The sequence below is a fragment of the Streptomyces sp. NPDC054770 genome, from assembly GCF_053611985.1.
In genome coordinates this window covers 447,399-503,003 of sequence record NZ_JBSHBL010000001.1, presented here as the reverse complement: position 1 = coordinate 503,003, position 55,605 = coordinate 447,399, and the positions used below count along the sequence as shown (strand labels likewise).

Below are 55,605 nucleotides of genomic sequence, written 5' to 3'. Positions count from 1 at the left end.
CGCGCAGTTCCCCGCGCCCCTCAAAGACGGGGCGCTTCAGGCACCCACCCTGACAGCCTCGGCCGGCGGCACCCGCAACGCGCGTCGCGTCGGCAGTTCTACCGTCACGTACGCAGTCATCACCACCGTCGCCGCAGCCGCCGGCAGCAGCCACGCCGGGCCCGCCGGCCAGGGGCGGGAGAGGAAGCCCTCGCCCAGCAGGGCCAGCGGCACCGCGGACAGCGCCGCGCCCGAGGCCAGCGCGGCCGCCGCGATCACCCCGGCTTCCCTGCGCATCATCGCGAGGATCTGTCTCGGCGTGGTACCGACCAACCGCAGCGCGGCGATCTCCGTGCGGCGCTGGGCCGTCGCCGCGACCAGCCGGTTGGCGATGCTGAGGAGGAGATAGCCGAGCAGGACGACGATGACGGCGAGGTTCACCCACACCTCGGGCGGGGTGTCCGCGCCTGCCTCCGGGGCCGTGTCCGACAGGGTGAGGCCGGGGTGGGCGGCGGTCAGTGCGGTGAGCCCGCGCTCGGCGGTGGCCGTGCCGTCGGTGCGGACCAGGACGCTCTGGTCGAGCCCGGACGTGGTGTGCCCGGCGGCCAGGTCGTGGGAGAGGACGACCGGGCCGAAGCCGAGCCCGCGGTCGTAGACGGCCACCACCTTCGCCTCGACGGGTGCGCCGTCGCCGAGGAACAGCCTGACGCGGGCGCCGAGTCCGGCGTCGCGCGGGCCCGCCACCTCGCTGCTGACGGCGACCGTGGCGCCGGTCAGGCCGGTGAGGCCGCCCCGTATCACACCCAGGTCGAGAACGTCCCGCGCGGCGGGCGTGAGGACCAGCGCGGCCGCGGACTCGGTCTCGGTGTCGTCGAACATGCGGTACGGCCACACGACGGTGGTCGTGCCGACGGGAGCCGCCGCCCGTACCCCGGGCAGCCGTCGTACCTCGGCGAGCGAGTCCGTCGGCAGTCCGCCGAGGGCGGCCGCGCTCAGCCGGTACTGGCCCAGTGTCCCGGTACGGGTGTCGTCCGAGGTCGCGGCCAGCACGGTGGTCTGCGCGAGCGTGTACGTCAGCACGAACACCACCGCCATGGCGAGCGGGCTGACCACCCCGGTGACGCGCTGCGCGTACGCCCGGATGTTGGACAGGGCCAGCCAGGTCGGCGCGGACACCCCGGGGCGCAGCCGTCGTACGACCGCTTCCCCCGCCGCCCGGACCAGCGCGGGGCCGGCCAGGGCCAGGCCGATCGCGGCGACGATGCCCGCGATGGAGGTGGCGGAGGCGCCGATCGCGGTGCGCTGCAGGAGCGGGGTGACGGACAGGGCGCCGGAGGCCGCGATCAGGAGCAGGCCCGCGGCCGTGCGGGGGCGGGAGGGGGCGCGGGGCTCGCTGCGGGACTCGGCGACCGCCTCGGTGGCCGGCATCTTCGAGGTGCGCCAGGCCGCGCAGCGGGCCGCGGTCCGGACGGCCGCGACCAGGAGGAGGACGGTGGCCAGGGCCGGGAACGGGCTCAGGGTGAGGGGGAGTAGGCCGGGGAGGACGCCCCGGTGCACGAGCAGGGTGCGGAAGCGCTCGGCCAGCAGATAGCCGAGGGCGACGCCCGGGACCAGAGCTACGGCGGCCACGGCCGTCGACTGGGCCGCCGCCAGCCGCCGGATCTGCCGCGGGGTCGCGCCGACGGCCCGCATCAGCGCCAGGTCGCGGCGCTGCCCGGCGATCGCCACGCCCAGCGCGCCGGTCGTCACGAACCCGGTGATCAGCAGGACGATCCCGGCGAGGGAGCCGGAGAGGAGGACGAGGAGGGAGCGGGCGGATCCGACGCCGGGGGCCACGGCCGTACCGCGGTCGGCTCCGGTGAGCACCTTCAGACCGGTTCCGGCGACCGCCTCGCGCACCGCCGACGCGACCCGGTCCGTGGCGCCGGGCCGGGTGCGGAGGCCTATGAGGTCGACGGTGCCGGCTCGCGCGGCAGCGGTGCGGGTGGCGGTGGCCGGGGCACCGGCCGTCTTCGGTCCGCTGGCCGGGGCGGCCAGTTCCGCCGCCCTGGCATCCGCGAAGTAGACGCCGGCGTCCGGGGCGTGGACCAGCGCCGAGACCCGGTAGGCGGTGGCGGCGCGGCCGTTCGCGCTGACGCGGACGCGGTCGCCGACGGACAGGCCGGTCGTCGCGGCCACCGCCACCTCGGCGGGCGCCGACGGGGCCGTGCCCTCGATCCGGGCGGCGGCGAGCAGCTTCGTCGAGGACCAGCCGTGCCCGGCCGCCGCCGGGTCCTGGCCGGCGGCGACCGGGAGCAGGCGGCCGTCCGCGTCCGTCACGGCGGCCGGGAAACCGAGGTCGCCGACCGCGAGGGTGACACCCGGCAGCTTCGCCAGGCGGGCGGTGAGGCCGGCCGGGACCGTGGCCCGCTCGGGCAGCGCGATCGGCAGGTCGCCGGAGACGTGGTACTCCTGGTCGGCGGCGACCACGACGTCCGCGCCGCCGAGGCGGCCCGGGGGCAGCTGGGAGCGGAGCCCGGACTCGGCCAGCACCCCGGTGGCGGTGATCAGGGCGGCGCCGCCCAGCACCGCGCAGGCCACCGCGAGCAGCGAGGCGATCCGGTGCGCGGCCATCCGCAGGGCGAAGTGGAACATGGCTAACGGTCTCCCAACGCGGCGAGCCGGGCGGCCAGTTGACTCGCCTCCGGATGGTGCAGGGCTGCCACGACCCGGCCGTCGGCCATCACCAGGGCGGTGTGCGCGCGGGCCGCGGCGGCCGGGTCGTGGGTGACCATCACGACCGTCTGGCCGAGGTCGTCGACGAGGGCCCGGAGCAGGTCGAGGACCTGGTGGGCACTGCGCAGGTCGAGCGCGCCGGTCGGCTCGTCGGCGAACACCACCGCCCGGCGTGCGGCCAACGCCCTTACCAGCGCGGCGCGTTGCTGCTGGCCGCCGGAGAGTTCGGCGGGGCGGTGCTGGAGTCGGTCGGCCAGCCCGACCCGTTCGACCAGGGTGCCGATCCAGTCCCGGTCGGGACGGCGGCCGGCCAGCCGCAGCGGCAGCGTGATGTTGTCCTCGACGGAGAGGGAAGGGATCAGGTTGTAGGCCTGGAAGACGAACCCGACGCGCTCCCGTCGCAGTTCGGTGCGCCTGGTCTCGTTCAGATCGGCGATCTCCCGGCCGTCGATACGGACGCTGCCCGACGTCGGCACGTCCAGACCGGCCGCGCAGTGCATCAGCGTGCTCTTGCCGGAGCCGGAGGGGCCCATCACGGCGAGGAAGGTGCCGTGTTCCACGGTGAGCCACACGTCGTCCAGGGCCCGTACGCCGCCCGGATACGTCTTGCCGACGCCCGCCAGCGCGATGGCCGGGGCCCGCCCGGCGGTGCCGGCGTCAGCCGTGTGCGGCGGTTTCACCGACTGCGGCGGTTTCAACGACTTCAACGACTGCATCGACTTCATCGGTGGCCGCGCAGTCGGCGCACGAGCAGGGTGCCCGCGCTGAGCAGGGTCACCACTCCACAGGCCATGTTGGTCCAGGGGGCCGGACCGCCGTACGAGGTCGCCATGTCGGCGGCCGCGCTGAGCACGAGCAGGGACCAGAGCAGGGCGCGGGTGAGGTCCACGCCGCCCGTGCCGTCGTCCCGGTGGTCGGCGGGCGGTGTGCCGGTGAGGCGATAGGGGTCGGGGTGGGCCACGGGGAACCTCCTGCTGGGGCCGGCGTCCTGGGGTACGGGCACCGACGCTACGGACCGTGACCCCCCTCGGCCGATCCCGCGTACCACCGGATCGGAGGTAGCGCAGGCTGTACCTTCCGGGACTCCTGGCCGCAGCGAACTGCCGTACGCCGTAGGGTCGTCGGCGTCGAGAGGAGAGGCTGCGGATGGCTGTCACCGGCACCCGGCCGGACCACGGGCGTAAGGGCGAGGCGGCGGACGGCGGCGAGGGGGTGAAGGCCGTCGCCGGGCGGACCGTGCGGGCGGCCGGCGGCGCGCTGGCGGAGCTCGTCGGGGGGCTCGGTACGGCCGCCATGGCCCTGTTCCTGCTCCCGCTGCTCGCGGCCGCCGCGGTGACCGCGCCGCTGGGCGTCGGGCTGCTGCCGGCGCCGGTCCTGCTGCGTGCGCTGCACGCCCTGGCCGGTCGGGAACGCGAGCGGCTCAGCCGGCGCGGCCCCGAGGTCCTCGCCCCGGAGCCGGCCCCGCCGACCCGGCTGCGGCCCGCCCTCGCCGACCCCGCCACCCGGCGGGAGCTGCGCTGGCTGGCCCGGCACGGCACGGTCGGCCTGCTGCTTGGCCTGGCCGGGTTCCTGCTGCCGCTGTCCGCCGTCCGGGACACGGCGTTCCCGCTGTACTGGCGGTTCATGCCGAAGGGAGCCACCGCCACCTCCGTCGGCTTCGGTGTCGCGCACTCCTGGCCGGACGCCTTCGCCGTCTGCGCGTTCGGGATCGGCTCGATCGCCGTCGTCCTGGGCCTGACCCCCGGCATGGCCCGGCTCCAGGCGGACCCCGGACGGCGGCTGCTGGCCGCCGGACCCGACCAGGACCTCTCCCTGCGGGTCGCGGAACTCACCGCCACCCGGGCCGCCGCGCTCGACGCCCACGCCACCGAACTCCGGCGCATCGAGCGGGCGTTGCACGACGGCACGCAGAACCGGCTGGTCTCGGTCACCGTGCTGCTCGGCGCCGCACGCCGGCAGGTGGCGCGCGACCCGTCCCGCGCCGAGGAGATCCTGGAGCGCGCCCAGTCCGCCGCCGAACAGGCGCTGGCCGAACTGCGTACGGTCTCGCGGAGCATCCTGCCGCCGGTCCTGGACGACCGGGGTCTCGCCGGCGCACTCTCCGGCCTCGCCGCAGACTGCCCGGTGCCCTGCCGCATCGACGTGGACGCGCCCGAACGCTGTGCCGCCTCCGCCGAGGCGACCGCCTACTTCGTCGTCGCCGAGGCCCTGACCAACGTCGCCAAGCACAGCGGGGCCCGCTCGGTCACCGTGACCGTCCGGGCCCGGGGCGGCCGGCTGCGCCTCGCCGTCGCCGACGACGGCCGGGGCGGCGCCGAGGAGGCCGACGGCTCCGGCCTCACCGGCATCCGCCGCCGCATCGCCGCCCACGACGGCACCCTCCGCCTGACCAGCCCGCCGGGCGGCCCGACAACCCTGGAAGTGGACCTGCCCAGTGGATCGTGAAACACCAGCACACGACGGAACACAGACACCACGACGCGAGACAGCGCACGGCGTCGCACGGTTGGCCGGCGGCACTCGGCCGACCGGCGCCGCCCAGCTGACCGGAGCCGCGCAGGCGGCCGGTGACGTGCGACCGTCGCTGCGGATCGTGATCGCCGAGGACGACCCGCTGCTCCGCGAGGGGCTCGCCCTGCTGCTGCGGGCCGAGGCGATGGACGTGGTTGCCACCGCAGGGACCCCGGACGAGGCGCTGGACGCCGTGGAGGCGTATGCGCCGGATGTCGCCATCCTCGATGTCCGGATGCCGCCCACCCACACCGACGAAGGCATCCGCGCGGCCGTCGAGGCCCGGCGCCGCCACCCCGGTCTGGCCGTCCTCGTGCTGTCCGCGTACGTCGAGCAGAGCTTTGCCACCCGGCTGCTCACCGGCGGGGTCGGCGGGCTCGGCTATCTGCTCAAGGAACGGGTGGGCCGGGTCGAGGAGTTCCTGGACGCCCTGCACCGGGTGGCGGCCGGCGGTACCGCGATCGACCCCGAGGTCGTCGCCCAGCTCTTCACCCGGTCCCGCCAGGACACCCGCCTGGAACGGCTGAGCCCGCGCGAGCGCGACGTACTGGCGCTGATGGCGCAGGGCCTCGGCAACTCCGCGATCGCCGAACGGCTCGTCGTCACCGACGGCGCCGTCCACAAGCACATCAGGTCCATCTTCGCGAAGCTCGACCTGTCCCCGGCCGACCGGGTGGACCGCCGGGTGGCGGCGGTCCTGCACTACCTGGAGGACACCCGGGTGCGCAGGGCCCAGACCTAGGGGCTGTCCGGCGGATCATGCCGCAGACGCGGGGTCTGGCACGCCCTCCCCCACTGCCCTAATGGCGTGGGGGGACCCCCAGCGGCGTTGTCGTCACTCGCCGACGTCCCCCAGCCTTCGGCCGGGAGGTGCCCCCACCGCGTCGACTCCCTCCTCCGCCTTGCAGCCGGACGCACCAGACCCCGCTCACCGGCACTGAACAGTCACCGCTGCTTTCGCGACTTGATCCGCCGGACAGCCCCTAGACCCGGACGCCGAACATGAACGGGCCCCCGATGGTGGACATCGACTCGTAGCGGACGACCGTGCCGGTGCGCGGGGCGTGCAGGATCTGGCCGTTGCCCGCGTAGAGGCCCACGTGGTGCAGGTCGTTGAAGAAGAAGACCAGGTCGCCGACCTGGAGGTCCGAGGTCGAGTAGATCTTGGTGCCGATCGTCGACTGGGACTCGGAGGTGCGCGGGATGGAGACGCCGGCCTGCGCGTAGGCCCAGGAGGTCAGGCCCGAGCAGTCGAAGGAGGACGGGCCGGTGGCGCCGTAGACGTACGGGGTGCCCAGCCTGGTCTTGGCGGCGGCGAAGGCGGCGGCGGCCCTGCCGGTGGCGGAGGTGTCGTTGCCGAGGTCCACCCGATCGCTGGCGGAACGGCTCGCACGGTCCTGCTCGGCGGCGAGCGCGGCCTTCTCGGCGGCGGTCAGGCTGTTGAGCAGCTTCTGCGCCTCGGCCAGCTTGGCCTGGACTTCCTTCTTCTTCCTGCCGAGTTCGGTGCGGGTGGCGGCCAGGTCCTTGAGCTTGCCGGTCGCCTCCGCCCGCTCCTGCGCCAGTTCGCGCTGCTTGGCCTGGATCTTCTTCAGCGTCTCGACCTGCTGACTGCTCAGCTGGTCGAGCGTGGCCGCCTTGTCCAGGTAGCTGTCCGGGTCGGAGGAGAGGAACAGCTGGAGGGACGGGTCGAGGCCGCCGCTGCGGTACTGGGCGGTGGCCATGGAGCCGATGCCGTCCCGGAGTTCGTTCAGCTCGTCCTGTCCGCGTGCGACCGAGTCCTGGAGCGCGGATATCTGCTTCTGGAGCTTCTCCTGCTTCTCCTTGGCCCCGTTGAACTTCTCGGTGGCCTGCTCGGCCTCCTCGTAGAGCTTGTCGACGCGGGACTTGACCTCGCTCTTGCTCGGCTTCTCGCTGGGCGCGGCGTTGGCCGCCTGCGCGCTCAGGGCCACCGCGGCAGCGGCGGCGGAGGTGAGCACGGTGACGCGGGCACGGCCCGGCTGCTTGGCACGACGGTGGGACGCCACGGAGGCGAGCTCCTTCCGAGCAGAGGTTCGGGCAACAGACCCTAATGACTCTCTTATGGTCAGTTCAAATCTTCGCATGAAAATTCTTGGCCGGAACTGACCGGAGGGAACTGCTTCCTGACGCGACATCGAACGGAAGGGTCTGATGGTTGTAAAGAACCTTGACAGTCGATTGGTCTAGTCCAATCATGGGCGTCCATGAGACGCACTCGTGCCCTGCACGCCCTGCCCGCAACCGCCCTGTCCGCCGCGCTCGTCGCCCTCGGGGCAGGCGCCGCGCACGCCGATCCGCACACCGCCTCGCACCACGCGAAGCCCATGCCCGCCCACGTCGCGGCCCCCTACTTCGAGGCCTGGACCGGCCAGAGCCCCGCCGCGCTCGCCGCCGAGTCCGGCAACAAGTACCTCACCCTCGCCTTCCTCCAGACCCCGAACGCGGGCTCCTGCACCGCCGACTGGAACGGCGACGCCACCCAGCCCGTCGACCCGGGGACCTTCGGCGCCGACATAGCCGCCCTCCAGGCCCGCGGCGGCAACGCCATCCCCTCCTTCGGCGGCTACGCGGCCGACACCACCGGCACCGAACTGGCCGACAGCTGCACCGACGTGGACGCCATCGCCGGGGTCTACGAGAAGCTCGTCACGACGTACGGCATCAGCCGCATCGACCTCGACATCGAGGCGGACTCCCTCGCCAACACGGCCGGTATCGACCGCCGCAACAAGGCGATCGCCAAGGCCGAGCACTGGGCCGAACGCACCGGCCGCCCGCTCCAGTTCTCCTACACCCTGCCGACGACCACCAAGGGCCTGGCGGACAGCGGCCTGGCCGTCCTGCAGAACGCCGTCGCCAACCACGCGCGCGTGGACGTCGTGAACATCATGACCTTCGACTACTACGACGGCGCCGCCCACGACATGGCCACCGACACGAAGACCGCGGCCGACGGTCTGCACGCCCAGCTCCAGGCCCTCTACCCGCACAAGAGTGCCAAGTCCCTGTGGGGCAAGGTCGGGGTCACCGAGATGCCCGGCATCGACGACTTCGGCCCCGCGGAGACCTTCACCACCCAGAACGCCGCGACGGTCGAGCGCTGGGCCGTCGCCCGGGGCATCGACACCCTCTCCTTCTGGGCCCTCCAGCGCGACAACGGCGACTGCGTCGGCACCGGCGGCGCCAACGCCTGCTCCGGAATCGCCCAGGACCCCTGGTACTTCAGCCACGCCTTCGCCAGGTTCGCCGGCCCGCGCCGGTAGTCCGCGCACCGGCTCCGGGGGTTCACCGGACTCCGCCACGACCGCGTCGCCCACCGCGCCGCAGGCCGCGGGGCCGAGTCTTTGCCAGATCCTGATGAAGATCAGGTTTTCAGACAATGATTCGGCCACCGGGCCCGGTTATGGTCCGCACAGCCACCCCACATACTGATCACCCTGTTCCCCGGAGCTCCATGCGTCTCAAGCAGGTCTCGCTCTCGGCGGCGATATCCGTCGTCGCCGGGCTGACCACCGCCACCGTCGGCCTCACCGGCCCCGCCGCCTGGGCCGACAGCACGGCGTCACTGCCGCTGTCGCACTACGCGCACATGGTGGCCGACCCCGCCCACCAGCACCTCTTCTTCAGCCAGGGCGCCGGTTCGAACGGCATCCTGGTGACCGACCTGTCCGGCACCCCGGTCACCACCATCACGGACGAGCAGGGCGCCACGGGCCTCGCGCTCTCCGCCGACGGCTCGACCCTCTACGCGGCCCTCGCCGACGGCGACGCGGTCGCCGCCGTCGACACCGCGACCCTGACCGAGTCCGCCCGCTACGCGACCGGCACCGGCAGCGCGCCCGGCTCCGTCGCGGTGGCGGGCGGCAAGGTCTGGTACGGCTACGAAACGGCCGACGGCAAGGGCGCGATCGGCTCCGTCGACGCGTCCGGCACGGTGTCCACGCCCTCCCTCTCCCACTGGTCGGTCCCGCCGCTGCTGGCGGCCGGCGGCGGAGTGCTCGCCGCCGAGGAGCCGGTGGGGAGCCTCAGCCACGTGGCGACCTTCGACGTCTCCTCCGGCACGGCGACCGCCAAGGCCGACACGGACGTCTACGGCGGCACCGCGACCGGGCTCCAGGTCACCGGCGACGGTGCCAAGGTCCTGCTCGCCGCCGCCCAGCAGCCCGCCCTGGAGGTCTACCGCACCTCGGACCTGCTGAGCGGCAACTCCGCCCCCTACTACACCGGTGGCGTGGGCCCGGCCTCGCTCGCGATCGACACCGACGGCACGATCGCCTCGGCCAGTACCGCGGGCCTCTACGTCTACGTCGGCTCCGCCCTGGCCGAGAACCACGTCACCCTCCCCTCCGGCACCACCGTCGCCCCGGACGGCCTGACGTGGGGCGGCGACGGCACCACCCTCTACGCCGTCACCAAGGACTCCTCCGGTGCCTACACCCTCGACGTCCTCGGCGCCGCGAAGCTCACCGACACCACCCTCACCCTGAACCCGCCCCAGTACGCGGTCCCCACCCAGCAGTTCACCTTCACCGGCACCCTCGCCACCCGGGGCCTCCTCCCGGCCGGTGCCGCACTCCAGGTCACCCGCGACGGCGTGCCCCTGCCGGATGCCACGGTCGGCGCCGACGGCACGTTCGGCATCAGCGACACCCGGCCGGACGCGGGCACGTACACCTACCAGGTGTCGTACGCCGGAGACACCACCCACCGTCCCGCGACGGCGGACCTGAAGGTGTACGTGGCGCGGCTGCCCACGACCGTCGAGGCCCCGGAGATCGACTCGGCGAGCCCGCACTCGGTCGTCATCAAGGGCACGCTCACCGCCGAACTGGGCTTCGGCAGCTTCCCGCAGGGCACCACGATCGACGTGTCCCGCATCGACGAGGACACCCACGAGACGGTCCAGCTTCCCTCGGTGACCGTCGACCCGGCCACCGACGAGTTCACGGTGACCGACGCGCCTCAGGCGGCCGGGTGGTTCACCTACCACCTCTCCTACGCGGGTGACGCCACCCACGAGCCGAGCGCCGACGACCCGAGCCTGTCGGTCTCCGCCTACGCCCCGGCCCTCACCCTGAAGGCCCCCGCCACCGCCACCCGCGCCGCGGCCCTCTCCTTCACCGGCAAGCTCGGTGACGCGCCCTACCCCGCGGGCGAGACGGTCACCGTCACCCGCACCGACGCCGCCCACACCACCACCCCGGCGACCTGGACCGCACCCGTCGCGGCCGACGGCACCGTCACGGTCAAGGACACCCCGACCATCGGCGGCGCCGACACCTACACCGTGAGCTACCCCGGCGACGCGGCGCACCAGGCGGCCACCGCCTCGGCGATCGTCCAGGTGTCCCGCGCCAAGTCGACGGTGACCGTCACCACCGACAAGGCCACCTACGCGTACGACGGCACGGCGACCGTCACCGCCCACCTCGGCACGACGTACAACGGCCGTACGGTCTCGGTCTACGCGACCCCGGCGGGCGGCAGGAAGACGCTCCTGAAGACCGGCACGGTCGACAGCAAGGGCAACCTGAAGGCGACGTACAAGCTCACGCACAGCACCGCCTTCACGGCGTCCTTCGCGGGCGACTACCGCTTCGCCCCCGCCACGGCCACGCACTCCGCCGCCGCCCAGGTCAAGATCGCGGAGAGGCTGGGCAGTTACTACACCAGCACCACCTACAGCGGGGTCACCTACCGCGTCTACCACCACACCGTGCAGCCGCAGGTGGTCGGCACGGTGACCCCGGGCAAGTCCGGGCAGTGCATGAAGTTCCAGGCCCAGGAGTACTACAGCGGCGCTTGGCACACCATCGGCACGTCCTCCTGCTTCTCCATGGACCCGAACAGCACCGGTGTGACCCACCTGATCCTCACCCACGCGGTGAACCAGCGGTTCCGGGCGCGGACGGAGTACGTCCACAGCTCCAAGGACACGAGCAACGCGGACACCTGGGGCGGCTGGCTGTACCTGACGGTACGGAACTGAGCCCCGCGCACCACCCGCTCGGCCCGGGTGTCCACACCCTGTGGACACCCGGGCCGAATCGCGTGCCGGGGGCTACGGGTTCACGACCGACCCGCCGAAGGTGACGTTCAGCTTGCCGGAGGAGGCGAAGGACCAGCCGAGGGTGCCCGAGTAGGCGGCGCACCGGGAGCCGTTGGTGCCCGTCCAGAACTGGTTGGAGCTGTCGGCGTCGCCGACCGTCTTGTCGTTGGAGCCGGCGACGGCGAACCGGCACGAGGTGTTGGTCCGGAACACCGAAGTGCCCGTGTCGAAGGAGAAGTTGCGCTCGGCGTTGTCGATGCCGACGTTGTTCGAGACGGTCATCGTGCCGGGGTTGCTGTTGTAGGTGAACCCGTGGTGCCCGTTGCCGTAGGCGATGTCGTGCTGCACCACGTGGTTGACGGCGATGTCGTCGCCGCCGAGCTTGTAGCCGTTGCGGTCGCCGTCCCCGCTCTGACTGCCGTCGCTCAGCGTGCCGTTGCCGTAGGAGAGCGAGTACTCGATGGTGACCGGGCCGATCGCGCCGGTGTCGGTCTTCGTGTACAGGTCCCAGCCGTCGTCGATGTTGTTGTGCGAGACGTCGTACCGGAAGACGTTCCCGGTGCCGGTGGTCAGCTTGGACGCGAAGCCGTCGGCGTCCTCGCCGTCGCTGTCGGCGTTGTCGTGCGACTCGGAACTCACCACGAGGTTGTCGGCCGGCCACTGGCTGCTGGGCGTGCTGGAGGAGATCCGGCCGAGCTGGAGTCCCGTGTCGCGGTTGTACGCGGTCACGGCGCGCTCGACGACGTTGTTGCTGCCGCCCACGTAGATGCCGTTGTCGCCCGCGTGCTCGACCGTGAGGCCGTACAGGTGCCAGTAGTTCGCGTACAGCTGGATGCCCCGGTTCGACGAACTCTCGCTCTGTGCCGAGAAGTCGAGGACCGGTTTCTCGCCCGGGTAGGCGGAGAGGGTGGTGAGCGCGCCGGCGGTGCCGTTGGCGCCGGCCGGGATGGTCACGGTGGCGGAGTAGGCGTACGTCCCGCCGCGCAGGTAGATCGTGCCGCCGGCCGCGATACGGCTGATCGCCGAGGTGAGCGTGGTCGGCGCCGACTGGGTGCCGGCCGCGCTGTCGGTGCCGCCGGGCGACACGTACAGCACCGTGGACGCGGCCTGCGCGGGGCCGCCGGACAGTGCGACGAGCGTGCCGGCGAGCAGGCCGACGGCCGCGATGACTGGTCTCACGTGCATCGTTCGTCTCCGTTCGTCTCCGTGCGGGACCTTGCGGAAAGCGCTTTCCCTGCGAAGGTAGGAGGGTGACGTGGATGCGTCAACAGTCATGTATGTAAATTTGATTCATGGGTGTGATCAAGTGGAGGGTCTCGGACGGGTATTCGGAGGGGCCGTCCGGAGGGCCTGTCCGGAGGGGCCGTCCGGAGGGGCCGTCCGGAAGGGGTGCCCGGACGGAGTATTTCGACGGCGATCGGAATAGGGGTCGCGGCCCCTCGGTTGCCGCGGTCATGGATGAGATCCCGCGCAAGATCGACCTCGGCGCCTTCGGTGTGTGGCGCCACGACCGGACCGAGCCCGAACTGGCCGTCGCGCTGGAAGGCCTGGGCTACGGCACCCTCTGGCTCGGCAACGTGACCGACCCGGACCTGACCGAGGCCGAGCGGTTGCTGGACGCCACGGACCGCCTGGTGGTGGCCACCGGCATCGTGAACATCTGGTCCAACCCGGCCGACCGGATCGCCCGCTCCTACCGGCGCATCGCCGAACGCCACCCGGACCGCTTCCTGCTGGGCATCGGCGCGGGGCACCCGGAGGCGACGAAGGAGTTCGTACGGCCGTACGAGGCCCTCAACGACTACCTGGACGTCCTCGACACGGGCGGTGTCCCGGTCGCCCGCCGGGCGCTGGCCGCCCTCGGCCCCCGCGTCCTGCGCCTGGCCGGCGACCGTACGGCGGCCGCGCACCCCTACCTCGTCACCCCCGAGCACACCCGCCGGGCCCGCGACCTCCTCGGGGCCGGCCCCCTGCTCGCCCCCGAGCAGAAGGTGGTCCTGGAGACGGACCCCGCCAAGGCCCGCGCGATCGGTGACGTCACGCTCGGCCGCTACCTGGGCCTGACCAACTACGTCGGCAACCTGCGCCGCCTCGGCTTCGACGACCCCGACTTCGCGGACGGCGGCAGCGACCGCCTCTTCGACGCGCTGATCGTGCACGGCGACCCGGCCCGGGTGGCGGAAGGCGTCCGGGCCCATCTGGACGCTGGCGCCGACCACGTGGCGCTCCAGGTACTGCACACCGCCGGCACCGACCCGCTGCCGCTGTACCGGGAGCTGGCGGGCGCCTTGAAGCTGGGTGGCGAGTAGGTCCAGGGGCTCAGAGAGCCGTGAGCAGGGCGTCGAGCGGTGCGGGTACCCGGGCGGGGTCCAGGGCCTCGACGAGTACCCGGCCGTAATGGATCTTGCGGCCGGATGTCGTACCGAGGAAGCGGCGGAGCTGCTGCTGCGCGGTGCGGCCCCGCTGGGCGGGCTGGTTCAGGAAGGTGCGCAGGGGGCGGTGGTCGCCCTCGGCGTCGGCGAGTTCGGCGACCCGGGTCGGACCGAGGGCGCGGATCAGCTCGTCCTCCAGGTCGGCCACGCAGACGAAGACGCCGTCGTCCTGGGCGACACCGGCCCGCTCCAGGCCGCGGCTGTAGTAGGGGCGTTCGCGCTCGTCACAGAGCCCGGTCAGGCGCAGGCCGAGGCCGGGCGGTCCGAGGAGGCGGGCGAAACGGCCGACGTTCATCGCCCCGCCCATCGACACCACGCAGACCCCTTCGGCCGCCAGGTCCCGGCCGCGCCGGGCGGCCAGCGCCTCGACGGCCGCGAGGTCACTGGGGCCTTCGAGCAGCACGGCGACCCGGACGCCGAGGTGGCCGGCGAGTTCCCGCGCGGACGCCTCGGGACCGCCGCGGGCCCATGCGCCGACGGCCTCCAGGAAGGCCGCCATGTCCGGTGTGCGGGTTGTGCGGGGTGTGCCCGAGGCGTCTGCCGTGTCCGCCGTATCCGCCGTATCCGTCGTGTCCGCCGTCTCCGTCATGCGGCGAGTCTCCGCCCGGGACCGGCGGCGGTGCCACGGAATATCCGTGGCACCGCCGTGCTCGGGGGCCGGTGGTTCACGCGATGCGGGCTCCGGTGCCGCCGACGTGGACGCGCGGGTCGCCCGCGCGCAGGGTCACCGTGAGTTCGCCGGGGCGGCCCAGGTCGTCGCCCTGGTGGAGGGTGAGGACGGCGTCCTCGGGGACCAGGCCGAGCTCCCGGGCGTAGGCGCCGAACGCGGCGGCCGCGGCGCCGGTCGCCGGGTCCTCGACGACCCCGCCGACCGGGAAGGGGTCACGGACGTGGAAGACGGTGGCCGACTCCCGCCACACCAGCTGGACCGTGGTCAGGTCCAGGCGGTGCATCAGCGCTTCGAGGCGCGCGAAGTCGTAGGCGAGGTCCGCGAGGCGGGCGCGGGTCGCCGCCGCGAGCACGAGATGGCGGGCCCCGGCGAACGCGATGCGGGGCGGGAAGGCCGGGTCGAGATCGGCGGCCGGCCAGTCGAGCGCGGCGAGCGCCTCCGCGAGGTCGGCGCCGGTGATCTCCTCGGTGTGCGGTTCGACGCTGGTGAGCGTGGCCCGGACCGCCCCGCCCTCCTCCGTCACCGCCACCGGCACGGTTCCGGCGGGCGTCGCGAACACCAGCTCCCCGGGGCCGGTCCGCTCGGCGAGCGCGACGGCGGTCGCGATGGTGGCGTGCCCGCAGAACGACACCTCGGCCTTGGGGCTGAAGTAACGGATGGTGTACGCCCGTCCGTCCTGGCCGCCGAGACCTGCCGGGGGCGCGGTCAGGAACGCGGACTCCGAGTAGCCGAGCTCGGCGGCGATGGCGAGCATGTCGCCGTCGTCCAGTCCGGTGGCGTCCAGCACGACGCCGGCGGGGTTGCCGCCCTCGGGGGAGCCGGAGAAGGCGGTGTAGCGCAGGATCTCGGGTCGTGGCGCTGTCGTCGTCATGGTCACGGCAACGTGGGCCGGAGCGGCGGCTATTCCTGGACGCGGGCGCGGGCCGGGCGGTCCTGCCGGTGGTGGGTGGCGGTGATGCCGGCGAGGACGAGATCGATGCCGGCGAGGAACTGCTCGCGGTCGTCGTGCCCGCGTATCTGGTCCGCGACGGCCCGGGTGAACGGGTACGCGTCGGGGTCGAGTTCCTGCCACGCCGTCGACACGGTGTCGAGGAACTCGGCGCGGTCCACGCCGGGGGTGAGGGCGCGGGCGCTCGCGCTGTTCACGGCGTTCTGGCCGGCGGCGCCGAGGATGTAGTGCACCAGGGCGGAGGTCACCGTGAACCAGCTGCTCTCGGGCACGTCGAGGGCGCGGACCCGCCGGCCGATGCTTTCGAAGATCCGCGGCGTCACGGTCCCCCAGGGGCTGCGGGAGAGCTGCACGGCGAGCTGCGTCGCGAGCCACGGATGCCGCACGATCGCGTCGAACAGCCCGAGCGCCACGACCCGGATCCCGTCCTGCGGCGAGGCCGGGAGGGTCTGGAGCTCCTCCGGCGGCGGTTGCGGGGTTTCGGCGACGGACTCGATGGCTTCGGTAGTGGCCCCGGTGGCCTGGGCTGCTTCGGCTGCGGACTCGGTGGTCAGGGCGGTGGGCCCGATGGCGACCGCGGCGGCGACGACCGCGTCCGTGGCCGCGCCGAGCAGCTCGTCCTTGTTCGCCACGTGCCAGTAGATCGCCCCGGGTCCGGTGGCGAGGCGTTCGGTCAGTGCCCGGAACGTCAGCCCGCTCTCGCCGGCCGTGTCGAGCAGTTCGACGGCGGCTTCGACGATGCGCTCGCGGGAGAGCGCCTCCGTACGCCGCTGTGACCGGCGCGTCCGCGTTGCCATGGCGCCATCTTGACATGACTGGAGCGTCGTTCCAACATGGAACGGCGTTCCATACTGGAATGCCGTTCCAGAGTGCCGGCTCCACGAGTCCGGCCCCGCCACTTTCCGAGGAGTCCCCATGCGCACGCCCGTCACGATCATCGGAGCCGGACTCGGCGGCCTTACGCTCGCCCGCGTCCTGCACGTCCACGGCATCCCGGCTGCCGTCTACGAGGCGGAGGCCTCCGCGACGGCCCGCGCACAGGGCGGGATGCTCGACATCCACGAGCACAACGGCCAGCCGGCACTCCGGGAGGCAGGCCTGTACGAGGAGTTCCGCGCCCTCGTCCTGGAGGGGCGCCAGGCGACCCGGGCCCTCGCCGCCGACGGGACCGTTCTGCTCGAAGAGGCCGATGACGGCACGGGAGGCCGCCCCGAGGTGCTGCGCGGCGAGCTGCGCCGGATCCTGCTCGAATCGCTTCCGGTCGGCACCGTCCGGTGGGGCCACAAGGTCAGCGGCGTCCGCGCCCTCGGCGAGGGTCGCCACGAGGTGACGTTCGCCGACGGCACCGCCGTCACCACGAGCCTGCTGGTCGGCGCGGACGGCGCGTGGTCCCGGGTGCGGCCGTTGCTGTCCGCCGCCGTGCCCGAGTACACCGGCACCTCGTTCGTCGAGACCTATCTGTTCGACGCCGACACCCGGCACCCGGCCGCCGCGAAGGCGGTCGGCGGCGGGGCGATGTTCGCGCTCGCACCGGGGAAGGGGATCCAGGCCCACCGGGAGACCGGCGGGACCCTGCACACCTACGTGGCGCTGCGCAGGCCGCAGGAGTGGTTCGCCGACGCCGGTTTCTCCGATCCCGCCGATCCCGCCGCGGCCACTGCGGCCGCCGCGCGGACAGCGGCGGAGTTCGCCGGCTGGGCGCCCGAGCTCACCGCGCTGATCACCGACGCCGACACCGCTCCGGCGCTGCGCCCGCTGCACACCCTGCCCGCCGAGCACCGGTGGGACCGGGTGCCGGGGGTGACCCTGCTCGGCGACGCGGCCCACCTCATGATCCCGAACGGCGAAGGCGCCAACCTGGCGATGTTCGACGGCGCCGAACTCGGCAAGGCGCTCGCCGCCCGCCCCGACGACACCGAGGCCGCGCTCACCGCGTACGAGCGGGCCATGTTCGCGCGCAGCGCCGCGGAGGCCGCCGACGCCGCCGACCTCCACGAGCGCATGTTCGGCGACGACTCCCCCCACGGCCTGATCACCATGTTCACCGGAGCCGCAGCCGCAGCCGAGCGGACCGCGTGACCGCAGGTCACGGCACCGCAGGCTCCTCGCCCCGGACCTCGACCTCGACCTTGATCTTGACCTCGACCTCGACCTCGACAAGCTCGGGGGTACACCGCGCTGCCGACGCTGCCGTCGTACCCCTGAAGGCCCCTCGGAGCGCCGGAGCCTGAGACCGGTGAACTGGAACTCGCCTCCCTGTCCGAGGCGCCCCACGACCTGGTGCGAGCGCGACGCCGCCTTCCGGACGGAGCTGGCACAGTGGCACCAGCAGGCCCAGGTGGTACGCACCGGTGACGGGGACACCGCCAACACCGTGAGCGGCGGAACCCAGAGCGGCCCGGTCGTCCAGGGGCGTGACTTCTCCGGAATCACCTTCAACGCCCCCCGGCCGGAACTAGACCCCGCGGGCGCGTCCCGATTCCGGTCCCGTCACCGCAACCCGCTGACGAGAAGGCCGACCAGGCGCCGGGCGTCGTAGCGGGGGTCGTTCTCCGCGCCGATGCAGAGGTTGCCGACGCCGCGCATCAGCTCGTACGCCGTCAGGGGGGTGTGGATCTCGCCGGCCTCGGCGGCCGCGTCGAGGAGCTGGGTGCAGACGGGGACGAGGCGGTCCAGGAAGTAGGCGTGGAGGGTGTCGAAGCCCGCCTGGTCGGAGTGCAGGGCGGCGGCGAGGCCGTGCTTGGTGGCCAGGAAGTCCACGAAGAGGCCGATCCACTCGCGCAGCGCGTCGTACCGGGTCGGGGCGGTGGTCAGCAGGGTCGGACCGGCCTCCGCGCAGGCCTCCACCTGGTGCCGGTAGACCGCGATGATCAGGTCGGCGCGGGTCGGGAAGTGCCGGTAGATGGTCGCCGTGCCGACGCCCGCCCGGGCCGCGATGTCGCGCACCGGCGCCTCCACGCCGGCCGCGACGAACGCCGCCGCGGCCGCCTCCAGCAACGTCATCTCGTTGCGCCGGGCGTCCGCCCGGCGGGGCCGGGCCGGCCGCTCCTCATCCTTCATGGTCGCGATCCCTCATCGTTGCGCTCCCTTGCCGTTGCGCTCCCTTGCCGTTGCGCTCCCTCCGGCCGTCACCCTATCGGGGCGTTGTGAAACGGGACAGCGTTCCGTATCGTCGTAGACGCGAAACGGGACATCGTCCCGCTTGTGTCGTGTGACATGTTGACATGTGAGGAGACTCAGCCATGCAGTACCGCACCTTGGGCCGGACCGGCGTGCAGGTCAGCGCGCTCGGGCTCGGCGCGATGAATTTCGGGGCGATCGGGCGGACCACGCAGGAGGAGGCGACCGCGATCGTCGACGCCGCCCTGGACGCCGGGATCAATCTGATCGACACGGCCGACATGTACGGGCAGGGCGAGTCGGAGGAGATGGTCGGCGAGGCGATCGCCGGCCGCCGCGACGACATCGTGCTGGCCACCAAGGCCGGCATGCCGATGGGGGACGAGCGCAATCACCGGGGCGGCTCGCGCCGCTGGCTGGTCACCGAGCTGGAGAACAGCCTGCGGCGGCTCGGTGTCGACCACGTCGACCTCTACCAGATACACCGCTGGGACCCGGCCACGAGCGACGAGGAGACCCTGTCGGCGCTGACCGATCTGCAACGCGCGGGAAAGATCCGCCACTTCGGCTCCTCGACCTACCCGGCGTACCGGATCGTGCAGGGCCAGTGGGCCGCCCGCGAGCACCACCTGAGCCGGTACGTCACCGAACAGCCCAGCTATTCCATCCTCCAGCGGGGCGTCGAGTCCCATGTCCTGCCGGTGACCGAGGAGTACGGGATGGGCGTGCTGGCGTGGAGCCCGCTGGCCTCCGGCTGGCTGTCCGGTGCCGTGCGCAGGGACCGGGACATCACCACCAGCCGCGCCAGGCTGCTGCCCGACCGCTTCGACCTCACCCTGCCGGCCAACCAGGCCCGGCTCGACGCCGTGGAGCGGCTGGCCGCAGTCGCCGACGGGGCCGGACTGACCCTGATCCAGCTCGCCCTCGGCTTCGTGACCGCCCACCCCGCCGTCACCAGCGCCCTCATAGGACCCCGCACCCCGGAGCACCTGCGCTCCCAGCTCGCCGCCGCCGACACCGTGCTCTCCGCCGACGTCCTGGACGCGATCGACGCGATCGTCGCCCCCGGCACCGACCTGGCCGCACACGAGAAGTACGACACCCCGCCCGCCCTTCTCGACCCGGCCCTGCGCCGCCGCTGACGCCAGGCATCCCGGCCGGGTGGTCCCCGGCCCGTACTCAGGTCGCCCCGAGGGGCCCGGCCGCCGATCTGAGTACGCGCACTCTGTCCGGTGGCCGGCCCGGCCGGAACCCTGGGGTCATGCGACTTCACAAGCCCGTGTTCCGGGCGTCGGTACCGGCGTGCGTGCTCGCCGGCGTGTCGGTGGCGGCCTGGGCCGCCTGGCTGGGCTGGGACCAGGGGTACGACGTGCGGCCCGACGGGTCGACCAGCGGGCCCTACGCGGTCTGGCAGGTCGTCGGGCTGGTGCTCACCCTGCTCGTGCCCGTCTGCTGGGCGGCGGCCCGGGGACACAGCACGGCAGCCGTGGGCGGTACGACCGCGGGGCTGACCCTCGCCGCCTACGTCGACTGGTCGGGCGACGCCAGCGGGCTGTTCATGGTCGGGGTGGTGCTGGTCATGGTGGGGAGTTTCGTCGCCTCCGCCGTGGTGTCCGCCGTGACCGACACACTGCGGCGGGACCGGCCGCTCACCCGGTAGGCCACGGGTGGGTCAGGTGGGCAGGAGCTGCTCCGCCCAGATCGTCTTGCCGGTCGGGGTCTGGCGGCTGCCCCAGCGTTCCGAGATCTGGGCGACCAGGAGCAGACCCCGGCCGCCCTCGTCGTAGACGCGGGCCCGGCGCAGGTGGGGGGCGGTGTTGCTGCCGTCGGAGACCTCGCAGATGAGGGAGGCGTCGCGGATCAGGCGGAGGGCGATCGGGCCGGCGCCGTAGCGGACCGCGTTCGTGACCAGTTCGCTGACGATCAGTTCGGTGGCGAAGACGGTGTCCGTCAGCCCCCAGGCCTCCAGCTGCTCGCAGGCCATCTTGCGGGCCCCGGCGACGGCGGCCGGGTGCCGGGGGAGCTGCCAGGTGCGGACCTGCGCGGTGTCCAGGGCACGGGTGCGGGCGAGCAGGAGGACGATGTCGTCGGCCGGGCGGTCGGTCAGGACCGTGCGCAGGACGTGGTCGCAGGTCTGCTCCAGGGGTGCGGCCGGGGTGGCCAGGGCCCGGCGGAGCAGGCCGAGGCCCACCTCGATGTCGTGGTCGGCGGTCTCCACCAGGCCGTCGGTGTAGAGGGCGAGCAGGCTGCCTTCCGCCAGTTCCACCTCGGTGGACTCGAAGGGCAGGCCGCCGAGGCCGAGCGGCGGGCCGGCCGGGAGGTCGAGGAAGCGGACGTCGCCGTCGGGGGTGACCAGGGCCGGCGGCGGATGGCCGGCGCGGGCCATGGTGCAGCAGCGGGTCACCGGGTCGTACACGGCGTACAGGCAGGTCGCGCCGACCTCGCCGGACGATGCGGCCTCCGCCCGGCCGGACACCTCCGGGCCCTCCTCGCGGTCGAGCCGGATGACCAGGTCGTCCAGCTGGGTGAGGAGTTCGTCGGGGGCGAGATCGACGTCCGCCAGCGTCCGTACCGCCGTACGCAGGCGGCCCATCGTGGCCGAGGCGCGGATGCCGTGGCCTACGACGTCGCCGACGACCAGGGCGACCCGGGCGCCGGAGAGCGGGATCACGTCGAACCAGTCGCCGCCGACGTCGGCGCCGGACCCGGTGGGCAGGTAGCGGTAGGCCACCTCCGTGGCCGCCAGGCCCGGCGGCCGGCCGGGGAGCAGGCTGCGTTGCAGGGCGAGGGCGGTGCGGCGCTCGCGGGTGTAGCGGCGGGCGTTGTCCACGCTCACCGCGGCCCTGGCGACGATCTCCTCGGCGAGCCGCTGGTCGTCCTCGGTGAAGGACTCGGGGGTGCGGTGCCGGAGGAAGTGGACCAGGCCGAGGGTGACGCCGCGGGCCCGCAGCGGGACCATCAGCACCGAGTGGATCAGGTGCCGGGCGATGGAGTCGGCGCGGGCCTGGGAGGTCCTGAGCCACTCCTGCATGCCGGGGTCGCCGGGCCGGTGGCGGGTGCCGTGGCCGGCCAGCAGGGTGCACATCGGGGGCGTGTCCACCGGGTAGCGGAACGCGTCGCCGGGGTCGGCCACCGACTCCGGGCAGCCGGCCAGCACCGACCGCTGTGCCGTGCGGCGGACGGCGACCGGCTCGCCCGGTCTCAGCGGCCCGGGCTCGTCGCCGAGGTCGACGGACTCCAGCAGGTCGACGGTGACGAAGTCCGCGAAGCCGGAGACGGCCACCTCGGCCAGTTCCTCGGCGGTGCGGGTCACGTCCAGGGTGGTGCCGATGCGCATGCTGGCGTCGTTGAGGACGGCCAGATGGCGGCGGGCCCAGTACTGCTCCGTGGTGTCGAAGACGACCGCGGACAGGCCCTGCACCGCGGCGTTCTCGTCCTTCAGCGGGGAGAAGTACATCGACCAGGAGTGCTCCCGGGTCTCGCCGGGGGCCTGGCCGTGCTGTTCGTGGAAGACCGTCCGCCCGGTGCGCAGGGCCTGCCGCTGGAGGCGGTCGTACTCGTCGAAGGGCCAGCTGGGTTCGATCTCCCACAGGGTCAGGCCCCGCATCTCGGCGACGGTCCGCCCCATGATCCGGGTCATGCTCTCGTTGGCGGCGACGAGCCGGGCCTCCCGGTCGTAGATCGCCACCGGCATCGGCAGCTGGGCGAGGGTGAGGTCCCACAGAGCGCCCGCCCCGAGCTGGCCGTGTCCGGACAGGGGCACCCGTACGGCACCGGTCACCAGCCACAGCGGCCGGCCGGTGCCGATGTCCAGCGGGGCTCCCTGGAGGTGTACGACGACCCGGTCGCCGTTGCGATGCCGCAGCGCCACCTCGGTGGACCACCGCCGGCCGTCGGCGAGGTGCCGGCGCGCGGACACGGGCAGGTCGGCGGCCAGCAGCTGCCGGGTGGAGCGGCCGACGATCTCGACGGGCTCGTACCCGAGCAGCCGCCGGGCACCCGCACTCCACACCAGGACGGCCCCGTCGGCGTCGACGACGACCGCCAGGTCCTCCGGTACGCGTCCCTCCATGGTGCCTCCGGACGTGCGGGTACCTCGCCCCGTCTCCCAGGATCCCGCCATGCCGTGCTCCGCTCAACCGCCGGCCGCGGCTCCACCGCTCAACCGCCGGCCGCGGCTCCACCGCTCAACCGGCGTCCGCGGCTTTGCCGACGCCCCACCGCGGCGCACACCCCGGACGCCTAGACGCGCGCCCGTCCCGCTGCCGCCCGGCGGGCCAGGGCGTCGAAGACCACCGCGATCAGCAGCACCCCGCCGGTGATCATGAACTGGACCGCGGGCTGGACCCCCAGCAGGGCCATGCCCGAGGCGATCGACTGGATGATGAGCACGCCGAGCAGCGCCGACCAGGTCGAGCCGCGGCCGCCGAAGAGGCTGGTGCCGCCGATGACGGCGGCGGCGATGGCGTTGATCAGCAGCATGCCCGAGCCCGGCACCGTGGTCGCCGCCGTCAGCCGGGAGGCCACGAACAGGCCGCCGACCGCGGCCAGCGCGCCCGAGACGAGGAAGACGGCGACCCGTACCCGGGCCACCTCGACGCCCGCCCGCAGGGCCGCCTCGGCGCCGCCGCCCAGGGCGAGGACCTCCCGGCCGCAGGCCGTGCGGCGCAGCAGGAGGTCGGAGGCGACGAGGACGGCGAGGAAGATCAGGAGGGCGAGGGGCAGGCCCTCGAAGCGGTCCAGGACGTACGCGGCGGCGAAGGCGGTGACGGCGAGCAGGGCGGTGCGTACCCAGATCTCGGCCGCCGGGCGGCTCGGCATGCCGGCGGCGGTGCGGCGTCCGCGGTCGTGGAAGGAGACGGCGAGGTAGGCCGCCGTGCCCAGCGCCGCCAGGCCGTAGGTGGCGACGGCGGCGGCGAAGTAGCGGCCGGTGAGCATGGCGACCAGGCCGTCCCCGCTGAAGTTGATCGACCCTTCCGGGCCCAGCAGGTAGAGCATCAGGCCGTTCCAGGTCAGCAGTCCCGCGAGGGTCACGACGAACGCGGGCACGCCGGTCTTGGTGAACACGAACCCGTGGAAGGCCCCCGCGCCCGCGCCCGCGGCGACCGCGACCAGCACGGCGAGCCACTCCGGCATCCCGTGGCTCACGTTCAGCGCCGCGAACAGGGCGCCCGACAGGCCGGCCAGCGAGCCCACCGACAGGTCGATCTCGCCGATCAGCAGCACGAAGACGACCCCGACGGCGATCATCCCGGTCCCGACGATGTCCACGCTGAGCACGGACAGGTTGCGCGGCGAGAGGAAGTTCGCGTTGAGGCACTGGAACACCACCCAGATCACGGCGAGGGCGAGCAGCACCGGCGCGGGGCCCAGGCCCCCCTCGTGCAGCCGGCGGCGCGCGGTGGCGGGCGCCCTCACGACCATCTCTCCCCGGGGTCGGCGGAGGGGCGGTGCCGCCCGGAGTGGTCCGCCGCGCCCGTGACGGAGGCGATGATCTGCTCCTGGGAGGTGGTGCCCACGTCGAACAGGCCGTTGTTGCGGCCGAGGCGCAGTACGGCGACCCGGTCGGCGACGGCCTTGATGTCCCCCATGTTGTGGCTGATGAGGAGGATCCCGGTGCCCCGGTCGCGGAGCTCCTCGACGAGGTCCAGGAGCTGGTTGGTCTGTTCGATGCCCAGGGACGCGGTGGGTTCGTCCAGGAGGAGCAGCCGGGGCGCGCTCAGGAAGGACCGGGTGATCGCCACCACCTGCCGCTGGCCGCCGGAGAGGGTGGCGAGCGGTGCCCGCACGTCGGGGATGTCGATGGGCAGCGTCCGCAACAGCTCACGGGCGCGGCGCTCCATCTCGACCTCGTCGAGGATGCCGTACCGGTGGATCTCCCGGCCGAGGAAGAGGTTGCCGACGACGTCGAGGTTCCCACACATCGCGAGGTCCTGGTAGACGGTCGCGATGCCGAGGGCCCGGGCGTCGTGGGCGCGTCTGATCTGGACGGGGCGGCCCTCCCACGCGATGACGCCCCGGTCCGGGGGACCGGCCCCCGAGATCACCTTCACCAGTGTGGACTTGCCGGCCGCGTTGCCGCCGACCAGGGCGACCACCTCCCCGGCCCGGATCTCCAGGTCGACGTCCACCAGCGCCTGGACGGCGGCGAAGCGTTTGGAGACACCGTGCAGTGCCAGCAGGGGCTGGACCACGGGGCCACCACCTCCTTCCCGGCGGGGGCGGGTTCATGTGGCTCATGCGCCTCATGCGCCTCATGCGCCTCATGCGCCTCATGCGCCTCGTGAGGTGAGTCCGGCCTTGGCGCAGGCGGACCGCAGCTTGGGGATACATATCTGGTCGATCGTGTAGATACCGTCCTTCACCACAGTGTCCTTGATCGTGCCGGTCGTCACCGAGTACGACGGCAGCAGCACCGAGGGGATGTCCTTGGTGGTCGCGCTGTCGACGGTGGTGGCCGCGACGGAACCGACCGGCTCACCGCGCCCCAGCGCGACGGCCATCTCGACGGTGGCGTCGGCCTCGTCCTGGTAGGACTTGTAGACGGTCATGTACTGCCGGCCCGCGACGATCCGCTGCACCGCCACGAGGTCGGCGTCCTGGCCGGTCACCGGGGGCGGTGGCCGGACCGCGCCGGCGTCGAGAGCGGCGATCGCGGCCCCGGCGAGGCTGTCGTTGGCGGCCAGGACGCCGTCGACGCGGTCCGCGCCGAGGGCGGAGACGGCGCCGGCCATCTCGGTGTAGGCGTTGTCCGGCCGCCAGCCGGGGGTGTCGTAGGACTTGCCGATCCGCACCTTGCCTTGCAGGACGGAGAGCGCGCCCCGTTTGAACCAGCCGGCGTTGGGGTCGGTCGCGGGGCCGTTCACCATGACGATCTGGCCGCCGTCCGCCTCCGCCCCCATGCCCTTCAGCAGCCCCTCGCCCTGCAGTCTGCCGACCTCCCCGCCGTCGAAGGTGACGTAACCGGAGATCGGGCCCAGGGCGAGCCGGTCGTAGGCGACGACCGGGATGCCGGCCCGGTGTGCGGCCTCCACCGAGGAGCGCAGCGACCTGGGGTCGATGGCGGAGAGGATCAGCACGTCCACGCCCCGGGTGATCATGGCGTCGAACTGCTGCTGCTGGACCTCCGGCTCGGGGGTGGCCACGACGGCCGGTGCCGGGCAGTGCGGGCAGAGCTGTTTCAGTTTCTGCTCGATGAGCGGCCGGTCGAACTGCCCGAACCGCGAGGCACCGCCGCCCGGCAGCAGCACACCGACACTGAGCCCCGCGTCCCGCCCGCCCCCGCCCCCGCTTCCGGCCCCGCCGCAGGCTCCGGTCAGCGTGAACCCGGCGCCGACGGCGACCGCGACGGCCACCTGGGCGAGGGACCTGCGCTTCCCACCCATGACCGGTTCCTCGGTGATTTGACCTGACTTACCCTTTATCGGGTGTCCGGTACCAGGCTAGTGAAGCCGTCACCCGGTGTCCTCGCGGAGTGCCCGGTCGATCGCGGCCAGCGCGCCGGTCAGCCGCGTGTAGTCGTCGGCCGTCAGCGGCCCGACGAAGAACTCCTCCACGACCCGGGCATGCACCGCGGCCGCGCCCAGGAGTGCCGTATGCCCCTCGGCGGTCGGCTCCACCAGGGCCACCCGCCGGTCCCCGGGGGAGGGCACCCGCCGGACCAGCCCGGCCTCCTCCATGCGGTCGATCAGGCGGGTGGTGCCGCTGCTGGTGAGCGTGAGGCCCTCGGCCAGCTGCCGCTGCGAGATCTCCTCGCCGGCCCTGCGGCAGAGCAGGATCAGCACCTCCAGCATGGTGTGGCTGATCCCGCACTCCCGGCGCAGTGCACCGTCGATGCGCTGCTCCAGGCGGGTGGCGGACGTGATCAGCAGCCCGAAGTCCCGGACGAGCGGACTGCTGGCGGCGCGGGCGGCGGCTTCGGCGTCGTGCTCGGGCGTGGAGTTCATCGCGACCGACCTTACTGCGACCGCACTTACTGCCTCCGCACTTACAGCCGAGGCAATCAGTGCTCACTCAATTGCTGATGAGATGATTGCTGAGTAGTCAATTAAATCGTACGGTGGGGGCACTGCGAGCGAGAGGAAGATCCGTGGATCTACAGCGCTGGCTCGGCCGAGCCACCGACGCGATACAGGAGTGGGCCGACACCTTCGGCCCCTACCGGCGCCACCCGTCCCTCGACGTCGCCGACGACCGCTTCGCGCCGGTCTTCGCGGAGTTCACGGACCGGCTCAGGGACAACTACCCCTTCTTCCACCCGCACTACGCGGGCCAGATGCTCAAGCCCCCGCACCCCGCCGCGGTGGTCGGCCACCTCACCGCGATGCTGATCAACCCCAACAACCACGCCCTGGACGGCGGCCCCGCCACGGCGAAGATGGAACGCGAGGCGGTCGCCCAGCTCGCCGCGATGTTCGGGTACGACTCCCTCCCCCACAGCCCTTCGGGCGTGGGCGGTACCCCCATTCGCTCCGACTACGCTCCGCTCGGCCACCTCACCACCAGCGGCACCATCGCCAACCTCGAAGCCCTCTTCGTCGCCCGCGAACTCCACCCCGGCCGGGGCATCGCGTACAGCGCCGACGCCCACTACACCCACGGCCGCATGTGCCACGTCCTCGGCATGACCGGTCACCCCGTCCGCACCGACGACCGGGGCCGGATGGACCTCGACGCGCTGGCGGACGTACTGCGGACCGGTGACGTGGGCACCGTCGTCGTCACCGCCGGCACCACCGGGCTCGGGGCCGTCGACCCCGTCCACGAGATCCTGCCGCTCGCCGCGCGGCACGGCGTCCGCGTGCACGTCGACGCGGCCTACGGCGGTTTCTTCACGCTGCTCGCCGGCGCCGCCGGCCCAGAGGGACTGCCGCCCGAGCCCTGGCGGGCCCTGGCAGGGACCGACTCGATCGTCGTCGACCCGCACAAGCACGGACTCCAGCCGTACGGCTGCGGAGCCGTCCTCTTCCGCGACCCCGACGTCGGCCGCTTCTACCTGCACGACTCGCCGTACACCTACTTCACCTCCGGCGAGCTCCACCTGGGCGAGATCAGCCTGGAGTGCTCCCGCGCCGGGGCCGCGGCGGCGGCGCTGTGGCTGACCTTCCGGCTGCTGCCGCCCACGCCCGAGGGCCTCGGCGAGGTGCTGGCGGCCGGGCGCCGGGCCGCCCTGCGCTGGGCGGACCTGATCGAGGCGTCGGACGCCCTGGAGCTCTACCAGCGCCCCGAACTGGACATCGTCACCTACTTCCCGGCCACCGAACCGGCCGCCCTCACCGCGGTCGACGCCGCCTCCGCCCGCGTCCTGGCCGACGGCATGGCCGCCGCCGACCCGGTCTTCCTCAGCACCCTCAAGGCCGACCGGGACGCCTTCGGCGCCCGCCACCCGAAGATCACCGCGGACGCGGACGGCGCCCGGATCCTGCGCAGCGTGCTCATGAAGCCGGAGTCGGAGGACCACGTCGAGTACCTGCACGACCGGGTGGAGCGGCTGGCCAGGGGGACGGCGCCCGCGGCCTGACGGCTGTCCCCCCGGCGGATGCTCACCGGCGCCCGGTCCGCAGCAGCAGTACCGCGAGGTCGTCGGTGTGGCCGCCGGCCGGCCAGGCCTGGTGGACGAGGCTGTCGATGAGGTGCTCCAGGTCGTCGATGTCGGCGTGCGCGAGGTGCTCGGCGAGGTCGGCGGTGGCCTGGTCGACGTCGGTCCCGGGGCGTTCGACGAGGCCGTCGGTGTAGAGGGCGAGGACGGCGCCGGCCGGGAGCGGGCCGCGGGTGACGGGGTAGCGGGCGCAGGCGTCGACGCCCAGCGGCGGTCCGGGGTCGAGGTAGAGGGGGTGGGCCCGGCCGGCGGCCGGCCGCAGCAGCGGCGGTACGTGGCCGGCGCCGGCCAGGGTCAGTTCCTGGCGGGCCAGGTCGAGGTGGACGTAGAGGCAGGTCACCAGGAGGTCGGGGGTCAGGTCGGTGAGCAGCCGGTTGGTGCGGGCGATGACCTGGTCGGGGGTGGCTCCGGCGGTGGCATGGGCGTGGATGGCGGTGCGGACCTGGCCCATCAGGGCGGCCGCGGCCATGCTGTGGCCCTCCACGTCGCCGATGACGGCGGCCGCGCAGGTGTCGTCCAGGCGCAGCAGGTCGTAGAAGTCGCCGCCGACGTCGATGCCGTGCCCGGCCGGCAGATAGCGGGCGGCGACGTCCAGGCCGGGCAGGGTGGGGAGGCTGCGCGGCAGGAGCGCCTGCTGGAGCTGGTGGACGAGGTGGTGCTGGGTGTCGTAGAGCCGGGCCCGGTCCAGGGCCTGGGCGAGCAGACCGGCCAGCGGGGTGAGGACGGCGCGTTCGTCGGGGGTGAAGGCGTGCGGGCGTTCGTAGGAGAGGACGCAGCAGCCCACCGCACGCCCCGAGATGACCAGCGGCAGGAAGGCCCAGGCCTGTTTCCCGCTGACCTGGGGTGCCCGGGGGTAGCTCCCGGTCAGCTCGGGCGGGCTGCCGAAGAACGCGGGGACGCCGCTCGCCATGACCTGGCCGACCGGGGTGTCGCCGGTGTCGAGGGGGAGGGCGTCGAGGCGTTCGACGTCGTCGGCGGCGTAGCCGTGCTGCCCGGCGATCCGCAGGCGGCCCGCCTCGGCGATGCTGAGCACGAGCCCCTGGGCGCCGAACGCCGGCAGGACCTGGTCCGCCATGAGCGCCACGAGGTCCCGGGTGGTCACCGTCTCGGTGAGCGCGGCCGACAGGTGGATCAGCTGGTAGAGCCGTCCGGGCGTGGTCGGCGCAGGTTCCGTGCGGCCGCTCGCGCCGGCCGCCGTCTCCGCCCCGGCGGTGATGCGGACGCTGATGCCGCTGGCGTCCGGGTGCAGGTGGAAGGCCAGCCACTGGTCCGGCGGGCGGAGCGCGCTGAAGGACACCGGTGCCCGGCTGACGACCGCCAGCCGGTACCGCTCCTCGTACCTCAGGTCGTCCAGCCAGGGCAGCGACTGCCAGGGCCGGGTGCCGAGCAACCGGTCGGCGTCCCGGCCGAGCAGCCGGGCCGCCGGGGCGGACATGAACGTGATCCTGCCCTCCAGGTCCAGGGCCAGGGCGCCGTCGGGGAGCCGGTCGAGGTAGTCGACGGCGGCCAGCGCGGTCTGGGCCGGGTGGCGCAGCGAGTCCACGGCCACGAGGCGCGGCCGGTCGGGGAGCGCGGGCGGCACCGGCGAGTCGTCCAGGAGCCGGGCCAGCCGTCGGGCGCTCGCGGTGATGTGGTGGCGTTCGCGGGTGGTCGCCCGGGGCGGGTGGTCGGCGGGCCACATCAGCACGACCCCGCCCCAGCGGCGGCGCTCCCCGCGCATCGGGGCCGCGGCGAGCGCGAAGGGGTACGGCAGGACGGTCGCCGCCCGCGGATAGCGGCGCGCCATCTCGTCCTGAGAGCCGATCCAGACCAGGCGGTCCTCGGCGATCGCGTCGGCCACCGGGACGGGGGCGGTCAGCGGCAGCCGCTGCCAGGGCGCGGTGAAGTCGACGGGCAGCCCGCACAGCGCCACCAGGCGCAGCAGCGCGGCCGGCTCCTCGATGAGATACAGGCCGCCGATCGCCGCCCCGGTCCGGCGCACCATGCCGGCCAGCGCCACGGCCAGGGCGTCGTCGACCGACAGGTCGTCCCAGGGCCGGGCACGGAGCCGCATGACGTTCGCCCTCCGGTCGTGTGCGCGCCGGGCGGCGTCCGCCGCACGAATCCTCTCCCGTTCCTCTCCCGTCCTCTCCCGGACCCACTCGGGCGCACCATGGTGACCCATATCACTCATTCACGACAATATGCGCATACCTGGTTACGGCAACAGCGGTCGTACGTGGCCTGGCCTGACGGACCGGCGACACCAACGCGCCCCGTAGCCCCCGACGCACCCGCACCCGCACCGGCTGCGGCGTTCGGCCGGCGGGCTAGGATCCGTGGCATGGCCCTGCCCATGACCGACGTGGAACTGTTCGAGGCGGCCAGGCCGCGCCTGGCGGCCATCGGCTACCGGCTCCTCGGTTCCGCGAGCGAGGCCGAGGACGCCGTGCAGGAGACGTATCTGCGCTGGCAGGCCGCCGACACCGGCCGTATCGAGGTCCCCGAGGCCTGGCTGACCAAGGTGCTCACCAACCTCTGCCTCAACCAGCTCACCTCGGCCCGCGCCCGGCGCGAGACCTACGTGGGCCAGTGGCTCCCCGAGCCGCTGCTCGCCGGCGACCCGATGCTCGGCCCCGCCGACACCGCGGAACGCCGGGAGTCGGTGTCGTACGCGGTCCTGGTCCTGCTGGAGCGCCTCACCCCGGCCGAGCGCGCGGTGTACGTGCTGCGGGAGGCCTTCGACTACCCGCACCGGGAGATCGCCCGGATCCTCGACCTCACCGAGGCCGCCAGCCAGCAGATCCTGCACCGGGCCCGGAAGCACGTCGCGGACGGCAGGGCCCGTACCGAGGTCGACGAGGCCGCCGCCCGGCGGATCATCGAGGAGTTCCTCGCGGCCGCCGCCGGCGGCCGGACCGAGCCGCTCGTCCTGCTGCTCACCGACGACGCCGTCGCGATCGGCGACGGCGGCGGGAAGGTCCCGGCCGCGGTCAGGGCGTTCGAGGGTGCCCTCGCGGTCGCGAAGTTCATGCGGGGCCTGTTCAAACAGGGCCCGGCCCAGCGTGCCCTGGCCGGCGGCTCCGTCGAGGTGTACGCCACGACCGCCAACGGCGGCCCGGCCCTGGTGGCGGTCGTCGGCGGCCGGGTCTTCGGCGTGATGTGCCTGGAGATCACCGCCGAGGGCATCGCCGCGTTCCGCAACCAACTCAACCCCGACAAGCTGGAGCGCGCGACCCGGCAGTGGGCGGCGACCGGGCACGGCGCCCCTCTGCTCCGCCTCTTCTGACCCACCCCTGGTGTGAGGTGCTTCACACCGCTCTCCTGTCAGGAAACGGCGGCCCGTCCGGTTCAGGGGGCGACCCGCTGAAGAGCTGGATGACAGGAGCAGGGACATGCAGCACCGCATCGTCGTCCTCGGCGCCGGATACGCCGGAGCCGTCGCCGCCGGCCGCCTCGCCCGGCGGCTGCGCCGCGAGGACGTCGCCATCACCCTCGTCAACGCCGAGCCCGACTTCGTCGAGCGCGTCCGGATGCATCAGCTCGCGACCGGCCAGGAGCTCAGGCCCCGGCCCTTCGCCGAGATGTTCGCGGGGACCGGCGTGAAGCTGAGGCTCGCGAGGGTCACCGCCGTGGACGTCGGCCGGAAGACGGTCACGACGGTCCCCGCCGCCGAGGAGGGCGTACCGGAGCAGGTGGAACTGGAGTACGACACCCTCGTGTACGCCCTCGGCAGCGACTGGCACGACCAGGGCGTCCCCGGTGCCGCCGAGCACGCCGACCAGATCGCGAGCCGCCCCGGAGCGCTGCGGCTGCGCGAGCGCCTCGCCGCGCTGGCCGCCGGAGCGCCCGTGGTCGTGGTCGGCGGCGGACTCACCGGTCTGGAGGCCGTGACCGAGATCGCCGAGGCCCGCCCGGACCTCGACGTCGCCCTCGCCGCCCGCGGCGCCCTCGGCGACTGGCTCTCGCCGAAGGGCCGCCGGCACCTGCGGAAGGTCGTCGACGGGCTCGGCGTCACCGTGCACGAGCACACCGCCGTCACCGCCGTGGCGCCCGGCGGGGTGACCACCGCCGAGGGCACGGCCATCCCGGCCGCCGTCACCCTGTGGACCACCGGCTTCGCCGTCCACCCGATCTCCCGGGCCACCGCCCTGGAGGTCACCGACGTCGGCCGGATCGTCGTCGACGGGACCATGCGCTCGGTCTCGCACCCGGACGTGTACGCCGTCGGAGACGCGGCCATGGCGACGGGCCCGGCCGGCAACCCGCTCCGCATGTCCTGCGCCTCGGGCCTCCCGATGGCCTGGCAGGCCGCCGACGCCATCGCGGCCCGCCTGACCGGCGGGAAGCTCCCGAACACCCCGCTGCGCTACTTCAACCAGTGCGTCTCGCTGGGCCGCCGGGAGGGCCTCATCCAGTACGTCACGGCCGACGACCGCGCCGTCCGGGCGGCCCTGACGGGCCGGACCGCCGCCCGCTACAAGGAACTGATCTGCAAGGGCGCGGCCTGGGCCGTCGCCCACCCGACGCTCGGCCTCCCGACCCGCCGCCGCGTCGTACCGCGACCGGCTCCGGCGGACACCCCGCTCCCGAGCACGACACCGGCCTGACCGCACACCCGCGGGGTGTCAGCCCTTCGGTCCGGCCGACTGCACCACCTCGAAGGACCACAGGGTCGAACCGGAAGCCGCCGGCTTCGGCCGCTCACCCTCGGCACCTCCCTGGTGCGCGGCCTTCATCGGCCCCTCCATCCACGCCTGGAAGGACTCCTCGTCCTTCCAGCGCGTGTACACCAGGTACTGGTCGGTCCCCTCGACCGGCCGCAGCAACTCGAACCACTCGAACCCGTCCGAGCCCTCCACGGCATGCGCCCGCGACGCGAACCGCTTCTCCAGCGTCTCCCGCTGCTCGGCCGGCACGGTCAGTACGTTGATCTTGACTACGCTCATGGACCCATCCTGCCGCAACGGTGATCAGGAGGGCGTGAGCGCTGCGGTTCGGTATGGCTCCAGGTGAGGCCTTGGACGGCCTCCCCCACTTTCTGCCCCGGGAAGCGCGGTCCCGCTGCCGAGCGCGTCCGTCATGCACCTGTTCGCGGCGCGTGGGTGAGGCTTCAGAAAGGGCGCTCGGCCGTGCCCAGGACGACGAGTTCGGTGCTGTCCAGCACCTCCGAGAGCGCCTGCGGAGCGCCGCGCATGTGGTAGTAGTCCCACTGCGCGCGGCGGATTGCCTGGTTCGGGTGGCTGAGCGCGTGCAGCACGTCCCAGTGCAGGGCCTGGGCCCAGACGTACCCCGGCTCGCCGTCGACGTCCTTGTCCTCTTCGTCGATCGGGGTGTCCGCGAGCGCGGAGGCCAGGCGGTGGATGTCCACGGGCCCGGCGGCGAAGTCCAGGAACGCAGCGGGGTTCGCGCCCACGGGTGCGTCGTCGGCGGCCTCATCGTCCCGTTCTGGCCAGGAGTCGTAGCGGTGGGCGCGAACTCCGTCACGCCAGACCTCCAACTCCAGCCGGTCACCGTCGTACTGGAAGGCGGCCAGTACCGGAGCACCCAGTTCGGCGCTGATCGGCCCGGCGAGCGTGAAGACGCTGTTCTCGTCGACGGACCGGTCCGGGTGGACGAGGCAGAATCCGGCCCCGGCGGAAGTCGCGAAGCCCGCCGCGCAGACCTCGCGTAGGACGGGGGCCGCCTGTTCGAGCGGTACGGGAATCAATATCGTGCCGTAAGTGGTCACGGCCTCACCTCCTGGGACGCGGTGACCCTAAGCGGCGGTGCTGCTGCGAAGCCAGTGAAATACGCCCACCTCAGTCCTGCCGCCGCAGGTCAGGAGCGCTCTCCGGCCCTTGCGTGAAGCTGCCGGCCGATGCCCAGGACGGGCAGGCATTCCGCGACGCCGGTCAGTTCGATGTCGTCCCGGCGGGCCCGTTCCCACGCGTCCCGGGTGAGCCGCCACTGCTGGATCCGCGCGGGTTCGCCGCGGCGGGTGTCCCAGTCCGTGCCGTTCGGCTCGTAGCCCAGGCCACGGGAGACGCGGTTGGACGCCTCGTTGTCGACGAAGGCGTCGCTGCCTGCTTCGCGTGCGCCAAGCCCCGCGAAGGCCAACTGCAGGACAGCCGCCCGCATTTCCTTGCCGAGTCCCTGTCCGCGGCTGCCGGGGGCCAGCCACGAGAAGCTGGACACCGTGCCGAACCGGGTGAAGTTCGTGCCGATGAGGTCCTGCATGCCGACCGGTTCGCCGTCGACGAGGACGGCGAAGTACAGCCGCCAGGAGTCCGGGCTCACGCGGGCGCGGCCGGCCCAGACGGCGCGCAGCCATTGCCATTCCCGTTCGGGGCTGTCGGCGTAGAACGAGATCGGGTCGTCGAACGGCCACGGCTCGGCGTCGGCGACCCCGGCCCGCACGAGCGGCACGAGACGTTCCAGCAGTTCGTCGGAGGCGCCGGCCAGCGTCAGGCGTGGCGTGCGGACCTCGACGTTCAGCGGAGGATAGGTGTGGGCCACGCCCGGACGGTAGCCAGCCTGTCCGGCCGCCGCATCCGGTTTTCTCCCGGCGCCGACGGCTGATCCCGAAACCGCTCGGGGGCCACGCGCCACGCAAGCGGACCGAACTCCCCGTGGGCCGCAGCCATCACAGCAGCCCCAAAGAATTCATCGAACTCATGTACAACCCTTACCTTCTGTCACGGGTCTCCTGATCGCTGGACATCAATGACTCCGGCCGTCCGCCGGGTGCGGGCGGCCCCCGCATGCCGCAGGAGACGACCCGCATGCACACGTTCCCGCGACTCGCCCTCGCGACGGCCACCGCTGCCGCGCTGACGGGCGGTCTGCTCACCTTCTCGGCGGCCTCGGCGTCCGCCGCGGACTCCGTCAAGGTCGCCCGCGCCGACTTCAACGGCGACGGCATCGGCGACATCGCCACCTCGGCCCCCACCGCCTACGTCAGCGGTCACAAGGGCGCCGGCCAGGTCATCGCCCTCTACGGCTCCACCACCGGTGTCACCACCGCCAAGCGCACCACCCTCAGCCAGAACAGCACCGGCGTCCCCGGCACCGCCGAGGCGGGCGACAGCTTCGGCGAGGCTCTGGCGTACGCCGACTTCAACGGCGACGGTTACGACGACCTCGCCGTCGGCTCACCGTCGGAGAAGGTCGGCACCGACACCGACGGCGGTACGGTCACCCTCCTGTGGGGCTCCGCGAGCGGCCTCACCGGCAAGGGCGTCGACATCAAGGACCCGTCGCCGAGCGGCCACGACTACTGGGGGCTGCAGCTCGCCGCCGGTGACTTCGACGGCGACGGCAAGGCGGACCTCGCCGTCGGCAGCTCCGCCGCCACCCTGTGGGTGTTCAAGGGCGGCTTCTCCGCCGGCGGCACGCCCGGCGGCCGGTACACCGTCAAGCCGCCGATCCAGTCCGGCACCAGCTCCTACCCGTACGGCCCGATGAAGCTCACCGCCGGTGACGTCAACGGCGACGGCCGTACCGACCTGATCGTCGACGGGTACGAGACGAAGACCAGCGACCACTGGAACACCAACTACTGGCTGCCGGGCAGCGCCACGGGCCTGACCGTCACCGGTGCCAAGGCGCTGAAGAGCGGCATCGTCACCGGAGTCGGCGACATCAACGGCGACGGCTACGGCGACATCGTCAGCGGCGCCTCCTGGGACGCCAGCAGTGACGGGACCGTCTTCCCGGACTCCGCCAACGGGGGCAGGGCGGCCATCACCTACGGCAGCGCCTCCGGCCCGGCCAAGGCGACCATGTTCAACCAGAACAGCAGCAACGTCCCCGGCACGTCCGAGAAGGGCGACAACTTCGGCTGGGAGATCGACCTCGGTGACATCAACGGCGACGGCTACACCGACCTGGTCGTCTCCGCCCCGTACGAGGACATCGGCAGCAACGCCAACACCGGCCAGGTGACCGTCCTCTACGGCTCGCAGACCGGGATCAACCTCGCCTCCGGAGCCCAGTCCTTCGCCCAGAGCACGGCCGGCGTCCCCGGCGACGACGAGAAGAACGACCTCTTCGGCGCCGACGTCAAGCTCGACGACGTCAACGGCGACGGCAAGGCCGACCTGATCGTCGGCTCGTACGAGAACGGCGGCGACGGCGCGGTCACCTACCTGCCCTCCAACGGCTCGAAGATCACCGCGACCGGTTCGCGGGCCCTCGCCGCGAGCAAGCTGGGCGTGTCCACGACCGGCCAGCCGCAGCTCGGCGCGATCTTCGCCGACTGACCCGCGGGTCGGGAGCGCTGCTCCCGACGGCGAACGGGCAGGCCCGTCGGTCGTCCGACCACGGGCCCGCCCGGTCCCCCGCCCGCCCGCGCAGTCCCGCGCCCGCGTGGTCCCGCTCCCGGCTGCTCCGGCTCCCGCACAGAAGTTCCGCCTGCCGTCGGCACTGCCTCCGCGTATCCGCACACCCGCGTACCTCCGGCACCCATGCCGCTGATCCCAGGAGTTCCCGCCTCGTGAACATCTCCGTGAACGGCTCCGTGAACATCTCCGTGAACGTCCTCGCGAACGGACACCACCGCCGCCGCCTCGCCCTCGCGACGGTCACCGCCGCCGCGCTGACCGGCGGTCTGCTGACCCTCTCGGCCCCGGTCGCATCCGCCGCCGCGGCGCACGCCTACAAGGCCGACTTCAACCACGACGGCTACGGCGACGTCGCCTTCGCCGCCCCCTACGCCAAGGTCGGCGGCAAGAACATGGCCGGGTACGTCGCCGTGGTCTACGGCAGCGCCTCCGGACTCAACCCCGCCAAGCGCACGATCGTCAGCCAGAACACCGCGGGTGTCCCCGGCACCGCCGAGACCGAGGACTTCTTCGGCCGGGCGCTCGCCGTGGCCGACTTCGACAAGGACGGCTACACCGACCTCGCCGTCGGCGCGCCCGGCGAGGACAACGGCTCGGACACCGAAGGCGGTTCGGTCACGATCCTGTGGGGTTCGGCGAGCGGCCTGAAGAACGGCACGACGGTCAAGGACCCCTCCGCCGCCAAGCACGAGGCCTGGGGCTCGGTACTGGCCGCCGGTGACTTCAACGGCGACGGCAGGGCCGACCTGGCGTCCGGCACGGCCGCGTCGTACGCCTACATCGTCAAGGGCGGCTTCACCAAGTCCGGCACCACCGGCGCCACGCAGAAGGTCCCCACGCCGGACAAGGCGGAGTTCGGCATCGACGCGCTCGCCGCCGGCGACACCAACGGCGACAAGAAGGCCGACCTCGTCCTCACCTACCGCACCGCGGCCACCTCGGACCCGTCGGGCAGCTGGTCCAAGGGCGCCGCCTACCTCGGCGCCTCGGGCGGCGTGGTCGCGACCCAGCCGCGCCCGCTGAACGGCGGCACCTCCCTCGCCCTGGGCGACATCAACGGCGACGGCTACGACGAGATCGCCATCGGCAACGTCTTCTCGAAGGACGACGACCACACCGGCACCCTCGGCGGCCAGGTCGTCGTCATCAGCGGCAGCAGAGGCGGCCCGGTCAACGGCGACGCCCCCATGGCCGAGCTCACCCAGTCCGCCACCGGCGTCCCCGGCACCGACAAGGCGGACGACGGCTTCGGCGGCGCCGTCTCCATCGGGGACACCAACGGCGACGGCTACGGCGACCTCGCCATCGGCGTCGTCTTCAAGGACATCGGCGCGGCCGAGGACACCGGTCTCGTCGTGCTGATGAACGGCTCGGCCGGCGGCGTCTCCCGGACCGGTGCCCGGACCATCTCCCAGAACACCGTCGGTGTCCCCGGCACCGCCGAGTCCATGGACTACTTCGGCTCGGACCTCGTCCTCTCGGACGTCACCAAGGACGGCAAGGCGGACCTGACCGTCGGGGCCTCCTTCGAGGACGAAGGTGTCGGCGCGGTCACCGCCCTGCGCGGCAGCGCCTCCGGCATCACCGCCACGGGCGCCAAGTCCTTCGGCCCGGGCACGTTCGGGCTCTCCCGCACGTACGGCGCGTTCGGCACGGGCCTCACCGGCTGACGCGCCCTCACCAAGGAGACGCATTCCTTGACGTCGCGTCACCTCACCACCTCACGGGGGAAATCCATGCCCAAGCGCACCACCCTGCTCCTCGCCACGGCCCTCACCACGGGCCTCCTCACCGCCCTGCCCGCGGCCACCGCCACCGCGGCCCCCTCGGGCCTGTCCGGCGACTTCAACGGCGACGGCTACCGCGACCTCGCGATCGCCGCACCCGTCGCGAAGGTCTCCGGCAAGTCCGGCGCCGGTTACGTGGCGGTCGTCTACGGCACGAAGAACGGCCTCGACACCACCAAGCGCCAGATCATCAGCCAGGCCACCACCGGCGTCCCCGGCAACCCGGCCTCCGGCGACTACTTCGGCGACCGGCTCACCACCGGCGACCTGGACGGCGACGGCTACACCGACCTGGTCGTCGGCGTGCACAGCGAGCGGATCGGCACCACCGACTCCTACGGCAACGTGACCGTCCTGTGGGGCGGCGCGAGCGGCCTCAAGGGCGCCAGCAACCTCTCCTCGCCGCTGCCGAGGTACCGCAACGAGCTCGGCTGGGCACTGGCGGCCGGCGACTTCGACGGCGACGGCCACACCGACCTGGCCGTCGGCAACAACTCCACGCCGTCCCTGAACATCTTCCGCGGCCCCTTCACCCGCAAGGGCAAGGCGGCCGCCCTGACCGGCATCGACACGGTCGCCCAGACCACGATCTACGCGGACAAGCTGATCGCGGGCGACGTCAACGCCGACGGCAAGACCGACCTGCTGGTCATGGGCCAGGAGGAGACGGCCTCCGGCGACTACCGCACCCGCAGCGTCCTCTACACCGGCTCCGCCACCGGCACCCTCAAGGTCGGCAAGAAGCTCGCGGGCGGCTACGACGCGGTCATCGCCGACGTGAACAAGGACGGCTACGGCGACATCGTCACCGGCAACTTCATGGAGAAGTCGGCCACCGAGCCGAACGGCGGCCTCGGCGGTGCGGTCACGGTGACGTACGGCGCGGCCGGCGGCCTCAGCAGTCGTACCCCCGTGCGGATCACCCAGGACACGGCGGGTGTGCCCGAGAAGGGCGAGAAGAACGACGGCTTCGGCTGGAGCCTGTCCGCCGGGGACGTGAACGGCGACGGGTACGCCGACATCGCCGTCGGCGCCTACAACGAGACGCTCGGCGCGAAGAAGCAGGCGGGCACGGTCACCGTGCTGCGCGGCTCGGCGTCCGGCCTGACCGGCAGTGGCGCCAAGCTGCTGTCCGAGGACACCACGGGCGTCCCCGGCACCGCCCAGTCCCAGGACTTCTTCGGCTCCGCCGTCCGCCTCACCGACGCCAACGGCGACGGCCGCGCCGAACTGGTCGCGAGCGCCTTCGGCGAGAGCCGCGGCGCCGGCGCCGTCTGGCTCTTCAAGTCCACCACCGCGGGCGTCCAGGCCGGCGGTTCGAAGACCTTCACCGGCACCACCCTGGGCGGCCCGTCGGGCACCGCCTACTTCGGCGACGTACTGGAAGGCTGATCATGCGCATCCGCACGGCGGCGACCCTCGCCGCCCTCCTGACCGCGGGCCTCGTCCCGCTGGCCGGCCCGGCCTCGGCCGCGCCCGCCAAGTACGCGGACGACTTCAACGGCGACGGCTACCACGACCTCGCCACCGCCGCCCCGGGCGCCACCGTCGGCGGTAGGACGGACGCCGGCGCGGTCGTCGTCAACTACGGCTCCAAGTCCGGGATCAAGGCGTCGAACCGCACGGTCGTCACCCAGAACTCGGCGGGCGTCCCCGGCACCGCCGAGAAGGGCGACGAGTTCGGCTCGGCGCTCGCCTTCGGCGACCTGAACCGGGACGGGTACGCCGACCTGGTCGTCGGGTCCCGGGGCGAGGACGGCAAGGCCGGTTCGGTGACGATCGTCTGGGGGAGCAGGAAGGGCCTGACCGGGGGCCGTATCGTCGCCGACCCGGCCCGTTCCTCCCACACCCGCTTCGGCATGTCCCTGGCGGTCGGCGACTTCACCGCGGACGGCCGGGCCGACCTGGCCGTCGGCAGCACTGGGGCCGACGTGCAGATCTTCCGGGGCGGCTTCACCAAGACCGCCGGGCCCGCCTCCCGCACCTGGGTGGTGCCCTCCACCCTGGCCACCGGCGACAGCTACGGCTCCCGGTCGCTGGCCGCCGGCGACATCAACGGCAACGGCGTCGACGACCTGGTGATCAGCGGCAGGATCCGGACGGGGGGCGGTGAGTGGGTCGACGGCAACCTGGTGTACCTGGGCGCGGACTCCCGGCCGAAGGCCCTGCGGATGCTGGTGGACGGCGGCAAGCAGCGGGCGGTCCTCGGTGACGTCAACGGGGACGGGTACGACGACGTCGTCACGTCCGACGTCCTCGTCTACGGCGACAAGGTCGGGCCCGGCCGGATCCTCGCCTACCTGGGCGGTGCGCACGGCGTGAGCCCCACTCCGCAGGCGTCGATCACCCAGAACAGCCCCGGTGTTCCGGGCGCCATCCGGGCGCCGGGCACCTACTCGTTCGGCGCCGCGCTCTCCGTCGGTGACGTCGACGGCGACGGCTACGCGGACGTGGCGGTCGGTACGCCCTACGAAGGCGTCACCACGGCCGCGCAGACCGGCACCGTCACGCTGCTGCGCGGTTCCGCCGCCGGACTGACGGGCCAGGGCGCGACCCGCTGGACCCAGAACACGCCCGGTGTCCCCGACCTCGACGAGACCGACGACTTCTGGGGCAGCGCCGTCCGCCTGGCCGACCTCGACGGCGACGGCCGGGCCGATCTGGCGGTCGGCGCCCGGCACGAGAACGGCGGACAGGGCGCGGTATGGACCCTGCCCGGCTCCGCCACGGGCCTGACGACGACCGGCGCGGTGTCCTTCCACGCGACGTCGGTGGGCGTGTCGGGTACGTCTGCGCAGCTGGGTTCCCTGTTCGGGCGGTGAGCGACAGCGATCGGCAGGGCCCTGAGGGTTCCCCTTAGGGGATGTCACAGCTCTGCCGCAATGGTGGGCTCGGGTGCCCGAGCCCACCACACGGATCGCCGGGACCAGGTACGTTCGAAGACGTGGCTGGATTCAGGAACGGACGCGGCGGCCGGGACGACCGTGCCCCGCAAGCGCGACCGCAACAACCCGTGTACGGGCAGCAGGCATCGCCCCAGAGCTTCGGCGGGCAGTCGGCGGGACCGTCGTACGGGTACCCGTCGGCCCCGCCGCCGCACCCGCAGCACGGCGGCGGGTCCGGCTGGCCGCAGGCGCAGGCGCGCGGCGGCCACCCGGGACAGGGCGGCGGCGACGGCCCGGAGTACTTCGGCGACGGCGGCGGTTACGGCGCCGGCGGCCCCGACCCGTACGCGGCGAACCAGCCGGGCCACACCCAGGCCTTCTCGGTCGACGAGGCCGGCGCCTACACGCAGGGCGCCACTTACCACGCGGGCTCGGCGGCACCGTCCGGCCCGATCGGCCCGCGGCTGCACTGGAAGGATCTGCTGCGGGGGATCGTCCTCGCCCCGAACCAGACGTTCCTCCAGATGCGGGACTACGCGATGTGGGCCCCCGCCCTCATCGTGACCTTCCTCTACGGCCTGCTCGCCGTGTTCGGCTTCGACGGCGCCCGCTCGGACGCCATAAACGCCACCCTCAGCAACGCGGTCCCGATCGTCCTGGTGACGGCGGTGGTGATGGTGATCGCGTCCTTCGTGCTGGGTGTGGTGACCCACACCCTGGCCCGCCAGCTGGGCGGCGACGGGGCCTGGCAGCCGACGGTGGGCCTGTCGATGCTGATCATGTCGATCACCGACGCCCCCCGGCTCCTCTTCGCCATGTTCTTCGGCGGCAACGCCGGCTTCGTCCAGCTCCTCGGCTGGGCCACCTGGGTCGCGGCGGGCGTCCTCCTCACCCTGATGGTCGGCAAGTCCCACGACCTGCCGTGGCCGAAGGCCCTGGGCGCGTCGGCGATCCAGCTGCTCGCCCTGCTGTCGATCGTGAAGCTGGGCACGTTCTAGCGTTCCGGGCGGCGTTCCGGGCGTTCCGGCTCGGCGCCGCCCACGAGAAGGGCCCCCGGCGATTCCGCCGGGGGCCCTTCTCCGCTTGCCGTGCGCCTCACGCGTCCAGGATCTGCCCGGCGCGCTTCACCACCGGCGGCAGGACACTCCACGGGAAGTTGATCCAGTCGTCCGTCCGCTTCCACACGTACTCGCACTTCACGAGGGAGTGGGACTTCTCGTAGATCACGGCGGACCGCACCTCGGCCACGTGGTCGAGGCAGAAGTCGCGGACGAGCTTGAGCGTCTTTCCGGTGTCGGCGACGTCGTCCGTGATGAGGACCTTCTTGGCGCTGAAGTCGATGACGTTGGGGACGGGAGCGAGCATGACGGGCATCTCCAGGGTGGTCCCGACCCCCGTGTAGAACTCGACGTTCACCAGATGCAGATTCTTGCAGTCGAGGGCGTAGGCGAGCCCGCCGGCGACGAACACACCGCCGCGGGCGATGGAGAGCACTATGTCCGGCTCGTACCCGTCGTCGGCGATGGTCTGCGCGAGCTCACGGACGGCGACGCCGAACCGCTCGTAGCTCAGGTTCTCCCGTACGGGACTGCCGCTGCTCATATCCGGCCCCTCACACCTGGGTCCGATGGAAATTGAGGTAGGAGCGGGAGGCGGTGGGTCCGCGCTGCCCCTGGTAACGGGAGCCGTAGCGCTCACTGCCGTAGGAGTGCTCGGCGGGGGAGGAGAGCCGGAACATGCACAGCTGCCCGATCTTCATGCCCGGCCACAGCTTGATGGGGAGGGTCGCGAGGTTGGACAGCTCAAGGGTCACGTGCCCGCTGAAGCCGGGGTCGATGAACCCGGCGGTGGAGTGCGTGACGAGCCCGAGCCGCCCGAGCGAGGACTTCCCCTCCAGCCTGGACGCGAGATCATCGGGCAGCGAGATGACCTCGTACGTCGAGGCGAGCACGAACTCACCGGGGTGGAGGATGAAGGGCTCGTCGCCCTCGGGCTCCACGAGCCGGGTGAGGTCCGGTTGCTCGACGGAGGGGTCGATGTGCGGGTACCGGTGGTTCTCGAACACCCGGAAGAAACGGTCCAGCCGCACGTCGATGCTCGACGGCTGCACCATGGATTCGTCGTAGGGATCGATCCGTACCCGCCCGGCGTCGATCTCGGCCCGGATGTCCTTGTCTGAGAGAAGCACGCCCCGAGGATACGCAAGGCGCGCGGACCCATGAAAACCGTGACGAGTCCACGCGCCCTTGTTACTGCTGTTCTCCTGCTTCCGCTACTGCTCTCTGCTGCTCTCTACTGCTTCTCAAGTGCGACCGGCACGACGCTGCGCAGCCGGGCGCACTTGGGACACCGCACGAGCCGACCGGGGCCGAGCCGCTCGGCCTGCTGCATCGGGAACGAAGCGGTGCTGAACACGTGCCCTTCGGCACAGCGGACGACGGTGCGTTCCATCAAGTCCCTTAAGTCCCTTCCCCAGGAGCCGCGTCGGGCTTACTGCCGTGACGACGGAAGGCCACATTACGGGATCAAAGGGACGGCTCTCCAGGCGGCACTCCGGCCTGCCGGGCCCCTCTCCCGTACCTCCACCGTACGCCCCAACTCCGTTCCCCCGCAGCCCGATCCCACCCCCTGAAACGCACACGGACCCCACGGTCTCAGCATCGGGGGTCCGTCATGAGGTACAGTAAGCGAGCGTTCGGACACCGAGCTGTCGGCGTCTTACGCGGGTGTAGTTTAATGGTAGAACATCAGCTTCCCAAGCTGAGAGTGCGAGTTCGATTCTCGTCACCCGCTCCAACACGAACCCCCAGGTCGATGACCCGGGGGTTGTTTGTTGTCTAGTCCAATTTGAAGGTTGCGTGCCCTCCGCGTGCCCTAAGTCGAAGTGAAGGGCCTAATTCGAGGGCCTCAGGGGGAAATCCGAACCTCGCACCGCCGGAACGTCTCAAATAATGAGATCCATTTTCGGTGACCTGGGTCACAGGTCCAGCAAATTTCATCTGGGTCGCATACGCAAAGCGACTTGCTGGACGGCAGGAAGCCGTTCGGCGTGAAGCGGTCGACAGCCAGCGGCCGGGCCCTCACGGCAACAGCAGCCGTTCGCCGAGATCGGCGTACCGATTCCACGGGTAGCTTTTCCAGCCTGCGTCCAGGATCGAGTTACGACCAAGGCTCTTGTCCGTAAGGACAGTGCTCAGGGCATACGTGGACTGGAGAGCGTCTGCTTGTCGTTCCAGCAGAAGTTGGCTCGCCGACGTCTCCTGCATGGTGACGAGGTTTTCGAGTTCCGAGGCGCTACAGACCGTGACACACGTGTCTGATTCCTGCCACCCCTCACGCTGGAAGGGGGCGTTGGCCGTGTGGAAGGGCTCCATGGTCACGACCAGGCCGTGCACGGGCCGGTCCGCGGGTATGTGGGTGAAGTTCGGGTGCCTGCTGCTGATTAGGGCTGCGGTGGTTTGTACCTGCTGGTGGGCGTGCTTGAGCTGGCGCAGGGCGGCGTTGGTTCTGTCCAGTACGCCGAGACGTAGCTCCTGGGCGGGTCGAGTTGACTTCACTTCGACGAGCAGGACGAGGTCGTCGAAGACGACGATCCAGTCAACGCTGCGTCGCTCATCGCGATAGATGACCTCGGAGTGCACTTCGGCATCGGGCAGCAGGCGAAGTTGGCGTCCAATGTATTGCTCGAAAAGGTCTCCGAGCTCCTGAGCGAAGGAGTTCCCGAAGTGCTCCACGCCCAGGTAGTAGAGGCCCAGTGGGCTGCCCTTAGGAGCGACCAAGTGGGTTGAGGGAGCGAGATAGCCGGGCCCGAAGCCGGACAGGAACGGGCGACCTCGCAACGGGTTGTACTCAAAACGGCGCAGGTGGGGGTCCCTGCTCAGCCTGCGCGCTTCGTTCTGGGCTCGGAACCCCTTCTGGTCAGTGACGAAGTGGCGCTCGGTGACCTCTCGGATGGTGTCCGCGGGGATGACGGAGCAGACCTTCGCCATCTGAGGCTGTTCGAGCCATGCCGGATCGAAGCGGCCCGCGTTGTGCTGCGCCGACACGTGCAGGAGCTGAGCGACGCCGACATATTCGGAAAGGGAGCAACCAAGGAGTTCTTCGTCCCAACCGTCGACAAGGCATGCGGGGGCACGGGCCGGAGACGTCTGATCAAACAGGGCCGCCGTGCGCGCCAGATCGCTGAACCCCGACTCCTGGAAGCTGAACTGTTCGCCCGAAACACGCAGCAGCCAGCCCGAGACGGACTCGAAACTGCCCTTGTCGCGGACCATGGGATCGGTGAGCGCTGCGTAGGCGGCAAGCATGCTCAGTAGGTCATTGTCGTCGCAGCTGCCGTCTCCACGGTATTCATTTCCGCAGGTGAGGCTGACGCGGGCGACATCGGCCAGGGCCCAGGGCGTGTACTTACGAAATGGGCTGCTCCACCAAGTCGCATCATGCCAGCGCGCCGAAGCCGCAGCGATCGCAGGCAACAGGGCGCTGGGACGCTGCTGCCTGACTCGCTGTACGTACTCGTGATCCGAGACCAATCGGTCATAGAGGAATGCAGCCACATACCAAGGGTGGCCGATCAAGTGCGGCTTTGTCGCAGGGGTTTCGCGGTACCCAGGTCGTATAGCCCGCCGCGGGCCGTGGGTGTCCGCATCTAAATACGCGCCCCTACGACCGCAAGGCACTGCTCGCCATCACCGCGGGCAGGTTCGCTGCCCAACTGACCAGTTCTGCACGAGGCTGCCAGTTCGGTCGCACCGGGGATGGCGCAGGCCAGGCCGGTACACCCTGTGCTACATAGGCTTTCGCCGCGCTGCTTGCCGTACGGATCCGACTGGGATCCGTACGGCCCACGCATGGTCACGCCTCTTCGGCAGGCCGACGCTCGGTGCCTGGCTCCCTCAACTGTTGCCGCACCTCGGCGTCAATGCCCCGGGCAAGCTTCCGCTGGTGCTTCGCCGTCGAGTGCTGATAGATCAGCTGAGCCCGCTCCGAGGACTGCCCGGCGCGGACCATGAGGTCCTTCAACTTAGCGCCGGTGTCGGCGGCGAGGGTGTTGCCGGTGTGGCGGAGGTCGTAGAAGCGGAAGTTCTCCGGCATGCCGACCTTGGTACGCGCCTTGCGCCACTTCCGACCGAAGGTCGAGCGGCGGAAGGGGGCACCCTTTTCGCCGACGAACAGGAGGCCGTCCACCTCCTTCTCCGCGAACCACTGCATGTGACGTCGCAGTTCCGGGAGCATGAAGTCCGGCAGGTAGACCGTGCGCTTCCCCGCCTTGGTCTTGGGGTCGCCGGTGACGCGCTTGCCGTTGGTCAGCTCCGGAGAAGCCTGCGTGACGCGCAGGGAGCATGCGGCGAGATCGATACTGCGCCGGCGCAGTTCGGCCAGCTCCTCCGGGCGGAGGGAGGCGAAGGCGCCGAGCAGCACCATCAGGCGCCAGCGTGGGCCCATGGCATCGGCGAGGTCGAAGACCTGCTCGATGGTCGCGGTGGGGCGTTCGTCGGCCTCCTCCTTGCCGGCGCCCTTGATGCGGCACGGGTTGCTGCGCAGGAGGTCGTCGTCGACCGCCGTCTGGAGGATGGCCTTCAGCAGGCGGTACGACTTGGCGACCGTCGTGGCGCCGGTCGCCTTCAGGCGCTCGGCACGCCACGTGCGGACGGATGGCGGGGTGATCTCGTCCAGGTCCTTGCCGCCGAAGGTCGGCAGGATGTGCAGGCGCAGCAGCCCGTCGTAGCGGTCGAGCGTGGTGGGGGCCAGACCGCGCTCCTCCTTCCAACGGAGCGCGTACTTCTCGAAGTTGACCGCGCCCGCGTCCGGGTCGCGCCACACGTCGCGCTCGATGTCGGCGCGGGTGAGGTTGAGCCACTCCTGGGCGTCGGACTTGGTCTCGAACGTCTCCGGTGCGGTGTGCCGCTGCCCGTCGGGGCCGATATAGCGGGCCTGCCATCGACCGGAGGGGAGCTTGCGGGTCGTGCCGAACTCGCGCCGCCGCTGCGGCTTGCGTCCCGCCATCAGGCGGCCTTCCCGTAGCGGGTACGGACACGGCGGACCGGCTCGACGGTGCGCGCCTCGACGTACTCGGCGATCGCGCTCTCGGGGACGCGGACCGGGCGGCCGAGCTTCACGTAGCGGATGCGGCGCTCGGCGATCAGACGGCGGACGAAGCGCTCGCCCGTGCCGAGCATTTCGCCGGCCTCGGCGACGGTCAGGAGGCGGTCAGCCATTCACGATCACCTCCGTCGCGGAGGGGCGCTTCGGGCAGGCGGGAGCCGGGGGTATTGCGGGCAGGCGCAAGGGCGGTGGGTCCTCACTCGGGTGCGGGATGGGGCGAGTTGCGGCGCGACGAAGGCGGTTCAGACTGCGGGGCGGCCGGGCAACAGTGCGGGTGCCGGGACGTGAAGGGCCTCGGCGATCGCGACGAGGTCGTCGACGTCACATCGGCGCTGGGCGCGCTCGATGCGGGACAACATGGTGTTGGACATCGGGTGGCCGAGGGCTGTCACGCGGTCGGCCAACTGCCTTTGTGACAGGCCGCGTTCGGCGCGGAGGATTTCGATGGCACGGGCCGCCTGCATTCCTGCCGGCCCGATTTCCAATGAGCGTGGGGGCATGGCTCCAATTGAAAGGCTCAATCGCCGGTTTTGGTAACCGGCGATCGTCGGCTATGTTGCGCTCGCGTCGTACGCCGGGGAGAGGTTTCCGGGGGTCTGGATGGGGGCGCGGACGGATGCGTCGATCGATGCTGTGACGTTCGGTGTTGTGTTGTAGCTTGCCCGTCGGCGGCGCGTCAACGGCTTGCCGATGTGATGCTTCTGCCTTGGCCTGACGGTCCGTTATTTCGGCAGCGGCCGATTCGCGTTTATAATTTTGGGGATGCCTAGCTCGCAGTAAGCGTTCGCCGTCAGCTGTCTGAATTTCTCGGCGGAATGCTGGACTTGAGCGGCATGGATGTGGCTGTCTTGGCTATACGACGCCACCAGCCCTCCCCCGCGCCGTCGGCCGGGGCGGTGGGCCAACCCCCTCCCTGTGCACCGCCCGACAAGGGCCGACTGCACCTCCATGCACCGACCCCCAGGAGCCGCCGCCCGATGAGCTATGACGCCCGCGAATGGGTGTGGGACCACAGCCGCAGCAAGGGCACCGCCCGCATGGTCCTCGCTCTGATCGCCGACCGGTGCCGCGACGAGCACTGCGTGGCCTACGCGTCCGTGCCCACCCTCATGAAGCGCGCCAACGCCTCGCGTACCGCCGTACGCGACGCACTCGCCAAGCTGATCGCCGACGGCGAGCTGGTGCAGCTCCCCGACCGCAAGGGACCCAGGGGAGAGACGTACTACCGCCTCCCCATCGCCGCCCGGTTCCTCGCCGATGAGCCTCGGGAGGGGGACCGGAATCCGGCATCCCAACAGGGTCGGAATCCGGCCCTCGGGGGGTCGGAATCCGACCCTGCCGAGCCCTTCGAGGGGGGATCGGAATCCGGCCCCGGGGAACAGAATCCGACCCCCAGGGGGTACGGATTCCGACCTGAGGGGGGTGCGGATTCCGACCCCCAGAACAGAAGAGAACCGAAGGTGAACGGTAGTAAGAGCAGCAGCAGCTCTGTCCCACTCATCTCCGCCACCGAGTGGCAGATCGACGACAGCGCCCACGCCTGGCTCCAGCACGACGGGCATCTCGACCGGCTCGGCGAGCACGGCCTGCGTACCGCCGACGTGAAGTGGCGCACCTTCCGGAGCTCGTGGGATCCCCGCAGCGCCCACGCGTGGGCCGCCGACTGGCGTGCGTGGATCGCCCGGGAACGCACCCCCGCCCCCGGTCGCCCGACCCTCTACGCCCTGCCCGGTGGCCCACCCGCCCCCACCTCGACCACCGGCATGACGCGCACCGAGGCGCACACGGCCGCCCTGCTCGCCGCCCTCGACGAACCCACCGGAACGGAGTAACCCGCCTTTGGACCGACGCGAAGTCGCCGCCGTCCTCGCCTACATCGGACGCCTCGATCCCCGCACCATCCCCGCCGGCACGGGCGATGCCCGTGACCAGATCGCGCAGTGGCAGGAGCTGCTTCACGACGTGCCCTTCGCCACCGATCACGGCTGGGACGTCCGCGAGGCGATACGGGCCCACGTCCTGGCCTCCCCGTACCCGATCCTCCCGGTGGACGTCGCCCGCAAGTGGCGCGCCTACCGCCGCGACCGCCTGGACCGGCACACCGATCCCACCCCGGCCGCCGATCCGGACAACCCCGCCGCCTGGCGCACCGAACTCCTCGGCACACGCCACGCCGTCGCCACCGGCATGGCCGCGCCCTCCTCGCACCGACAGCTCACCGGCGGCCCGCACTCAGGCATCGATGCCCCCCTCGCCACCGCCGGATCGTCCATCCCGCCGGCCGTCCGCGCGGCACTCGCCCCCTACCGGCCCGCGCGTGCCGCCCGCGAGGCCGCCGTCGCCGCCGGACAGCCCGACGCTCTCAGCGTCCCGTGCCGGTGGTGCCACGCCGACAAGGGCGAGCCCTGCCGCAGCCGGCGCCTCGGGCTCGACGGCCACGCCCGGGGCAACGCACCCCGCACGAGGCCGCACCCCACCCGCGTGGACCTCGCCGTGGCGAAGCTGGCCCGGCAGGAAGCCTCGTGACCGACGGCTGTCGTATCGGCGCCGGCGCCTAACCGACGGCCCCTCCGGCGCACCCGAATCCCACCCTCACCGCCCGTCGGCAGCACCAATGCCATACCCGGACGGCTTCCTCGGAGACCTCACCTCATGCCCGCCTACGCCCACCCTGGAGATATCTGACTTGCCCTCCCCCACCCCGATAGCTCCGGCATCCACCCCCAGCACCGACAGCCACCGCTCGCCCTTCGCCCGGCTCCGAACTCTCTACCGGCGCCGCGCCGACGCACGAGCTGAGAGTCATCGCCCGAACCGCGGTGCACGATCCACCCTCGTCCTCGGCCTGATGGCTGTGGTCCTCATGGCCTTCCGGGTCTCGTGGAACGCCTTGTCCGACGTCGCCCGCGCCATCGGCGCCGACCCCACCGCCGCCCTGTTCTACCCGATCGTGGTCGACGGGCTGATGGCCCTCGCGCTGATCGCCACACTCGTGCTGCCCGATACCGACCGGAAGTTCGCCCTGCGGGTCCTGGCGACCTACACGATCGCCAGCCTCCTGCTGAACTACGTGCACGGCCTCACCCCGGCCCTGCACACCATGCCGACCCGGTGGGGCCGACTGACCGACTGGGACCCGGCGAACTGGGCCCTCGTACTCCTGGCGACCTCGCTCCCGGTCGGGTCGATCTACTTCGGGTCGGACCTCGTGGCGAAGGTGCTGCACCACAACCCCGAGTCGGGTGACCCTGCCGAAGCGGTTGGTCGGCAGGCCGCCGACGTACAGGCCGTACGGTCGACCTCTGACCAGGCCCGATCGGCCCCCGAGCCACCGACCGAGTCGGCCCTCGCAAAGGCTGCCAAGACGCCGGTGACCAAGCCGACCGAGGCCGACCGGGCAGCCCGCTCCACCCGACCGCGACGGTCGACCGCCACGGTTGAGTCGACCGGAGCCGCCCCGCACCGTGCGACCGGTCGGCTCCCCTCCGCCACGAAGTCGGCCCCCGACCGCACGCGCACCGACGCCGAAGTACTCGACGAAGCCCGGCGCCTGACTGCCGACTGGAGCGACGACCGGCTGACCGCACAGCGCCTGCGCAACGAACTCAGGATCAGCCAGAACCGCGCCCGCGACCTGCGCGACCAGCTGCAGACCGAGCGCACCGACCGGCCAGATCCCGCCGCCCACGACGGCTCCGAGACCGAGCCTCTCGACGGACCCGACGAAGCCGCCTCCGAGCGCCAGAGGCAACGCGGCAAAGCCGCCGTCGGCACCACCTGAGCCCCGCAAACACACCGACCGCCCCGCCCTTCCAGCTCACCCCGTGCCCCGGGCAGACAAGCCCGGGGCACGGGGATTGCGTACAGCGAAGCACCTGGCAACAGCACCCATGGAGAACCGGCCCATGCACGACCCGAACTACGAACTCCCCACAGCCGAAGGGGAGATGACCGCTGGCCTGAACAGCGCAGCAAGTTGTACCGGAAGCGATGCTTCCGGAGTTCCCGCCCCGGGGGTGGCGGGAACTGCCCGGCGCCAGGGGGCACCAGGCAGTCAGGCTGTGACCGAGGGCGGACCGCAGCAGGGAGGGAGGCGGCAGGCCGAATCCGCGTCGACCAGACGTCAGCGCGCCCGTCTGCCGAAGTCCCGCAAGCGACTGAAGCAGCCCAGCTGCCGTATGAACGACACCGAGTTCCAGCGATTCACCGACGCCGCCGCCCACTGTCAGATGTCCAACGCCGCCTTCCTCGCCTACGCCGCCGACAAGGCCGCCCGAGACCTGAACCGCACCGCCGCCGAGATCGCGACGGAACGTGAAGTCATCAACGAGTTGTTCGCCGCCCGCCGGCACCTCGGCCGCATCCACGGCCTGTTCAACCAGGTCGCCAAAGCCCTCAACTCCGGCGCCGACGCACCCCACCTCGACGCGGCAGCCGAGGCCGTCGGCAACGCCGCCCGCCGCATGGAGGACGCCGCCGACGCCCTGCTCGCCCACCGCGACGACGGTGCCCCTGAGTGATCCCCAGCATCCACGACCGCGGCAGCGAGACGATCGGCCTGATCCACTACCTCTACGGCCCCGGCACCAAAGAGGAGCACATCGACCCGCACCTGGTGGCCGCCTTCGACCCGCTCACCCCCGACCCCGGCCGCGACCCGAAGGCCACCTACGAACAGCTCCAGCACCTGCTCAACCAGCCCGTCAACGCCCTGCCCGCCAGCAAACGGCCCGAGAAGCACGTATGGCACCTGTCCGTACGGGCCGCCCCGGAGGACCCGATCCTGTCCGACGAGGACTGGGCGGCCATCGCCCGCCGCATGGTTGCCACCACCGGCATCGCCCCCGACGGCGACGAAGCCGCCTGCCGCTGGGCGGCCGTCCGGCACGCCGACGACCACATCCACATCATCGCCACCCTCGTACGCGACGACGGCCGCCGACCCCGCCTGCACAACGAGGCCCGCCGCGCCCAGACCGAGTGCCGCCGCATCGAAGCCGACTACGACCTGCGCCGCGTCCCGGCCGGGGACGGCACCGCCGCCAAGCGGCCGACCAGCGCCGAACGGCACAAGGCCGAACGCGAGGGCCGGCACCGCACCGCCCGCGAGGAACTGCGCGAGACCGTGCGCCGCGCGGTGGCCGGCGCGAGCAGTGAGGAGGAGTTCCTCGACCGCCTCAAGGGTGCCGGGCTGCTCGTGCATACCAAGGTGCTGCCTTCCGGCGACTTGCAGGGATACAAGGTCGCCCTGCCCGACGACCGCAACAGGGACAAGGAGCCCGTCTACTACGCCGGTTCCACCCTCGCCCCCGACCTGTCCCTGCCCCGCATCCGCAAACGCCTCTCCGACGACACCCCGAACCAGGGCCCGGACACCACGCCCTCCGCCCAGACCCCGAGCGGGCCCGCGATGGCACGGCGCCGGACAGCCACCGCCGTGTGGCAGGCGGTGCTGGTCATCGATCACGGTGAGGACGCCCAGGTGGCCGCGCACATCGCCGCCGCCGGAGAGGTCCTGGACGCCCTCGCCAAGACCTCCGCCGCCCACACCCGCGCCGAACTGCGCGAGGCGGCCTTCGTGTTCGAGCGGGCCACCCGCTCCCACGTCCAGGCCGTGCGCGGACACGACCGCGCCCTGCGCCAGGCCGCCCGCGACCTCGTCCACAGCGGCCCCGCCCTCGGCCGCGGCGAAGACGGTGCCACCACCGCCATGGCGATCGACATGCTGTTCTTCCTCGTCACCGCCGCCGCCCACTGGCATGCGAAGAAGGGGCACGCTCACCAGGCAGCAGCTGCCCGGGAGGCCGCCGAGCACCTGCGCGCCGCCTACCAGGCCGCTGCCAACCTCCCACTGGGCGTGTTGCACCAGCGAGGCCGGCGCCTGTCGCAGTCCTTGCGCCAGAGGCAGAGCGTCCATCTGCGTCAGGCGGTGCCAGAGTTGGCGGATCAGATTCTCGCCGAACCGGGCTGGCGCGCCCTGGCCGCCACGCTCGCCGATGCAGAAAGCGTCGGCCACGACCCGGCGACGCTGCTGACCGAGGCCGCCGGGCGGCGGGAACTGGGCACCGCCGGGTCGATCAGCGACGTGCTCGTGTGGCGGCTGCGACGCATGGCCGGGCTGCCCGCCGACGCCACTCCGATGCCCAACCCCACCATTACTGCGGCGCAGGGCGGAAGTGCTGCCCGGCCCGCGCCGAGCCGACGCGACGGGCAGCGCGCACGATAACCGGGGTATGCGCCGGTGAGGTTGGTCAGGAGGCGCCTGCGCCTTGGCGAGTGTCTTCTCCAGGCTGGCGTCCACGAGACCGGGCGAGCCGGAGACGATCACCAAGATGTTGCCGACACACGAACCGCCCGCTCAGAGCTGGCTGTGGCCGCCGTCGACGTAGATCTCTGATCCGGTCATGAAGCTGCTGTTGTCCGAGGCGCGGAAGACCACGACGTTGGCGGTCTCCTCGGGTGTGACGATGCGGTTCATGGGGGGGGCCGTGGCCAGGCTCTCCATCAGTGCTGCGGGGTCGCCAATGACTTCGGCGAGAGCGGCCGTGTTGGTGGCGCCACGAGCGAGGACGTTGACGCGGATGCCCAGGTTGACGAGTTCTGCGGCCCAGGTGCGGCCCCGGGATCGGACGGCGGCCTTCGTTGCGGCATAGACGCCCATGCCGGTGACGGCCTTCACATCGATGGCGGAGCCGCAAAGGATCACCGAGGAACCCTTCGTGAGCAGCGGTAGCGCCTTTTGGACCGTGAACAGGTCGGAGAGGACGGTGACGTCGGCGGCGATGCCCGTCGCTCCGTCGGCGCCCATCTCCGTCCCAGCCTCCTCCAGCATTCCTCGCGTCGGCCGGTCAAGAAGACGTATGCCCCTTCGGCAGCAAGCGCGCGAGCTGCCGCGAGTCCGATGCCGGAGGTGGCACCGGCGATGAGGGCGGTCCTGTGGTCGGGCTGTCCCACTGGGGTCTCCATCTTCTTCTTTGTACGATGCGATCGCATCGACGGGCCCCGTCGCACCAACGCGGCTGCGCTCCGCGGCGGTTGGGGTCCAGGAGGAACGGGCGTCCCGCCCGCGGTGCGTGGCGTGTCCTGTTGCTGTCTCGGCCGAGACCTTCAAGCAGGCGCATGGCGCTGAGCGGGGACACCTGGTTTGGCCCGGCCCAAGGAGGAGCTTGCCGTGAGTGGCGGGCCGGGTCGCCTCTTGTGCGACCCGGCGCCGTTTCGTCTGTCAGAGGTGGGTGGTGGTTCGTTGCCCCGTGGCGGCGGAGCGCTGAATCGCGTCCAGGAGCCGGTGGCGCCTGACGGCGTGGGCGAAGTCCGGAGCCAGGGCCGTGCCGTGGATGAGGTCGTGGCGGATGGCGGCGTAGGCGTGGGCCAGCGTGTGGCTCACGGTTCCGGCCAGGTCGGGATAGCGGTCGTGGCCGCTGGGCGGCGTGAGCCGGGCAGGCTGGCTGCCGTTGCGTGTGCCGTGCACCGTGACCGGCCCGATGTGCGGGAACTCGGCGCCGGTGACTTCGAGTCGTCCTTGCGTGCCGTCGATGACCAGCGAGAATCCCGCACCCGACGCCGCGCCCCCACGGTGGTGGACGGACAGGATTGCCCCGCCCTGCACCGTGCCGGAGACCGCGATCTGGTCTTCGGCGGTCATCGGGACCACTTGCCCGGTGGTACCCAGAGGGACGTGGGGTCGCCGGGTCGCGGTCGTGGCGACCACGTCCTGAAGCTCCCCGACGACCATCGACACCAGGTCGATCGCATGCCCGAAGGCGATGGTCAGCATCGTGGCCCCGAGCTGACGGTCGAGTGCGTAGACCTGCCGCTGCGACACCGGGGTGCCCCATTCGGTCGAGGAGGCCACCACGGTGGCGGAGAGCACCTCTCCCACAACCCCCTGGGAGACCAGGTCGGTCAGCCAGCGGAAGGTGGGCGAGGAGCGCCCCTGCAGGCCGACGAAGGTAGGTGTCCTTCCGGCGGCATGCTGCATCTCCTCGGCCTCGGCCAGGTCGACCGCGAGCGGCCATTCGGTGAGCACCGGCACGCCCGCTTCGAGCGCGGGCAGCACGATCTCGCGATGCCGGGGCACTTTGACGGCGACCACGACGAGGTCGACGTTGTCGTCACCGGCGAGCTCCTCGACCGAGGTGTACGCAGGCACGTTGTACATCGCTCCAGCGGCATGCGCAGAAGCCGGTGAGCTCACCGCCAGCGCGCGCAGCTCCATTCCGTTGACGGCAGCCAGCGCGGGCAGGTGGGCGCCGGCCGCCCAGCCTCCCCGCGCGCTCAGGCCGACGATGCCGACTCCGATCGGCCGGGGGAGGTCAGGCACGCAGCTGCTGCTTGAGCGTCTCGGCGTCGTGCAGGTTGGTCATGTGCACGAACCGTCCGTCGCGGACCCGGTAGATGGCGTACTCCACAATTTCGAACGAGGCGCCGGTGGGAGCCACGCCCAGATACTCCTTCACGGGGGTGCCCGTGTTGGTCAGCCGGGCG

The 55,605-nt window shown here is 72.1% G+C and carries 50 protein-coding genes and 1 tRNA gene (1 of these 51 cut by a window edge); 22 read left to right on the top strand and 29 right to left on the bottom strand.

The window, feature by feature from the left end; translation table 11 throughout:
- Positions 1–36: 36 nt before the first annotated feature.
- The 3 genes from ACWGKQ_RS02195 to ACWGKQ_RS02185 are packed head-to-tail and all read right to left on the bottom strand — an operon-like array spanning position 37 to position 3,655.
- Entirely contained in the window at positions 37–2,613 is a 2,577-nt protein-coding gene (locus ACWGKQ_RS02195) for an FtsX-like permease family protein (RefSeq protein WP_453289936.1), read from the bottom strand.
- Between the two features lie 2 nt (positions 2,614–2,615).
- Positions 2,616–3,410, bottom strand: a complete 795-nt coding sequence (locus ACWGKQ_RS02190; RefSeq protein ID WP_453289935.1) for an ABC transporter ATP-binding protein — start codon at positions 3,408–3,410, stop codon at positions 2,616–2,618.
- Positions 3,411–3,415: 5 nt separating this feature from the next.
- Positions 3,416–3,655, bottom strand: a complete 240-nt coding sequence (locus ACWGKQ_RS02185; RefSeq protein ID WP_453289934.1) for a hypothetical protein — start codon at positions 3,653–3,655, stop codon at positions 3,416–3,418.
- A 185-nt stretch (positions 3,656–3,840) separates the two neighbouring features.
- Between ACWGKQ_RS02185 and ACWGKQ_RS02180 the strand changes: the two genes are divergently transcribed.
- Both ACWGKQ_RS02180 and ACWGKQ_RS02175 read left to right on the top strand, forming a co-directional pair.
- The gene (locus ACWGKQ_RS02180) at positions 3,841–5,139 is read left to right on the top strand and encodes a sensor histidine kinase (RefSeq protein WP_453289933.1); all 1,299 of its coding nucleotides are present in this window, start codon (positions 3,841–3,843) and stop codon (positions 5,137–5,139) included.
- A 139-nt stretch (positions 5,140–5,278) separates the two neighbouring features.
- The gene (locus ACWGKQ_RS02175) at positions 5,279–5,947 is read left to right on the top strand and encodes a response regulator transcription factor (RefSeq protein WP_453290008.1); all 669 of its coding nucleotides are present in this window, start codon (positions 5,279–5,281) and stop codon (positions 5,945–5,947) included.
- 241 nt (positions 5,948–6,188) lie between these two features.
- Here ACWGKQ_RS02175 and ACWGKQ_RS02170 read toward each other — a convergent pair whose 3' ends face one another.
- Entirely contained in the window at positions 6,189–7,229 is a 1,041-nt protein-coding gene (locus ACWGKQ_RS02170; protein WP_453289932.1) for an NlpC/P60 family protein, read from the bottom strand.
- Between the two features lie 198 nt (positions 7,230–7,427).
- Here ACWGKQ_RS02170 and ACWGKQ_RS02165 point away from each other — a divergent pair, with 198 nt between their 5' ends.
- Together ACWGKQ_RS02165 and ACWGKQ_RS02160 are read left to right on the top strand one after the other, a co-directional pair.
- Entirely contained in the window at positions 7,428–8,486 is a 1,059-nt protein-coding gene (locus ACWGKQ_RS02165; RefSeq protein ID WP_453289931.1) for a chitinase, read from the top strand.
- A gap of 191 nt (positions 8,487–8,677) precedes the next feature.
- Positions 8,678–11,212, top strand: coding sequence for a hypothetical protein (locus ACWGKQ_RS02160; RefSeq protein WP_453289930.1), 2,535 nt, complete (start codon positions 8,678–8,680; stop codon positions 11,210–11,212).
- Between the two features lie 72 nt (positions 11,213–11,284).
- Here ACWGKQ_RS02160 and ACWGKQ_RS02155 read toward each other — a convergent pair whose 3' ends face one another.
- On the bottom strand, positions 11,285–12,457 hold the full coding sequence (locus tag ACWGKQ_RS02155) for a right-handed parallel beta-helix repeat-containing protein (protein ID WP_453289929.1): 1,173 nt from the start codon (positions 12,455–12,457) through the stop codon (positions 11,285–11,287).
- A gap of 269 nt (positions 12,458–12,726) precedes the next feature.
- Between ACWGKQ_RS02155 and ACWGKQ_RS02150 the strand changes: the two genes are divergently transcribed.
- Positions 12,727–13,581, top strand: coding sequence for an LLM class F420-dependent oxidoreductase (locus ACWGKQ_RS02150; RefSeq protein WP_453289928.1), 855 nt, complete (start codon positions 12,727–12,729; stop codon positions 13,579–13,581).
- A 10-nt stretch (positions 13,582–13,591) separates the two neighbouring features.
- Here the strand turns inward: ACWGKQ_RS02150 and ACWGKQ_RS02145 are convergent, their stop codons facing one another.
- From ACWGKQ_RS02145 to ACWGKQ_RS02135, 3 genes are all read right to left on the bottom strand, one after another.
- On the bottom strand, positions 13,592–14,203 hold the full coding sequence (locus tag ACWGKQ_RS02145; RefSeq protein WP_453290007.1) for a TOPRIM nucleotidyl transferase/hydrolase domain-containing protein: 612 nt from the start codon (positions 14,201–14,203) through the stop codon (positions 13,592–13,594).
- Positions 14,204–14,369: 166 nt separating this feature from the next.
- The gene (locus ACWGKQ_RS02140; RefSeq protein ID WP_453289927.1) at positions 14,370–15,245 is read right to left on the bottom strand and encodes a PhzF family phenazine biosynthesis protein; all 876 of its coding nucleotides are present in this window, start codon (positions 15,243–15,245) and stop codon (positions 14,370–14,372) included.
- A gap of 29 nt (positions 15,246–15,274) precedes the next feature.
- Positions 15,275–16,120 carry a TetR/AcrR family transcriptional regulator gene (locus ACWGKQ_RS02135; protein ID WP_453289926.1) on the bottom strand — a complete coding sequence of 282 codons (846 nt, stop codon included), beginning with the start codon at positions 16,118–16,120 and terminating at the stop codon, positions 15,275–15,277.
- A 118-nt stretch (positions 16,121–16,238) separates the two neighbouring features.
- On the opposite strand from ACWGKQ_RS02135, the gene ACWGKQ_RS02130 reads away from it, so the two are divergent.
- Positions 16,239–17,402 (top strand): FAD-dependent oxidoreductase, encoded by a 1,164-nt coding sequence (locus ACWGKQ_RS02130; RefSeq protein ID WP_453289925.1) that lies wholly within the window; start codon positions 16,239–16,241, stop codon positions 17,400–17,402.
- Positions 17,403–17,813: 411 nt separating this feature from the next.
- Here ACWGKQ_RS02130 and ACWGKQ_RS02125 read toward each other — a convergent pair whose 3' ends face one another.
- Positions 17,814–18,383 carry a TetR/AcrR family transcriptional regulator gene (locus tag ACWGKQ_RS02125; RefSeq protein WP_453289924.1) on the bottom strand — a complete coding sequence of 190 codons (570 nt, stop codon included), beginning with the start codon at positions 18,381–18,383 and terminating at the stop codon, positions 17,814–17,816.
- A gap of 182 nt (positions 18,384–18,565) precedes the next feature.
- Here ACWGKQ_RS02125 and ACWGKQ_RS02120 point away from each other — a divergent pair, with 182 nt between their 5' ends.
- Positions 18,566–19,585 carry an aldo/keto reductase gene (locus ACWGKQ_RS02120; protein ID WP_453289923.1) on the top strand — a complete coding sequence of 340 codons (1,020 nt, stop codon included), beginning with the start codon at positions 18,566–18,568 and terminating at the stop codon, positions 19,583–19,585.
- Between the two features lie 119 nt (positions 19,586–19,704).
- Positions 19,705–20,103, top strand: a complete 399-nt coding sequence (locus tag ACWGKQ_RS02115; protein WP_453289922.1) for a hypothetical protein — start codon at positions 19,705–19,707, stop codon at positions 20,101–20,103.
- A 12-nt stretch (positions 20,104–20,115) separates the two neighbouring features.
- Here ACWGKQ_RS02115 and ACWGKQ_RS02110 read toward each other — a convergent pair whose 3' ends face one another.
- From ACWGKQ_RS02110 to ACWGKQ_RS02090, 5 genes are all read right to left on the bottom strand, one after another.
- Complete coding sequence (locus tag ACWGKQ_RS02110) at positions 20,116–22,515, bottom strand: SpoIIE family protein phosphatase (protein ID WP_453289921.1); 2,400 nt, start codon at positions 22,513–22,515, stop codon at positions 20,116–20,118.
- A gap of 170 nt (positions 22,516–22,685) precedes the next feature.
- Positions 22,686–23,867, bottom strand: a complete 1,182-nt coding sequence (locus ACWGKQ_RS02105) for a sugar ABC transporter permease (protein WP_453289920.1) — start codon at positions 23,865–23,867, stop codon at positions 22,686–22,688.
- Positions 23,858–24,637: an ATP-binding cassette domain-containing protein gene (locus tag ACWGKQ_RS02100; protein ID WP_453289919.1), complete on the bottom strand. Its 780-nt coding sequence runs from the start codon at positions 24,635–24,637 to the stop codon at positions 23,858–23,860. The genes ACWGKQ_RS02105 and ACWGKQ_RS02100 overlap by 10 nt, the downstream gene beginning before the upstream one ends.
- A 78-nt stretch (positions 24,638–24,715) precedes the next feature.
- Positions 24,716–25,828: a sugar ABC transporter substrate-binding protein gene (locus ACWGKQ_RS02095; RefSeq protein ID WP_453289918.1), complete on the bottom strand. Its 1,113-nt coding sequence runs from the start codon at positions 25,826–25,828 to the stop codon at positions 24,716–24,718.
- A 69-nt stretch (positions 25,829–25,897) separates the two neighbouring features.
- Entirely contained in the window at positions 25,898–26,389 is a 492-nt protein-coding gene (locus tag ACWGKQ_RS02090) for a MarR family winged helix-turn-helix transcriptional regulator (RefSeq protein ID WP_453289917.1), read from the bottom strand.
- 143 nt (positions 26,390–26,532) lie between these two features.
- On the opposite strand from ACWGKQ_RS02090, the gene ACWGKQ_RS02085 reads away from it, so the two are divergent.
- On the top strand, positions 26,533–27,963 hold the full coding sequence (locus ACWGKQ_RS02085) for a pyridoxal phosphate-dependent decarboxylase family protein (RefSeq protein ID WP_453289916.1): 1,431 nt from the start codon (positions 26,533–26,535) through the stop codon (positions 27,961–27,963).
- 22 nt (positions 27,964–27,985) lie between these two features.
- On the opposite strand, the gene ACWGKQ_RS02080 is transcribed toward ACWGKQ_RS02085, so the two are convergent.
- A complete protein-coding gene (locus ACWGKQ_RS02080) occupies positions 27,986–30,094 on the bottom strand; it encodes a SpoIIE family protein phosphatase (protein WP_453289915.1) in 2,109 nt (702 codons plus the stop codon).
- Between the two features lie 270 nt (positions 30,095–30,364).
- Here ACWGKQ_RS02080 and sigJ point away from each other — a divergent pair, with 270 nt between their 5' ends.
- Both sigJ and ACWGKQ_RS02070 read left to right on the top strand, forming a co-directional pair.
- The gene (gene sigJ / locus ACWGKQ_RS02075; protein ID WP_453289914.1) at positions 30,365–31,309 is read left to right on the top strand and encodes an RNA polymerase sigma factor SigJ; all 945 of its coding nucleotides are present in this window, start codon (positions 30,365–30,367) and stop codon (positions 31,307–31,309) included.
- A 106-nt stretch (positions 31,310–31,415) separates the two neighbouring features.
- On the top strand, positions 31,416–32,630 hold the full coding sequence (locus ACWGKQ_RS02070) for an NAD(P)/FAD-dependent oxidoreductase (protein ID WP_453289913.1): 1,215 nt from the start codon (positions 31,416–31,418) through the stop codon (positions 32,628–32,630).
- A gap of 18 nt (positions 32,631–32,648) precedes the next feature.
- On the opposite strand, the gene ACWGKQ_RS02065 is transcribed toward ACWGKQ_RS02070, so the two are convergent.
- From ACWGKQ_RS02065 to ACWGKQ_RS02055, 3 genes are all read right to left on the bottom strand, one after another.
- Positions 32,649–32,969, bottom strand: a complete 321-nt coding sequence (locus ACWGKQ_RS02065; RefSeq protein WP_453289912.1) for an antibiotic biosynthesis monooxygenase family protein — start codon at positions 32,967–32,969, stop codon at positions 32,649–32,651.
- A 164-nt stretch (positions 32,970–33,133) separates the two neighbouring features.
- On the bottom strand, positions 33,134–33,751 hold the full coding sequence (locus ACWGKQ_RS02060; protein WP_453289911.1) for a hypothetical protein: 618 nt from the start codon (positions 33,749–33,751) through the stop codon (positions 33,134–33,136).
- Positions 33,752–33,840: 89 nt separating this feature from the next.
- Positions 33,841–34,518, bottom strand: a complete 678-nt coding sequence (locus tag ACWGKQ_RS02055; protein ID WP_453289910.1) for a GNAT family N-acetyltransferase — start codon at positions 34,516–34,518, stop codon at positions 33,841–33,843.
- A 266-nt stretch (positions 34,519–34,784) separates the two neighbouring features.
- Here ACWGKQ_RS02055 and ACWGKQ_RS02050 point away from each other — a divergent pair, with 266 nt between their 5' ends.
- The 5 genes from ACWGKQ_RS02050 (at position 34,785) to ACWGKQ_RS02030 (ending at position 42,014) form a co-directional block, all read left to right on the top strand.
- The gene (locus tag ACWGKQ_RS02050) at positions 34,785–36,263 is read left to right on the top strand and encodes a VCBS repeat-containing protein (RefSeq protein ID WP_453289909.1); all 1,479 of its coding nucleotides are present in this window, start codon (positions 34,785–34,787) and stop codon (positions 36,261–36,263) included.
- Between the two features lie 233 nt (positions 36,264–36,496).
- Positions 36,497–38,014, top strand: coding sequence for an FG-GAP-like repeat-containing protein (locus ACWGKQ_RS02045; protein WP_453289908.1), 1,518 nt, complete (start codon positions 36,497–36,499; stop codon positions 38,012–38,014).
- A 66-nt stretch (positions 38,015–38,080) separates the two neighbouring features.
- On the top strand, positions 38,081–39,523 hold the full coding sequence (locus tag ACWGKQ_RS02040; RefSeq protein WP_453289907.1) for an FG-GAP-like repeat-containing protein: 1,443 nt from the start codon (positions 38,081–38,083) through the stop codon (positions 39,521–39,523).
- A 2-nt stretch (positions 39,524–39,525) separates the two neighbouring features.
- A complete protein-coding gene (locus tag ACWGKQ_RS02035) occupies positions 39,526–40,953 on the top strand; it encodes an FG-GAP-like repeat-containing protein (protein WP_453289906.1) in 1,428 nt (475 codons plus the stop codon).
- A gap of 41 nt (positions 40,954–40,994) precedes the next feature.
- Complete coding sequence (locus ACWGKQ_RS02030) at positions 40,995–42,014, top strand: Yip1 family protein (protein WP_453289905.1); 1,020 nt, start codon at positions 40,995–40,997, stop codon at positions 42,012–42,014.
- 97 nt (positions 42,015–42,111) lie between these two features.
- On the opposite strand, the gene ACWGKQ_RS02025 is transcribed toward ACWGKQ_RS02030, so the two are convergent.
- The 3 genes from ACWGKQ_RS02025 to ACWGKQ_RS02015 all read right to left on the bottom strand — a co-directional run bounded on the left by ACWGKQ_RS02025 (position 42,112) and on the right by ACWGKQ_RS02015 (position 43,467).
- Positions 42,112–42,618, bottom strand: a complete 507-nt coding sequence (locus tag ACWGKQ_RS02025) for a phosphoribosyltransferase (protein WP_453289904.1) — start codon at positions 42,616–42,618, stop codon at positions 42,112–42,114.
- Positions 42,619–42,628: 10 nt separating this feature from the next.
- Complete coding sequence (gene dcd, locus ACWGKQ_RS02020; protein ID WP_133023558.1) at positions 42,629–43,204, bottom strand: dCTP deaminase; 576 nt, start codon at positions 43,202–43,204, stop codon at positions 42,629–42,631.
- Positions 43,205–43,308: 104 nt separating this feature from the next.
- Positions 43,309–43,467 (bottom strand): hypothetical protein, encoded by a 159-nt coding sequence (locus ACWGKQ_RS02015; protein WP_362325943.1) that lies wholly within the window; start codon positions 43,465–43,467, stop codon positions 43,309–43,311.
- A gap of 271 nt (positions 43,468–43,738) precedes the next feature.
- On the opposite strand from ACWGKQ_RS02015, the gene ACWGKQ_RS02010 reads away from it, so the two are divergent.
- Positions 43,739–43,812 (top strand) — tRNA-Gly (locus tag ACWGKQ_RS02010).
- 284 nt (positions 43,813–44,096) lie between these two features.
- On the opposite strand, the gene ACWGKQ_RS02005 is transcribed toward ACWGKQ_RS02010, so the two are convergent.
- The 4 genes from ACWGKQ_RS02005 to ACWGKQ_RS01990 form a co-directional block, all read right to left on the bottom strand.
- Complete coding sequence (locus ACWGKQ_RS02005; RefSeq protein ID WP_453289903.1) at positions 44,097–45,572, bottom strand: hypothetical protein; 1,476 nt, start codon at positions 45,570–45,572, stop codon at positions 44,097–44,099.
- 298 nt (positions 45,573–45,870) lie between these two features.
- Entirely contained in the window at positions 45,871–47,022 is a 1,152-nt protein-coding gene (locus ACWGKQ_RS02000; RefSeq protein WP_453289902.1) for a tyrosine-type recombinase/integrase, read from the bottom strand.
- Positions 47,022–47,234: a helix-turn-helix domain-containing protein gene (locus ACWGKQ_RS01995; protein ID WP_037706735.1), complete on the bottom strand. Its 213-nt coding sequence runs from the start codon at positions 47,232–47,234 to the stop codon at positions 47,022–47,024. Before ACWGKQ_RS01995 ends, ACWGKQ_RS02000 begins: the two co-directional genes overlap by 1 nt.
- Positions 47,235–47,363: 129 nt before the next feature.
- Complete coding sequence (locus ACWGKQ_RS01990) at positions 47,364–47,621, bottom strand: helix-turn-helix domain-containing protein (RefSeq protein WP_453289901.1); 258 nt, start codon at positions 47,619–47,621, stop codon at positions 47,364–47,366.
- 477 nt (positions 47,622–48,098) lie between these two features.
- Between ACWGKQ_RS01990 and ACWGKQ_RS01985 the strand changes: the two genes are divergently transcribed.
- The 5 genes from ACWGKQ_RS01985 (at position 48,099) to ACWGKQ_RS01965 (ending at position 53,347) form a co-directional block, all read left to right on the top strand.
- Positions 48,099–48,953 carry a helix-turn-helix domain-containing protein gene (locus ACWGKQ_RS01985; protein ID WP_453289900.1) on the top strand — a complete coding sequence of 285 codons (855 nt, stop codon included), beginning with the start codon at positions 48,099–48,101 and terminating at the stop codon, positions 48,951–48,953.
- A gap of 7 nt (positions 48,954–48,960) precedes the next feature.
- Positions 48,961–49,647, top strand: coding sequence for a zinc finger domain-containing protein (locus ACWGKQ_RS01980; RefSeq protein ID WP_453289899.1), 687 nt, complete (start codon positions 48,961–48,963; stop codon positions 49,645–49,647).
- A 322-nt stretch (positions 49,648–49,969) separates the two neighbouring features.
- Positions 49,970–50,902 (top strand): DUF2637 domain-containing protein, encoded by a 933-nt coding sequence (locus ACWGKQ_RS01975; RefSeq protein WP_453289898.1) that lies wholly within the window; start codon positions 49,970–49,972, stop codon positions 50,900–50,902.
- Positions 50,903–51,299: 397 nt separating this feature from the next.
- A complete protein-coding gene (locus ACWGKQ_RS01970) occupies positions 51,300–51,641 on the top strand; it encodes a plasmid mobilization relaxosome protein MobC (protein WP_453289897.1) in 342 nt (113 codons plus the stop codon).
- Positions 51,638–53,347 (top strand): relaxase/mobilization nuclease domain-containing protein, encoded by a 1,710-nt coding sequence (locus tag ACWGKQ_RS01965; protein ID WP_453289896.1) that lies wholly within the window; start codon positions 51,638–51,640, stop codon positions 53,345–53,347. The genes ACWGKQ_RS01970 and ACWGKQ_RS01965 overlap by 4 nt, the downstream gene beginning before the upstream one ends.
- Positions 53,348–53,479: 132 nt before the next feature.
- Here ACWGKQ_RS01965 and ACWGKQ_RS01960 read toward each other — a convergent pair whose 3' ends face one another.
- From ACWGKQ_RS01960 to ACWGKQ_RS01945, 4 genes are all read right to left on the bottom strand, one after another.
- On the bottom strand, positions 53,480–53,929 hold the full coding sequence (locus ACWGKQ_RS01960; RefSeq protein ID WP_453289895.1) for an SDR family oxidoreductase: 450 nt from the start codon (positions 53,927–53,929) through the stop codon (positions 53,480–53,482).
- Positions 53,824–54,087 (bottom strand): SDR family NAD(P)-dependent oxidoreductase, encoded by a 264-nt coding sequence (locus ACWGKQ_RS01955; RefSeq protein WP_453289894.1) that lies wholly within the window; start codon positions 54,085–54,087, stop codon positions 53,824–53,826. Before ACWGKQ_RS01955 ends, ACWGKQ_RS01960 begins: the two co-directional genes overlap by 106 nt.
- 256 nt (positions 54,088–54,343) lie before the next feature.
- Positions 54,344–55,441 (bottom strand): Gfo/Idh/MocA family protein, encoded by a 1,098-nt coding sequence (locus ACWGKQ_RS01950; protein ID WP_453289893.1) that lies wholly within the window; start codon positions 55,439–55,441, stop codon positions 54,344–54,346.
- Positions 55,434–55,605: the final stretch of an ester cyclase gene (locus tag ACWGKQ_RS01945; protein WP_453289892.1), read on the bottom strand. The gene runs 224 nt beyond the window's last position; 172 of the gene's 396 nt are visible here — the last part of the coding sequence; its start codon lies off the right edge, out of view — the gene reads right to left on this strand; its stop codon occupies positions 55,434–55,436. Before ACWGKQ_RS01945 ends, ACWGKQ_RS01950 begins: the two co-directional genes overlap by 8 nt.

What these genes read in the sequence shown, in the direction of transcription:
- ACWGKQ_RS02165 (WP_453289931.1), top strand. Translation starts at nt 7,428, where the DNA reads ATGAGACGCACTCGTGCCCTGCACGCCCTGCCCGCAACCGCCCTGTCC.
- ACWGKQ_RS02115 (WP_453289922.1), top strand. Translation starts at nt 19,705, where the DNA reads ATGCGACTTCACAAGCCCGTGTTCCGGGCGTCGGTACCGGCGTGCGTG.
- ACWGKQ_RS01990 (WP_453289901.1), bottom strand. Translation starts at nt 47,621, where the DNA reads ATGCCCCCACGCTCATTGGAAATCGGGCCGGCAGGAATGCAGGCGGCC.
- ACWGKQ_RS02090 (WP_453289917.1), bottom strand. Translation starts at nt 26,389, where the DNA reads ATGAACTCCACGCCCGAGCACGACGCCGAAGCCGCCGCCCGCGCCGCC.
- ACWGKQ_RS02050 (WP_453289909.1), top strand. Translation starts at nt 34,785, where the DNA reads ATGCACACGTTCCCGCGACTCGCCCTCGCGACGGCCACCGCTGCCGCG.
- ACWGKQ_RS02135 (WP_453289926.1), bottom strand. Translation starts at nt 16,120, where the DNA reads ATGGCAACGCGGACGCGCCGGTCACAGCGGCGTACGGAGGCGCTCTCC.
- ACWGKQ_RS02080 (WP_453289915.1), bottom strand. Translation starts at nt 30,094, where the DNA reads ATGCGGCTCCGTGCCCGGCCCTGGGACGACCTGTCGGTCGACGACGCC.
- ACWGKQ_RS02000 (WP_453289902.1), bottom strand. Translation starts at nt 47,022, where the DNA reads ATGGCGGGACGCAAGCCGCAGCGGCGGCGCGAGTTCGGCACGACCCGC.
- ACWGKQ_RS02130 (WP_453289925.1), top strand. Translation starts at nt 16,239, where the DNA reads ATGCGCACGCCCGTCACGATCATCGGAGCCGGACTCGGCGGCCTTACG.
- ACWGKQ_RS01975 (WP_453289898.1), top strand. Translation starts at nt 49,970, where the DNA reads ATGGCTGTGGTCCTCATGGCCTTCCGGGTCTCGTGGAACGCCTTGTCC.
- ACWGKQ_RS02190 (WP_453289935.1), bottom strand. Translation starts at nt 3,410, where the DNA reads ATGCAGTCGTTGAAGTCGTTGAAACCGCCGCAGTCGGTGAAACCGCCG.
- ACWGKQ_RS02120 (WP_453289923.1), top strand. Translation starts at nt 18,566, where the DNA reads ATGCAGTACCGCACCTTGGGCCGGACCGGCGTGCAGGTCAGCGCGCTC.
- ACWGKQ_RS02065 (WP_453289912.1), bottom strand. Translation starts at nt 32,969, where the DNA reads ATGAGCGTAGTCAAGATCAACGTACTGACCGTGCCGGCCGAGCAGCGG.
- ACWGKQ_RS02105 (WP_453289920.1), bottom strand. Translation starts at nt 23,867, where the DNA reads ATGGTCGTGAGGGCGCCCGCCACCGCGCGCCGCCGGCTGCACGAGGGG.
- ACWGKQ_RS02155 (WP_453289929.1), bottom strand. Translation starts at nt 12,457, where the DNA reads ATGCACGTGAGACCAGTCATCGCGGCCGTCGGCCTGCTCGCCGGCACG.
- ACWGKQ_RS02180 (WP_453289933.1), top strand. Translation starts at nt 3,841, where the DNA reads ATGGCTGTCACCGGCACCCGGCCGGACCACGGGCGTAAGGGCGAGGCG.
- ACWGKQ_RS02125 (WP_453289924.1), bottom strand. Translation starts at nt 18,383, where the DNA reads ATGAAGGATGAGGAGCGGCCGGCCCGGCCCCGCCGGGCGGACGCCCGG.
- ACWGKQ_RS02095 (WP_453289918.1), bottom strand. Translation starts at nt 25,828, where the DNA reads ATGGGTGGGAAGCGCAGGTCCCTCGCCCAGGTGGCCGTCGCGGTCGCC.
- ACWGKQ_RS02035 (WP_453289906.1), top strand. Translation starts at nt 39,526, where the DNA reads ATGCGCATCCGCACGGCGGCGACCCTCGCCGCCCTCCTGACCGCGGGC.
- ACWGKQ_RS02150 (WP_453289928.1), top strand. Translation starts at nt 12,727, where the DNA reads ATGGATGAGATCCCGCGCAAGATCGACCTCGGCGCCTTCGGTGTGTGG.
- ACWGKQ_RS02110 (WP_453289921.1), bottom strand. Translation starts at nt 22,515, where the DNA reads ATGGAGGGACGCGTACCGGAGGACCTGGCGGTCGTCGTCGACGCCGAC.
- ACWGKQ_RS01985 (WP_453289900.1), top strand. Translation starts at nt 48,099, where the DNA reads ATGAGCTATGACGCCCGCGAATGGGTGTGGGACCACAGCCGCAGCAAG.
- ACWGKQ_RS01960 (WP_453289895.1), bottom strand. Translation starts at nt 53,929, where the DNA reads ATGGGCGCCGACGGAGCGACGGGCATCGCCGCCGACGTCACCGTCCTC.
- ACWGKQ_RS02025 (WP_453289904.1), bottom strand. Translation starts at nt 42,618, where the DNA reads ATGAGCAGCGGCAGTCCCGTACGGGAGAACCTGAGCTACGAGCGGTTC.
- ACWGKQ_RS02030 (WP_453289905.1), top strand. Translation starts at nt 40,995, where the DNA reads ATGTCACAGCTCTGCCGCAATGGTGGGCTCGGGTGCCCGAGCCCACCA.
- ACWGKQ_RS02195 (WP_453289936.1), bottom strand. Translation starts at nt 2,613, where the DNA reads ATGTTCCACTTCGCCCTGCGGATGGCCGCGCACCGGATCGCCTCGCTG.
- ACWGKQ_RS02040 (WP_453289907.1), top strand. Translation starts at nt 38,081, where the DNA reads ATGCCCAAGCGCACCACCCTGCTCCTCGCCACGGCCCTCACCACGGGC.
- ACWGKQ_RS02160 (WP_453289930.1), top strand. Translation starts at nt 8,678, where the DNA reads ATGCGTCTCAAGCAGGTCTCGCTCTCGGCGGCGATATCCGTCGTCGCC.
- ACWGKQ_RS01955 (WP_453289894.1), bottom strand. Translation starts at nt 54,087, where the DNA reads ATGGAGACCCCAGTGGGACAGCCCGACCACAGGACCGCCCTCATCGCC.
- ACWGKQ_RS01970 (WP_453289897.1), top strand. Translation starts at nt 51,300, where the DNA reads ATGAACGACACCGAGTTCCAGCGATTCACCGACGCCGCCGCCCACTGT.
- ACWGKQ_RS02140 (WP_453289927.1), bottom strand. Translation starts at nt 15,245, where the DNA reads ATGACGACGACAGCGCCACGACCCGAGATCCTGCGCTACACCGCCTTC.
- sigJ (WP_453289914.1), top strand. Translation starts at nt 30,365, where the DNA reads ATGGCCCTGCCCATGACCGACGTGGAACTGTTCGAGGCGGCCAGGCCG.
- ACWGKQ_RS02015 (WP_362325943.1), bottom strand. Translation starts at nt 43,467, where the DNA reads ATGGAACGCACCGTCGTCCGCTGTGCCGAAGGGCACGTGTTCAGCACC.
- ACWGKQ_RS01995 (WP_037706735.1), bottom strand. Translation starts at nt 47,234, where the DNA reads ATGGCTGACCGCCTCCTGACCGTCGCCGAGGCCGGCGAAATGCTCGGC.
- ACWGKQ_RS02070 (WP_453289913.1), top strand. Translation starts at nt 31,416, where the DNA reads ATGCAGCACCGCATCGTCGTCCTCGGCGCCGGATACGCCGGAGCCGTC.
- ACWGKQ_RS02145 (WP_453290007.1), bottom strand. Translation starts at nt 14,203, where the DNA reads ATGGCGGCCTTCCTGGAGGCCGTCGGCGCATGGGCCCGCGGCGGTCCC.